We start from the raw sequence: 57,671 nt of genomic DNA, 5'->3' as shown, positions 1-57,671 counted from the left end.
AGCCGCTGTTTTTGCCCGTGGGCCGCAATACCCAGACCTGGAATGTGCGGCCCACGCGCACCGCTGCGCCGTTGACCAGCGGGGCATTCAGGGCCGTCGTGGAAGTCAGGCTCAATTATGAATAAGGGTGCAGCGATGGCTAAATCAATCGGTTTGATCGCCGGCGGCGTGTTGCTGGCGGTCTGCCAGGGCGTGCAGGCCGAGACCAGCTTGACCATTCGCGCGGTGATCATTGCGCCTCCGCCGTGCGTCATCAACGGTGGCAGCACCCTCGATGTGCCGTTTGGCAATGACCTGCAGACGTCACGGGTCGACGGGGTCAATTACCGCCGCGATGTGCCGTATACCGTCACCTGTGATTCGCCGTTCAGCAATGCGTTGACCCTGGAACTCAAGGGCACGGTGGCGTCGTTTGACAGTCGTGTGCTCTCGACCCGCAAGGCCGATCTTGGGGTCAGGCTGTTTGTGAATGGCGCGGACTGGCCGCTGAATACGGCGGTGAATTTTACCTATCCCAATTTCCCCGTGGTGCAGGCGGTGCCGGTCAAGCGTGCGGGCAGCCAGCTGACCGGCGGGGCCTTCGATGCCGCCGCAACCCTGGTGGTCGATTACCAATGATGGCTACCGATAAAACGGCTATGGATAACAAGAGGAACGACCCATGACAGCTTGGCAGCCGCGAGCGTTGCTCGCCCTGTGGGCCATCGGCCTGTGCAGTGGCGCGTCGGCCAACGTGACGTTCAGCGGCACGTTGAATGAGCCGCCGCCCTGCACCATCGATACGGGCAACACCATTGAAGTCGACTTCGGCGATGTCGGGGTAAAGCGCGTGGACGGCGTGAGGTATCGCAGGGGCGTCGGCTACGCGATCAACTGCGGCACCGACACGCTGCCGTGGGCGCTGAAACTGAGCGTCAACGGCACCCCCACGGCGTTTGACGGTGCAGCGGTGCAGACCAGCGTGCCTGCGCTGGGCATTCGGGTTTTTCAGAATGACCTGCCATTTTCACTCAATACGCCGCTGGATATCACCCTGTCGTCACCGCCGACATTGGAGGTGGTGCCGGTGCAACAGCCCGGCGCAACGCTGCCTCCCGCCAGTTTCACGGCGGTGGCCACGTTGTTGGCCGAATACCAGTAGGAGCTGAATCGATGCGATATCAACGGGTTCACAAGCACGGCCTGGCACTCCTGCTCATCTGCGGCCTGATACCCACGGGGCACGCAGCGGACAATCTGCGTTTCAAAGGCAACCTGGTCGAAGAGGCGTGCACCCTGCGCCCCGGCGACGAGGCAATTACGCTGGAACTCTGGGACCTGACCAGCAAACACCTCTATATCAACACGCGCTCGGTGGGTAAGCGTTTCAAGCTGCACCTGGAAGACTGCGACACCACGATCGGCAACTCGGTGACCATCACCTTCGGCGGTAGGGAAAACACAGAACTTCCCGGTCTGCTCGCGCTGGACGGTGGCAGCGGCGCCTCTGGCATTGGCGTCGGCATCGAGACCTTAAGCGATAAACCCTTGCCCCTGAATGCCGTCAGCGACAAGCAGCTGTTGAGCGACGGCAGCAATGCCATCGAGCTCAAGGCCTATGTGCAGGGCGAGCCGACAGCCATCGCGGATCAGACCATCGGGCACGGTGCATACACGGTGACCTCAACGTTCACGTTGGACTATCCATAGCGCTGGGCCTGGGTAGGGCAGAGGAATGAGAGCTCAAGATGAAACGATTATTTGGCGCCACGGTGCTTCTGGTATCGACCGGTGTGAGTACCGCTGTGACAGCCGCCGATTGCCGTGTGAATGGTGGCAGGTGGGTGAATGTGGGTGCAGGCGGTACGCTGAACTTGCAGGTGCCCGTCATGGTGCAACCGGGTTCGGATAACTCGCGTATCTACCTCGAAGGAGCCCGGTTGGAATGCCGATTCACCCCGGGGCAGCCTTTCCCCACGTTCGTGGACTTGTGGCGGACCGCCACACAGGCCGGGCCTCCGTGGACGCCCGGCGCCAAATTCACTCAGCTGGGCACCGGCTTGCGCATCAACGGTGCTTACCTCAATACCCCGGTGCCGTATGACATCCAGTTGGCGGTCATGCCCAACAACGGTGTGGGCGTCCCCATCGACGTCACGCCCTACATCCTGATACGCAACAACCCGACGAACCCTGTCGACGTGCGGATAGGGGATAACCTGGGCGTGCTGCGCCTGCGTCAGACAAACAACTACAACGGCACCAGCACGGTGCTTGCGCTCACGTACCTTGCGGCGAATAACTTTTCCGTGTCCCCCTCAACCTGCACGATCAACAACAACGCGCCCATCGAGATCGATTTTGGCAACGTGCATCAGCGGGCCATCGGCACGGACCCGCTGACGTCCTCCATCGTCAGCAACCGCAGGCTCACCTATTCATGCCCCGATGGCGGGATCAATACACCCATCACCATCACCTACAAAGGCAGCCCGTCTTCGTTCGACCCACGGCTGCTGCGGATGACCAATCCAGACGTGGGCACGGCGCTGATTCGCGCGGGCTCAGCGGTGCCTGTGAACGGTTCGTTCCGGACCCAGATCACCAATAGCGTAGGGGGGGATGATGTGACGTTTTCGCTCGTTCGGCGCACTGGGTCCCTGCCGGCCGCAGGGGCCCTGAGCGGGAGCGGTGTACTTGTCATGGGCGTGCCCTGATGCGTAAGCCAATCTGCCTTGGAGCGGATGCAGCTCCACACGCAGGCGCGAGCTTCTTCGCGAATACGGTGTGTCAGTTGATAGTCACCTGACTGACCCACCGCATTCGCGAGCAAGCCCGCTCTTACAGGGACGTGCTCTCATTTCAGATGTTTGATGGAGTTCAAGATGCAACGACTATCTGGAGCCTTGGTGCTTCTCGTTCTGACGGGTATAACCACGACCGCGCACGCTGTCGATTGCCGTGTCAATGGCGGCCCCTGGCAAAATGGCAACCCGAACCTGCAGGTCCCCGTTACCGTCACTCTGAGTGCCGACCGCAGCAGGATTATGCTGGAAGGCGCACGGCTGGAATGTCGATTCACCTACAGCGGCGGCCCTGCCTGGCATGCGGACTATTGGACAACCGGGAGTACGGTAGGCACCGCCTGGACGCCCGGCCCAAAATTCGCAAGCGAAAGAACCGGGTTACGCATCAATGGCGCTTTCCTCAACACGCCGGTGCCGTCGGGTATCGGCATCGTCACCATCCCCAACAACGGGAGCGTTCATCTGATCAATGTCACCCCCTATATTCTGCTACGTAACTATCCCTCCAACCCGTTCGATGTGCGAATAGGCGACGACCTCGGTCTGCTGCGCCTCACCAGTTCGAACAACTACGACGGCACTCGACCGCAGCTCACTGTCAGGTATACCGCTGCCAACAATTTCACCGTTTCTCCGTCTACCTGCACGATCAATAACAACAACCCCATCGAGATCAACTTCGGCAACGTGCACCAGCGAGCCATCGGCACCGACCCGCTGACATCCACTATCGTCAGCAACCGCAGGCTGACCTATTCGTGCCCGGATGGCGGGATCAATACACCCATCACCATTACTTACAAGGGCACCCGCTCTTCGTTCGATTCACGCCTGCTGATGATGACCAATGGGGATGTGGGCACGGCGCTTGTTCGCGGCGGCGCAGCGGTGGCTGTGAACGGTTCGTTCCTGACCCGCATCACTAACAGCACGGGTGCCGACGACGTGGCGTTTTCCCTGGTACGTCGAGCGGGCTCGTTGCCGGCCGCCGGCCCCATCAGCGGCAGCGGGGTACTGGTGATGGGCGTGCCATGAACACGAGGTTGAAGCGCTTTATACCCAAAGTGCACCGCCTGCCCCTAGAATGCCGGTTCCACTTCCTCTGGCATCTGGGGCACTCATGCACATTTCTTCCGGCCGCTGGGTCTACGGTTTCTTCCTGACCCTGTTGACCGCGCTGCTCTGGGGCATTCTGCCGATCAAGCTCAAACAGGTCTTGCAGGTGATGGACCCGATCACCGTCACCTGGTTTCGCCTGATAGTGGCCGGCAGTTGCTTGTTTGTTTATCTCGCCGCGACCCGGCGTTTGCCCAGTCGCAAGGTGCTCGGCCCCAAGGGCGGCTGGCTGGTGGCGATGGCGGTGTGCGGGCTGGTCGGCAATTACGTGTTGTATCTGGTCGGTCTGAAAATGCTCAGCCCCGGTACCGCGCAACTGGTGGTGCAGATGGGGCCGATTTTTTTGATGGTTGCCAGTGTGTTTGTATTCAAGGAGCGTTTCAGCCTGGGGCAGGGCGCGGGGCTGGTGATATTGATCGTTGGCTTCGGGCTGTTCTTCAACCAGCGCCTGCTGGAACTGCTCACCTCGATGGGCAGCTACACCGCCGGGGTACTGACCGTCCTGCTGGCGACCAGCATCTGGGTGTTTTACGCCCTGGGCCAGAAACAGTTGTTGACCGTGTGGAATTCGCTGCAGGTGATGATGGTGATCTACCTGTCGTGCGCCGTGTTGCTGACACCCTGGGCGCACCCGCTGGAGGCGCTGCAACTGAGCCCGCTGCAGGGTTGGCTGCTGCTGGCGTGCTGCATGAACACCCTGGTGGCGTACGGCGCGTTTGCCGAGGCGCTGGCCCACTGGGAGGCCTCACGGGTGAGTGCGACCCTGGCGCTGACGCCGCTGGTGACCTTTGTGGCGGTGGCGTTGGCGGCGTGGCTGTGGCCGGAGTTTGTGCAGGCCGAAGCGATCAATGCCTTGGGGTATTTTGGCGCGCTGGTGGTGGTGATCGGCTCGGCGATGGTGGCATTGGCGCCGTCGTTGATGGCCGGGCTCAGGGCCCGGCGATTGCGCATGGCTTCATGATTTTGCTCCAAATGTGGGAGGGGGCTTGCCCTAATGCCAGTCAGTTAAGGACGAACACTGTACCTGTGGCGAGGGAGCTTGCTCCCGCTGGGCCGCGAAGCGGCCCCAAAAATGGGACTGCTGCGCAGTCCAGCGGGAGCAAGCTCCCTCGCCACAGGTTACTTTTTACCCTTTCTACTTCTTAACTGACTGGCATTAAGGCGAGCCCCCGATAGCCATAGGTATCTACACAACTTTGTAGCAGCCTAAGTAACCACGATGCGAAGCGAGTCGCTCTTGATCTTGCTCTTGATCTTAAGCGCCCCGTTAAACCACGCTGGCCGGAATCCGATAGTGATTTGGGGGGTAAACCGGCAGGGATGCCGGTTTAGCCGCCCCAAATCAATGTCGGATTCCGGGCACACCGAGCCTGGGCGAGGTGCCGAGTGGTGGGGCAAGAGCGTTTTGCTTACTTTTGCGCTTTTCAAAAGTGAGACGCCGTAAGGGCGGAACCCTAAGCCGCCGTTACCGCAGCAAAGGATATGTACTCGCTCTGATCCAACATAATGGCCGGCTGTCAGGCCGCCATCGGGGGCAAGTCGAATCGTCGCACCGCCCCTCCCACATTTGCCTTTGGCGCTTAGTGCCCGGCTTCCAGCATATTCTCCGGGCGTACCCACTGGTCGAACTGCTCATCGGTCAGATAGCCCAGCGCCAGCGCCGCTTCGCGCAGTGTCAGCCCTTCGGCATAGGCCTTCTTGGCGATCTGCGCGGATTTGTCATAGCCGATATGCGGGTTCAGCGCGGTCACCAGCATCAGCCCGCGTTCCAGGTGTTCGGCCATCTGTTCGGCGTCCGGTTCGAGGCCGGCGATGCAGTGTTCCTGGAAGTTGTTGCAGCCATCGGCCAGCAGGCGGATCGATTCCAGCAGGTTGTGGATGATCACCGGTTTGTACACGTTCAACTGCAGGTGCCCTTGGCTTGCGGCGATGCCAATGGTCACGTCGTTGCCCAGCACCTGGCAGGCCAGCATCGACAGCGCTTCGCACTGGGTGGGGTTGACCTTGCCGGGCATGATCGAGCTGCCCGGTTCGTTGGCTGGCAATTTGACTTCGGCCAGCCCGGCGCGAGGGCCGGAGCCCAGCAGGCGCAGGTCGTTGGCCAGTTTCATCAGCGCCACGGCGAGGGTTTTCAGCGCGCCGTGCAAGGTCACCAGCGGCTCATGGCCGGAGAGGGCGGCGAATTTGTTCGGTGCTGTGACGAACGGCAAGCCCGACAACGCCGCCAGCTCGGCGGCAATCGCCTCGCCAAAGCCGTGGGGCGAATTGAGCCCGGTGCCGACGGCGGTGCCGCCCTGGGCCAGCTCGCACACGGCGGGCAGGGCGCTGCGGATGGCGCGTTCGGCGTAGTCCAACTGCGCGATAAACGCCGAGACTTCCTGGCCGAAGGTGATCGGTGTTGCGTCCATCATGTGGGTGCGGCCGGTCTTGACCAGCTTCATATGCCGCGCCGCCAATTCCGCCAGCCCACCGGACAACACCGTGATGGCCGGCAGCAACTGCTCGTGAACCGCCTTGACGGTGGCAATGCTCATGGCCGTGGGGAAGCAGTCATTGGAGCTCTGTGAGCGGTTCACATGGTCGTTGGGGTGCACCGGGCTTTTGCCGCCGCGGTTGTTGCCGGCCAGTTCATTGGCGCGACCGGCGATCACTTCGTTGGCGTTCATGTTGCTCTGGGTGCCGCTGCCGGTCTGCCACACTACCAGCGGGAACTGGTCGTCATGCTGGCCGTCCAGCACTTCGTCGGCGGCCTGTTCGATCAGGCGGGCGATGTCGGCGGGCAAGTCGCCGTTACGGTCGTTGACCCGTGCAGCCGCCTTCTTGATCAGGGCCAGGGCATGCAGCACCGCGACCGGCATGCGCTGTTCGCCGATGGCGAAGTTCACCAGCGAACGTTGGGTCTGGGCGCCCCAGTAAGCGTCATCCGGGACGTGGACGTCTCCCAGGCTGTCAGTTTCGATACGGCTCATCGGGCACACTCCTTCAGGTTCGTTTGCGCAGTTTAGGCTGTGATCGGCCCAGGGGGTTCCAAAAAACACGCTTCATCGGATTTGCCCCCCGCAAAACCAGGCCCGACAAGGCCTGGGGTTGAGCCGCGAGGTTTTTTAGGCGCAGAATGGTCGCCCTTGGGGTTTTACCTCGCCTGCTAGAAAGGAAACTCGATGACTCGTCTTCGTGCCATCTGTACCGCGGTTGCTCTGGTTTGCGCCAGCGGCCAGGTTTTTGCCGATACCGCCAGCCACAACGCCAGTGCCGAAGCCTTCCTTACCCTGGCCCACGCTGACAAGCTGGGTACCCCGGTATACATGCAAGTGCAACAAATGTTCGCCCAGCGTTTCGAACAGACCAAGGCGCCTGCCGCCAAGCAGTCGGTCCTCGACAGCTACCAGGCCAAGGCCAATGCCGCCCTGGACCAGGCTATCGGCTGGCCGAAGCTGAAGCCGGACATGGTCAAGCTCTACACCACCAACTTCAGCGAATCGGAGCTCAAGGACCTGGTTGCCTTCTACCAGTCGCCACTGGGCAAGAAAGTCCTGGAAAAAATGCCGCAACTGACCCAGCAGTCGGCCCAGATGACCCAGGCCAAGCTGGAAAGCGCCGTGCCGGTGGTGAACAAGCTGTTGGAAGACATGACCAACGAGCTGACGCCCAAAGCCGCCGCACCGGCCAAGAAGAAGTAAGCAGAATGACCATGCAACAGCGTATCGAAACGGCACTCGCCGCCCTGAGCCCGCAACACTTGAGCGTGCTGGATGAAAGCCACATGCACAGCCGTGGGTTGCAGACCCACTTCAAGGCCGTGCTGGTCAGCCAGCAGTTCGAGGGGCTCAACCGCGTCAAGCGCCACCAGAAGGTCTACGCCAGCCTGGGTGACCTGATGAACGAGTTTCATGCGCTGGCGCTGCATACCTACACGCCTGAAGAATGGGCGAACATCGACGCAGCGCCGGCTTCGCCGACCTGCGCCGGCGGGCATTGAGCGCAGCCTCGACCCGCGCGAGCGGGTCGGGGCGATGCCAGTACCCGGATACACAAAACATCCTCCAGCACCACCTTGCTCCACCCCCGCATCCCTAGGCTTTCAGGACTACTTATTGAGCAATAAGGTCTTGAGGTCATGCCTGATTCCATCCATCGAAACACGCCGTCCCTGGCCGCAGTCGACCCGCGTGGGTTAATTGTTCGTAACATCAACTACCACCGCGCACGTGCAGAGGTTGAACCGCAGGTGCGCGTTCATCGTCAAGTGTTTGGCAGTACGGGCTTGATGATTGAACAATGGGACCCGCGTTTGTTGCAGTTGGCCCGCGCACAGCCGGACACTGCGCCCAATCAACGCACGGTCTATAGCCTTGGCGGACAAGCGTTGCGCACCGACAGCGTGGATGCCGGCTGGCGGCTGACGCTGATGGGGGAGGCCGGGCATTTACTGGAAGAATGGGATGGGCGGGGCGCGCACCAGGCTCATCGCTACGATCAGTATCTGCGTCTGGTCGCCGTGTTCGAGCAAGCGGCCAGTGACGAGCAAGCGCGGTGCGTCGAGCGTCTTGCCTATGCTTTATCCTCGGCTGAAGAGGTCGCACGCAACCGCTGTGGCCGGGTGATTCGCCACGATGACGGCGGCGGCTCATTGTTCCACGAGGCGTATGGGCTGCACGCGCAGGTTGCGCAGCAAACCCGACGCTTCCGGCTGGCGGGTGCCGCGCTGGATTGGCCGCAGCCCGATGCACAACGCGAGCAGCGCCTGGAGGCCGAGACGTTCCAGACATCCGTGGGGTTTAACGCCCTGGGTGAGCGGTTGCATCACACGGACGCCAAGGGCAATCGCTTCGACTACGCCTACGGCATTGACGGCCAACCGGCGAGTATCGCTGTGACGCCCAAAGGCGGCGTGCGTACGCAGGTGCTGGGCGATCGCCGCTACAACGCCGCCGGCCAGGTGCTTGGCGAGCGCGCCGGCAATGGCGTTGTGCGGGCCATGCACTACCGTGAGTTCGATGGTCGCTTGCGGCAAATGACTGCCCATCTGCCCGCACAACCGGGTGCGGCGCTGCAAGACCTGCGCTACGCCTATGACGGCGTTGGCAACGTCGTGCGGATCGACGACCTTGCCCAGCCGACGCAATGGTCCAGCAACACCCAAGTCGGTTCGGCCAGCCTTTATGAGTACGACACGTTGTCGCAACTGACCAAGGCCACCGGCCGCGAGACCGCCGGTAACCCGGGAGGTTCGGCATTACCGGCCAGGGTAGCGTTTGGCTCGACTGACGACAGCGTATGGCGCCGCTACACCCAGCGGTTCAGCTATGACGCGGCCGGCAACGTGCTCACGTTGCAACATGTGCCCAGCAGCGGCACGGGCTTCACGCGGCAGATGAGCGTGGCCGCAGGCAGCAATCATTTTCTGCCCCAGGCCGATGGCACCACCGCGCCGGGGTTGGGCCAGGGCTTTGACCGCAACGGCAACCTGCAAGCGCTGGCAGGCGACCACCCGATGGGCTGGGATGTGCGCAATCAACTGGTGCGCCTCACGCAGGTACGACGCGCGGGCGGCAACGACGATGAAGAACGCTACGCCTACGATGCCACCGGCCAGCGCATCCTCAAACGCCGGGTCGCCCAGGCCCGGGGCGTGATGCACACCGCCGAGGTGCGCTACTTGCCGGGACTGGAAATTCGCCATGACAGCGCAACGGGGGAGCAACTGAATGTCCTCAACCTCGATGCCGGAACCACCACCGTCCGTGTCCTGCTTTGGGATCGCCACCCTTCGAGAGGGCGCCAGGACGCGCAGATCCGTTACGGCTTGTCGGACCACTTGGGCAGCAGCAGCCTGGAACTGGGCGAGCAGGCGCAACTGCTCAGCCAGGAAAGTTATTACCCCTATGGTGGGACCGCGTGGTGGGCGGCAAAAAACGCCAGCGAGGCGAGTTACCGGTTCATCCGTTATTCAGGCAAGGAGCGCGATGCCAGCGGGCTGTCTTACTACGGCTACAGGTACTACGCACCGTGGTTATGCCGCTGGATCAGCCCGGACCCGACCGGCGATGCCGATGGCTTGAACCTGTACGCGATGGTTGGCGGTAACCCGGTCACCAGGGACGATGCGCAAGGGCTGGCCGCAACCCCGGCTTTGGAGGCGCCCCGGGACAAACAAATACGCAGGCTTTCCATCAGCCGCAGGCTGGCGAATATAGGGTGGATTATGCGCTCGAGGATACAAGCGGCCTCGTCGGCCGCGATTCGCGATGGTTTATCCACCTATATCGCCAATGCCGTCGCGACGGGTGTCGAGCTGGCGGTATTCAGCACTCTCCAGCCCACGCCGGAACGCAATCAGGCCTTGCGCTATAGCGTCGTCGCGCTGGATGCCCTGGCCACGTTCCATATGAGCACCGGTATCGCCGGTAACTGGACCCGCATGGCGCCACAGATCGGTGCTATTTCGGCAAGCCTTGTGGGCGCTGCATATGCCGTCCAGGTTGACACGCTGAGCGTTCAAACCGAGGAACAGTGGGACCCCATAGCGGTGCAACGGTTGAGCGGGCATGTTCGCTCGCTCTCCAGGGAACTGATGCAGCAGATCATGCGTGGTCACGGCAGCGGGTCATCCTGGGGCAGCACGCCCCTGCGGGCCAGGCTCGGCCGCACCGCCGGCGCGACGGCAGCGTACGCGGTCGCCACCGTCGCCAACGCGGTGTACGGCGGCGAAGTGCCTGCGCTGATGCAACCCAATGTGTCCCCCGCAGTTGAAGCCTACGATGGGGCGATGGGAGCGATGATTCGTAGCGGTCACTCCACGGCCGCCCACGATGCCCATGGCCTGACCGTGCAGACGCCGGACCCTGCGGCGCTGATGCACGGCGGACTGAGCAGAATGTTCAATCAGGTGTGGACGTACTGGGCCGCGACCGGGATTGAGGCGTTGGCCGTTGCGCTCACGGGCCTGCCCCAGGCTGCGCAAAGCGGGAGCACTCGCACGATAGTGAGGGTGGCCCGCGGCCTGATTGCAGCACTGACCGAATGGCGCGGCTTTTTCGTAGTGTATGCCAGGCGCGGGTACACAACCCTTGCCTCGAACTGGAGCGCAGCCCGGCGATCCTGACAAGCACAAGGATGGGCCGTCGCGGCGGCCCATGTTTGCGTGTTACCAAAAGTTGTTTACATATCGACAGCCCTTAGGGGTTGTCAGTCAGTACCTGGGCGGGGTGCAGCTCGTCGTAGGTGTCGTTTTCGTCCTCATTGACGGTGTACCAGGCCCAATAGGTGGTGCGCCGCATGAATCCTCCTGCGGTGAGTGTCTGTGTCGGGCGCCCGAGAGGGTCATACAATTGCCGGTCGCTGTGGCCCAGCTCGCGCATGGAGTGATCGTTGACGTAGGCGTGGCTGTTGGCGAAGTAGGCGCGATAGAGGCGTATGACCAAGCCCTTGTTGTTGTATTCGACACGCTCGCTGACGCGCCAGCGGGGGTCGGCGTGCACTTGGCGCAGCTGCTGCTTCAAGATGCCGGATGCATCCGCCAGCTTGTCGACCAACAGGTCGCCCTTCTCGTCGACTGCATGGGCCGGGCCTGGTTCGGTCTTCTGCTTGGTCTGCAATGAACGGCCGAAGCCATCCCAGCAGGTCAAGGTCATGCGCACCTGTCGTTCGGCATCGCCGGGGTAGCGGTCGGCTTGCAGCACGAGCCCATGTACCGGCGTCCGGCTGGCCGCATCGATCAGCGCCTTGAGTTGTACTTCGCTGTCGCTGAGCGTTTGACGACCGTCACTCAGGCGCAATCGCGCGCTCATGCGGATATGCCCGCCGGGGAGCAGGTAGCCTTTGGTAATCCACTCGGGCTTGACCTGGGCCGGGTCGATGCTGCCCATCCAACTGAACGGGGCGTAGCAGTGCGCGCTGGCCATGTCTTGCAACACGCTTTGCGCCTGTTCGATGGCAGACCCAGGCGTTCCATGCTCGAGCGGACGGTAGCTGTCCAGCGCGGCGAAGCCCACCCTGAGGCTTTGTTCATGGCCGTGAAAGCTGCTGGCAAGCAACTGTCCAAAACCGTCATAAAGCGCCTCTTGAACCGTGCCGTTTGGGTCGACGATTTTTGTCGGCAGCAGCAATCGATAGTCGTATTCGGCTACGGTCACGCAATCGTCGGGGGCTTTCACCCGCAGGGTTTGCAGCGTGTAGGCGTCGTATTGAAGGGTCGTTTCGCCGTGGGCCTTGGTGGCCTGCAGGGCCCTCAACCGACAAAACCGGCTGGGCTTGTCATAACGGGGAAAGTAGCGGCAAATCGACCATAGGCGGTTTTGCGCGGGCGGCGCCTCGCCGTCGAACAGAAAAAACATCGCCATGGTGCGATAGCCACTCTCGGTGAGCGTTTGCACCAGGTCCACCGTGGGTTGGTTGGGCATGCCCGGGATGTCGTTGTAAACCTTCAAGGCCTGGTCATCCAGCTCGGCGGTTTCCAGGTAATCGGTCAGTGCCTGGGCTGTGGCGACGCCGGGGTCCAGGGTTTTACCCAAGCCACCGGCCTGCCGGTAGCGCTGTACCGACAAGCCGCTCAGTGTGCGTAAAGCCCCTGCGGCCAATGGTCCGTCGCGAGTGTCGATGAACCGTTCATAGGTGATGCGCGCGGGGGCCAGCCCGCCAGGCGCCGGCGCTTTGCCGAGCACCAGTGCGTTGTCTCGTTGGCGGTAGGGCAAGGCCAGGCGCCACTGCTGTGCGCCGTCCAGGTGAATCGGCTGTGCCAGCGTTTCGCTCAGGTAATAGAACTGTTGCGCGCTGTCATGGGTATCGCGCCACCAGCGCTGTTGGTGCTCATTCACCAGCACGGCGGGTGGCGGGTCGCTGGCGGTGGTACGGCGGGCATAATGCAGGGTCACGCCATGCACCAGGCAACCATAGGCGTCCCAGCGCAGGTTGATCTGGTGCTGGCAGAGGGGATCGTCTGCCACGCCTTCATATTGATAGCTGATCGACTCCAGGGCTAATGGCAGCAACCGGGCGTAGGGCGTATGGGCACTGGCCGGCACCAGTTCGCGGACCAGATACCGCTGGTGTTTGACCGAGTAGGGCACGGCGTCGTGCGCCGGGTCCGCCGCCATCACCTCGACCCGCAGCACACTGCCACTCAGTGCACGGGCCGCCTCGCGTGCCAGCGCCGGCGCAGGATCGCTGATCAAGTCGTCGTGATGATCCAGCGGCCCTGCCTGGGCCGTCGCTCTGTAGCGGCTTACCAGCGTGCGCCCGAGGGTCTTGGCTTGCGGGTCGTGAGGGCTTTGGTCGAGGGTGGGCATGTCAAGGGATCGACCGGTATGAAACCAGGTTTTGCTGCGCAAGGCTGCGCTGGAACCTGGCGGGTTGCGTGCGTCCTTGCGGCGTTCGGTGTCGGTTTGCAGCACCAGCCCGAAGCCACGGAACTCGCGATCCAGGCGGTCGTAATACGCCTGTCGATAGCTCACGCGCTGGGTCAGTTGGTTGCCGGTGATCTCGTCCCGTTGGCTTTGTTGGCTGACCAGCAGCAGCGCAAAGGGTAACCGGCTGATCGCAGGCTGGCCCGTGGCATGCAGTTCGCGTTTTTCGTCCAGCCACTCCTGGGCACTGCTGCGATAGTTGATCAATGCCTGGGCGCCCATGTTGTTATCGGTGCGCCTGAGGAGCCAGGGCTTGTGGCTGAAAAAGTCATAGCGCCAGTGGATGGAGCTCTGGTGGGCAGCGGTCAGGATCAGGCTCGGACAGCCCTGGCCGAGCACGTCGATAACGCTGACCTGGCAGTGGTCGTCATACTGCACGCCCTCTGGCCACGGTACGTTGATCGCTTGTGTCTCGAAGCCGTTGCCGCCTTTGTTGAGGAAAATACTCAGGTGAGCGGCGCTCAAATACAGCAGGTCTGCCGCGCCACCGCCATTGAGGTCGACGAGCAGTACATGCGCCGCGTTGAACGTTTGATAACGCAACGGCAGCGTGGCCAATACGAACCCCTGGCCAAAACGGCCGCGACCCAGGTTCGGCCAACATTTCACTTCGTTATGCCGGATACGCACCAGATGCTGTTGGCCGGTGGCGAGCACATCGCTGAACGCCACCAGTTCGTTGGGCGAGGAGGAAATGACCGGCAAGCCATCGTCGGGCCCATGCGGCACCTCGGTGGCGGGTGCGAAGCCGGATGCCCGGCGATGTTCATACAGGCGCACGCTACGCGGGCCGATCATCGCAAAATCATGACGGCCTGCCCCCATCAAGTCAGCGAGCGTGCCCTGCGGGTGGAAGAATTCCGACGGGAATGCATCGAACGGCGTATAGGCTGACCAGTTGCGCTGTTCGTCCAGGCTGAAAAAACCGTTCATCCCGGGCCCCGCCACCAGCCAGTCCAAACGCCCGTCGCCGGTCACATCGGCCAGCGCCTGGTGGATGGGCCGGGTGCTGTCGGCCACCGGCAGCCGCGTCAGCTCCACGGCCGCGCCGTAGGTCACCTCGTTGCTGGTGCGCGGGTGTTGCGGCCTGAGCGGTTCATGGTAATACCAACATTTGTCTGCGCGGTACAACACACCGGGCAGGCCTTCGCCATACAGATCCACCAGTTGATAACGAGCGCCGCCATGCGGCTTGGGCAATGCAGCGAATGCCTGGTAGCGGCCAGGGTCAACCTTGAGCTGGCTCGACTCATAAAGGCACTCCAGCGGCGGGCGGCTCACGCTATTGCCCGCGCTGTCGAAGGCTTGCTCATGCACCGCGCTCAACAGGCTGACTTGCGAGGAGATGCGGTATTCCAGCAGCAGGCGCTGGACCAGCACCGGGTCGACGCCCATTTGCGTTTCTTTGGGGAAGTGGTGAAACATCAGGATCTGGCTGCAGCGGCGCAGGGTGCGTAACTCGAAGCCGAAGGCAAAATCCGAGCAAGGGTCGGGCCGTGTCGGCCAGTCCTGGATTTTCAGATACGTCGGGCGCTTATCCAGTTCGAGGGCGCGTTCGCCATAATCGAAGAGCAATTGAAAGTGCCAGCCCATGTCCGGTTTATCGTCGGTCTGCCAGAGGTAAAGCTGCTCCTGCTCCCTGGCGGTGAAGTTGCCGTAGCAGACGCTTTGCAGGTAATGCCGGGCGCTGCAGTCCCTGGGGTAGCGCGCGGTGTCGGTTTCTTTCGTGTAGTGATAATAAATGTGCTCGCCGTGGGCGTTCAGGCTTTCCTGCAACAACCACTGCGCCACATGGTGCGGCTGGTCTGGATCGGCAATCCGGGCCAGCGCGGTTTTTCCGTAAAGGTGCTGGCTGCCATCGGCACCCTGTATCAACCAGAAGCCGGCCGTGTCGGTTGCCGATTGCCAGTGTTCGATACGGTCGAAGCGGCCCTCGACCCTGGGGAAGTGGCGGGTGACCGTATACGCGATGGGCAGTGGCAAACCATTGAATGCCGCGTGGCTGCTGCTGATGATCGCGCCCTCGGCGTCGCGTTCCGGTAGCCAGATTTGCGCGTCGGGGCCCACCAGCACATCGTGCATCGTGTAGCCAGGCGCGCCATGGGAGGTGCGCCGGCTGACGGCAGGCTGGGGCACCCCCCAGCCCAGGCCGAAGGGGCCGTTACCGGCGCCGCTGTGGTAGGTCAGCGACATGGCCGGCGCGTAGCCACGGCCGGGCGAAATCGGCAAGGCAATTTCAAAGCTTGCCGTACCGCTGGAGCCGATATCGCCCCAGCCCTTGCCGGTGCCCTGGATGGCCGCACCGCCTTTGGGCAGGGCCGGGGTATTGACCTGCAGCATGGAAGTGTCGTCGCTCATGCCTGACCCCCACTGGCAGCGGCTGCCCTGGCGGTGTAGCGCAGGTGAATGACAATATCGTTGATGGATTCCAGGACGGCTTTTTGCCCGCTCGGGTTGGGGAATTGCAGGGTCCAGTCGGAGATGGCCCCCGTGTATTCGAACGGCAAGTAACGCTCGTTGCTGTCGAACGTGAGGGTGAACAGGCCGTTGTCATCCAGCCCGGTGGACAGTGCGATTTGCTGATGGGCACGCCGGTCCGTGCGCTGCTCGCCGGTGGGCAGTTCGATTTGGTTGCGAGTCTGGGTCAGTATCGCCTTGATGTCTTCATAGGGGCCCAGGGTCGCGGGCAACGATACGCTGATGCCCTTGATCCGTCGCAGGATGTGCCCGGGGTAATCCTCTTCGAACAGTGCCGCAGGTAATTTGAAGCACAGCGTGCCTTTAGTGACCAGTTGTCGTTTATGAGCAGTCCACTTCTCTTCAGTCGTGGGAGGCGGCGTCTGGGAGGTGTCGGTTGCGGGGGGGGAGAGCTCGCACTCGTGCAGGCGGTGGCGCAGGGAAATGGTCTTGACGATCTCCAGATCCCGCACGTTATGGTTCAAATAGGCCGCGTTCATGTTCAACAGCGACAGCTTCAGGGCTTCACCCGCCAGATAGCCTCGGTAGTTGTTGTTCCAGGCGCCCGGCTGGATAAACGTGCGCGCATAGTCCGCTATCTCGTACTGCCAGCACGCCTGGGCGCTGCGGCACAGGGAAAGGCTAAGGTCATAGACTTGGTAATAGAACGTGCTCAACTGAGCGTTGAGCCAGTCATACAGCTGTGCCTTGGAAAAGCGCTTGGCCAACAATTGATAGTTCGACCAGGCTTGGGCCAGGGAGGTCTGGGCCAGGCGCAATTGCAGGCGCGTGGCTTTTTCCTGCTCGGCATAGGCCTGTAATTGGGCATCGACCTGGGCCAGTTCGAGTCGGGCCTGCTCCTGGGCATGGGCCCACTCTTGCGCCCGGCGGTTGAATTGCTCGGAACGATCCAAGTCTGCGGCGGTGCCGCGCAGCGCCGTGGCAACGCCTTGGGCGATGGCTTGGGCGGCATAGAACGGGCCTTCCCAACGCGAGCCGCCGACACTGGTACCGAAGATATTGGGTGCCACCATCGCGACGCCGGCCGCTGCGGCGGCGGCGCAAGCGGCGGTGTCGAACCCGGTGCTGATCAGGTAGAGCAAGCCTGCCTGGGATTCGCCGGCGCTGATGCCTTCGGTGAGCTGGTGTGCGTAGTAGTGCATCCGCGACTCGATCATGCGTCGGCTGGCGTCGAGTGCCTGGCGGTTCCTTGCGTCGATCTGCAACGCCTGGGTTTGCTGGGTCACGACGATATTGGCCAGGTCCCACGCCTGTTGTTGCTGTAACTCCAGATATTCCGCCTGTTCCTTGCGTTCAATCAGGGTCAGCACCGTACTGCCGAATTGAATCACCGCTTCGGCGGCCGTGAGCGCGTGGCCCGACATGACCTGGAAGCGATAATGGCCGACGTGCGCGTCGACGAACGGCGCGGCACCACCTTCGCCGAAAGCCCCTTGGCCTTGGGCGGCCAGCAGTTTGAGCGGCGACAGCGGCGCCCCGTAGAGCGGCAGGTGCAAGGGTTTACCGGTGATGTCCAGATTGTGCCGCAGATTATGCAGACGGCTTTCGAGCTTGTCCCAGCGCGCCACCAGTTCGGCGTTGAAAGGCAGGCGCAGATTATCGGTGTCCGTGAGCCAAGGCAGTGCATCGCCTTCGACCGCCAGGTTGACGTCGATGGTCGGGTTGGTTCGCTCAAGTTTGGCCAGGGCCTCAGATCCCTGCGTGGCCAGCGCGCCAAGGGTGATCTGCGCCCACGGTTCAGTGATGCTGACCTTGGGGCGTGAGCCAAGGAAATGCTGGGTTCGGGTGTACCAGAGTTTGGCTTGGGTCAGGCTGTCCGGGGTGAGCTGGCGATAGTCTGCATCGCCGCGATTGAGCAGGATGTCCAGGTAAAACAGGTAGATCGCCTTGCGAAAATGCACGGGTGAGCGTATCGCCAGTTCGTGGGGATCGTGGCTGGTGTAGCCGGGCAGCCGTTCTTCACGGGCCAGTTCGCGCAAACCCCAAAAGGCAGGCCGTTTGCTGGACGCCTCGGCGACGCGCCCAGGGTCGAACAGATAGCCGAGCCAGGCTTGCGCTTCGGCATAGCGTTGCTCCTGATTCAGGCGATGGGCTATCAGCCAGGGCGCGTACAGGAACAGCTCCCAGAAGTACTTGCCGTTAGCACCCGTGAAGTCGATGCCTTCTGCTGTGCCGCCAGGTGTGAGTGGCGGCTCTTTCCAGGTTTCTGGCGTTAACGAGAACAAATGGTCAAGGCTGACATTGGCCGCCTGGACCAGCTTGGCGGCAATACAGGTATTCATGCGCAGGGTGGCGGGCATGCCGGCAGGCAGGCTTGCCGAATTGTTGGAAAAGTCGATGAATTCAGCGGTGCCGAGTTCGCCCGATTCGAGTCTTTTGATCGTCGGCGCCAGTTGCGGGTTGAGCGTGGGGTCAGAAACAGGTGTGGTCAGCGTCAGGGTTGCCGTATTCAACGCATAGCCGAGGATTTTCGCGCCGCCTTCGCCAGGCTCAAGCGTCACCACCCCATGTAGCAGGGTGAAACCGGACTTCATCTGCGCCTGCGTCACCGGAATGCGCGTCGTGACCCGATGCCCGTCAGGCAATTCGGGACTGGACCCGGTGAGGCTTTCGTGAGCGGTGTCCTGGAAACTGATGATGCGATGAGAGTTGGCAGTGATGTTTTCGGTGAATGGGTAGTCTTTGAAGTTCGCACTCATGATGACGTGTTTATAGGCGCGTAAGTTGGGCGTGGTCACGTTTGCCTTTCGGACTATCAGTGTGTTTTCCGAATGCAGCTTGTTTTTATTATCCTCTGGACTGGTATAGACGTGATAACGGTCGAGGTTGATATGGAACTGTTTGTGTGTGTATAAATTTACGAAGGCGTTTTTGTCGACATAGTTACCGTCCAGCAAAAGGTTGTTTTGCGCGTCTGTTCGATGGGTAAACAGTGCGCCGTCAGCATCACTTACAGCGTTAGGGAATTCCTCATGGGTGGTCGAATTTTTTAAATACAGTGCGCAGTACTCAGTTCTCTGCTTTGTGGAGGCACCGCTGATCATAGAGCCCTTGCTCAGTTTAAGTTGAGTGGCTTTGGGGTCATCCAGCGCATCATGGGTCATCAGCTTGATAGTGACATCCTGCTGTTTATCCAAGATGACGGCGTACTGGTGCTGGAAACGGCCACTGAGAGTAGAAGAGAACACAAGTTCCTGAGTGTTTGAATCGAAAGAAACGTCAGTGGTATCGGTGTTTTTTATGTTTGTCTGTTTTTTTTCGAAATTCCAATGGTCGTTTTCTTCGAAAATCATCTGCGACGCGATAGTAATTTCGTAGTCGGCTTTGGGCGCTATTTTAAACTGCAAGTTGCCCTGGTTCTTGTGAGCGAAGAGCGTGAGAAACTGCCGGGCGCTGTCAGGCAGCAATTCGCTGTAATACCCGTTAGTGCTCTGCAGCTCGCCCTTGAGTATGGCCTGTACTTCGGTCTTCTGGGACGGGTCGAAGGGTTCCATCAGCCGGTTTATTTCTTCGGCCAGCGCTGAGCCGGGCAGCACGCTATAGCGTCCGGGGCTGCCGCCATCGGCGACGGTGGTGATAGTGAAGGACTGGTCGATATGGACGGCCTGGAAAAACCTGCCAATGAAATTATCCTGCTGTTTGGGATCTTTACGGCTGGTAGCGAGCACACTTAAAAAAAGCACAGGCGTGCTCTTGCTGTCGACGATTGCCACCGTTTGCGTAATGCCTTTGAGCAGCTCCGAACTGGATGCGTTAACGTCTTCGGTGGCGCAATATTGCTCAATGCACGCCTGAGGCACGCTCCAACTGCCGTCATGCTTCTTATACGAAAAATTGAGCCGGAATTTGACGTAGTGGGTGTTGATCCAATCGGCCAGATCTTCCTTTTCCTCCGAATCCGATCGCGCCGGCTTGAACGAACTGGACGGGGTGGGTTTGATGCACTCGGCCCAGATGAAAAATAGCCGGCTATTGAAGTACACCGGCCGGATACTTTGCTCGGCGGTGGCGTCGGAGACCGACAGGTTGATTTTTTTCCAGTCTGACCAGGCGTCCTGCAAGAGCACCGCGCCGGAGCGCCTGGACAGGTCCAGCGAGCGCCAGTAATAGGTGTTCTCGGAGGTGGATTTACCGACGAAGTAATAGGTGCCGCTGTGCAGGTTGTTCAAGTCGGCGTCTATATAGCCGTTGAGTGTGCGTATGTTGGCGGTTTCCTCGAACCTGGCCAGATACTGCTGAACCGCCGTGGTGACGGTGTCCGCTTGAATTCGGTATTGGCTGAGGTCGTTTTGCAACTGGTGAAAATTGTCGGTCCTGTTCCGTCGTAACGTCGGGTCCAGATAGTTGGCCGGGTGGTAGTGCAATTGCTGACTGGCACTCCACAGCGGGTAGGTGTGCAACTGTTCGCGCCAGATCTTGTTTTGTTGCGCGGTCATGCCCTGATGGGCATAGCCCGGCTCCAGGCCCAGTTCAATACGGCTGATGTATTGCTGCAGGCTGGAAATGGCGCAGGCTACCGGGCTGGTTGGCACGGCTTGGCTGACTTGTACGTCGAGTAGCCAATACGCATAAAGGTCATCGGCATTGCCGATGGTTGCCTTAAGCGCATCAGGCACTTTATGGGTGAGGTAGTACGCGAGCATGGCGTCGCGCAGGCTTTCATTTAGCTGTTGGTCAAGCGAGTGAGACATGATCAGTCCTTGAGCAGGTCGGTAGGAAAAGGCGTGTTGACGGGAGAGGTATGGGCACTCGTGAGCGCCTCACCGACGGCCTTCCATTGAGCGAACGTCGAGTTGGTTTCAAGTTGGCTGGCTGCAATCAGCAGGGTGGCCGACAGGCCGGTTGCAGTGCTGGCTTGGCGGCAGCGCAGCAGCCAGTCCAGACGATCCATGGAGGTAATGCGTGGAGGGTTCAGTTGGCTGCTGAAGACGGTTATTTCGCTGGCACTCCAGCCAAAAAGTCGGGCGAGATGCTCGCTGGTTTCTTCAGTGTTGTGTTGTGCCGCGCGATTGGGCTGCGCGTTGGCCTGTCCGAAGTAATCGAGAATTTGCCCTTCCGTCAGGCCAAAACGCTCAATGCAATGGTTGAACTGCTGAATGAGGTAAAGGGTGTGCGGGGTCAGTTCAAGGACCGAAGACGCTTGATAGCCACTGTCCAGCCAGTGTGGGTTTATCAGAAACTGATCAAGCGCCTGGCGGCTGAGCGGCAATTGCAGAACATCGACGGCGTGGGGGAGCAGCAATATCAGATAGCCGAGGGTTTGCAGGGGTGGGGCAGCGGGTGCGTGCAAGCGCAGGAAATGGTTGTCATATTTTTGATGACCGTTGGCATCGCCTGGCAGCTGGGGTACGGCGCGGATGATCTCTTTGAGGCGTAGATACAGCGCCCAGAACTCATTACGCACCGTCTCCATCAGGGTACGAAGCTTGGGTTTGGCGCTCTCGATATAGTAGGTTGTGCGATTAGTGTCCGTGCTGATGGCAATGGCGGACAGCGCTTCCTCGACCGCCACCTCAATGCTCGTGTTTGAGCGCATCCGTTGCAGTACTTGCTGGGCCAGGGCATCCCAGTCCACGGCGGGCAAGCGAACTGCTTCATCAGCGGGTTGCTGGGGAAGTTCAAGCAGGTTCAGCTGTTTGGAGAGAGAAGCCTGATCATAGGCCGCAAACTCTTTCAACAGCAGGTTGATGGCCGGGTCCTGGACCTGCTGATCGAGCAATAGCTGGTGCCTCAACAGTGACAGGCTGTTGCCATTCTCCTTGAGCCAACGGCTGGCCCATTCCAGGTGCATGAGCATATCGAGAAAGTCAGCCACGCCCTTCGGCTTGCGTCTCAGCGTTGGGTGACGCAGTTGCGTAAGAAAGGGCGTCGTGCCGGGCAACTGCAGCAGTTGCTGGCATTCCATGACCGACAAGCCGAACAGCCGAGCGATTCGCGCTTGCCGATAGAGTGCGCTGACGGTCTCGACCGTGCGGGTTTCGGGCTCATCGGCGATCAGCAATTGCAGCGAGTCCTGGGTGTCTTGCAGGCCCAGCGCGGCGCAAAGTTGTTGCCGGGTGGTTGCGTCGAATGCCTGCTCGTCCAGACACAGCGCAGGCAGGGCCGAACCCGCGCGGTTGAACACCTGATCGAACAACGACACGCGCTCACCCGAACCGTGAACGGGCAACTGATGGATCCAGGCGGCAAACTCTTCGGCTTGCAGGCTGTAGCGCTTGCTCAGATAGCAAAAGACCCCCAGCGCCCGAAGGGTGTTATGAGTGATCAGCAGCGCGCGGTTGCTGGCGCCTTCGCAGCGCATCGCGCTGACCAGCAACGTGTCCAGTTGCGCGAAAGGCAGGCCGAGCCAGCGCTGCAGGCGAATCATCCGTTGCAGCCTGTCGAAGCGTTCAAGGCTCACGTTGACCAGCTTGGCGGGGGCGTCTTTGTTCAGGCTGATCGCGAGTGTGGGGGCAGATGCAAGCGCGCCGTTGATGTAACAGGCACCGTAAGTGAGGCCGGTGGGCTGTTTGCAGTTTGGCGATTGGCGCGGTGCTTGTGTCTGTTGCGCCAGCAGCGCTTGAAGTTGTTCGGCATCCAGTTGCGTATGCTGCAGGAAATCAGTGACGTCTTCCGGCCCCTTTTCAGCCGTCCAGTTGAAGTACGTGCGATAGAAGGTTGGCGCGCCCTGCGCCGTTACCCAGTCTCTTTTCAGCAGGGCCTGTTGTTCTGGGCTCAGCCCGGATAACAGGCATTGCACCTCATTGTTGCGGGTAACGACTTGCCCGTAAGTGCTGGTTGCTCCCGCCAGGGGCAACTGGCGACTGATGCGATAGTTCAACTCACCCAACATCGGCTTGTCGCCCGACAAGCCCAGCCGGCATTGCTGGTGGTGGAAATGATACGGCAGCGAAAACGGGTACCAGGTGTTGCTCAGCAGCGAGTAGGCGTCGTTGGCGTCGGCGATATTGCTGAGCAAGGTCTGATTGATGATCGACAACATGGGCACCTGGCCCGTAACGCTGTGTTGGTCGATCAACAGGTCCTTGAGGTCTGCACGCCGGGCCGACAGCTTGAGCACGTCGGCTCCCTTGACATTCTGTTCCAGTTGCAGGGCGAACAGATAAAGCGCGCGCAGGTAGGCAGCCGGCGAATCGACCGCGGCAATGGACGCGTTGGCGCAGAACTGTTCGCGATTTTCGTTGAACAAGGCCTGGTAGGTGGCATCGGTATCGGCGGCGACATCGCGTTTAGCGCGCAGGGCAGGGCGCAGCGACGAGACCTGCTGTTCGCGAAACAACCCTTCCAGTTGCGCTGCAACGCTCTTGGCCTTGCGGTATATCGCGTGGGCATCGTCATCGTTGCAGGTGGCCAGTTGCTCTGCGAAGGCCTTTTCGCTGAGACGCACAATGTCGAATACCGAATGAATGTCGAGGCGCTGCAGCGCGGTGTTGAAATCGTCCCGACCGGGGGCGGGAGGGTGTGCGTGATCAATCAGTTGAGCGAGCAAGGAGCTGCTGTCGGCTTGCATATTCATACGTTCCTTCACGCCCGCCGATGGGTCCGGCGGGCAATGAAAAACGCTATCACGCAGGTTAACGGGGCCAGGCATAGCTATCTACAGGCATCGTCGGCCCCTGCCGGTTGAGGCATCCATACACCGATACCACCTCTGTGCAGGCATGAACCCTAGGCTTTGCTGACCATTGTGCAATTGAGGTCATGTGATCATGTCTGCTTCACTTCATCGAAACACGCCCTCGCTTGCGGCCTTCGACCCCCGTGGATTGACCGTGCGCAGCGTCGCTTATCTGTGCGCTACCTCCCAGGCTGCGCCGACGGCCCGTGTCAGGCGTCAAGTCTATGGGGCCAGCGGCCTTTTGCTTGAGCAGTGGGACCCGCGCCTTTCTACCCTTAAATCGCGCGAACCGTTGACCGCGGCGAATCAGGCCTCGGTGTACAGCCTGTCTGGTACCTTGATCCGCAGCAACGATGTGGACGCCGGCATGCGGCTGATGCTGGCGGCGCCCTCGGGACAGCTGTTGCATGCCTGGGACGGCCGCGGTGCCTATCAGCGCCACGACTACGACACCTTGCAGCGTCCGGTGGCGGTGTTCGAACAAACTGCCGACGAAGCGCGACTCCGGTGTGTCGAACGCCTGGTGTATGCCGCGCCGACGCCTGAGCACCGCGCACTTAACCGCAGTGGCCGCCTGGTACGCCATGCCGACCCGGCGGGCACGCAGGTGTTCGACGCCTATGGAATGACCGGGCAGGTGCTGCGCCAAACCCGGCGGTTTCGCGAGGCCCCGGGCACTGTTGACTGGCCGCTTGCCCCGGCCGATCAGGACCAGCAACTGCAACCTGAGCTTTACACCACACGCTGGGCGTTCGACGCCCTGGGCGCCACGGTGGAACAGCTCGACGCCAAGGGCAATGCCCGACAGTTCGCCTATGGGCTGGACGGGCAGGCGAAAAATATTCACCTCACCTTGAAGAGTGGTACGCGCAAGACCGTGATAGAGGGCTACGTCTACACTGCCGCCGGCCAGGTGGAGACGGCCCTGCTGGGCAATGGCGTGAGTAGCCTGGCCACCTATCGGGCCGAGGATGGCCGTATGCGCCGGCTGATGGCGTACCGCAAAAACGAGCGGGCGGCGCCGCTACAGGATTTGAGCTACGACTATGATCCCGTGGGAAATGTTTCAAGCCTGCAGGATCAGGCACAACCGACCAGGTGGAGCCACAACACGCAAGTAGATGCCTCCTGTCGCTATGAGTACAACTCGCTGTACCAACTGACCCAGGCCACAGGCCGGGAAAGTACTGCCGCCGCCATCGGCCCGGCACTGCCCGCGCGTATTTCGTTCGGTTCGACCGACGCCGGTTTGTGGCGCAACTATACCCAGCACTATGCCTATGACGAGGGGGGCAACCTGACCCGGCTGCGCCATGTGCCGTCCAGTGGTGTCGGCTATACCCGCGACATGCAGGTCGCAACTGGCAGTAATCGTGCGTTGTCGAGCGAGCATCCGGTTGACGAGTGGGCGCAGGGTTTTGATGCCAATGGCAATCAGCAACAGCTGGGGCGTGGCCTGCCGATGGCGTGGAACGTGCGTAATCAGTTGACCAAGGTCACGACGATTCTGCGAGAGGAGGGGGACCCGGATGAGGAGGCCTATGTGTACGCAGGCGACGGCCAGCGCGCGCTCAAGCTCACGCACCGGCAGGTCGCCGGCAGCCGGCAGACGGCGCGTGTGTATTACCTGCCAGGCCTGGAAATTCGCCATCGACCGTTGCGCCGGCTGAATGTTGTGCGTCTTGAAGTGGCGCGGTGCACGGTTGAGGTCTTGCAATGGGAGCTGGGGCTCGATGAGGGAGCAGCCGATGCAACCCTGCGCTTTTGCCTGACGGATCAGCAATCGAGTCATGGGCTGGAGTTGGGCGAACAGGCAGAGTTATTGAGCCAGGAGAGTTATTTTCCCTATGGAGGGACGGCGTGGTGGGCATCGCGCAGCGAGGTGGAGGGTCGCTACAAGACGCGCCGATATTCAGGCAAAGAGCGTGACAGCAGCGGCTTGTATTACTACGGTTTCCGCTACTACGCCCCTTGGTTACAGCGCTGGATAAGCCCCGACCCCCTGGGGGACGGGGCAGAGTTGAATCCCTATCTCATGGCGTTCAACAACCCGATCACATTCGTTGATTCAATGGGGCTGCTGCCGGCCGATGTGGAAAATACCCAAATACAGGGCGGTACTGTAATCCTCCTGCTTTTGGTCTTGCTGGGCCTGGGCGTGGGGGCGTTGCTTGGGAATGCGACGTTGGGGGCTTCCATCGGGGCTCTGGTGGGCGGTGTACTGTTTGGTACCAGTCGCCTGAATGCCTATCTGCAAATGCAACCGCAGGCCGTGGCAAGGGCCGCCGAACAAGTGGAAGAACAATTCGCCAGGGATATTTCGGAGCTGGCGATCAAGTTGGCGCAGCAGGCGCGGTTGAGTCACGAAGAAACGGAGCGGCTGGTGAATTTTGCCTATGCACGCCGCCCTGCCGAGGGAGGCATGTCCCTTTACCTCCATGCATCGGAGGGGGCCATCTATGGCTATGCGGGGCCTGTGGGTGAATCGGGGGGCGTCGAGGGCGTACTGATGGACAGTCGTAACCCGATGCCTGAGTTGAAACGCATGGGCTATGGCGCGGTACTGCTGCGAAGACCAGGGCGTGAGTCCGCTGCCGCGGGCGGTCAGCAGGCGGGGGCAAGCACGTTTGAGGTGGGGGCGACGACACAGGTTGCCGGTTCCAGTCGCGCACGCGGTGGTCGGCAAGCGCAGGCCCAACTGCCAATGAGGGTGCCGAGGGCGATAAGAGGCGCTGCTCCACGGATGCAGATCAATACCGAGGTGCTTGGAGATATCAGTTCGTCGAGCCGCGAGGACCGCAGTATCGCCCTTACCCTCAGTCACTTGCAGGAAGGGCGTTTTGGCGCGGTTCATTGGCATCTCCACAGAGATCAACTGTGGTCTGCTGACTTGCACGGTTACGCCGCTTCTCGTGGTCGCAGTGCCTATCGTTTGATGTTCAAGCACCTCGGCGGCCAGAAGTACCGAGTGGAGGGCGTACGCAACCCACACCGCTGAAGTCGATCGCCGCCAGGGCGTCGAAGCAATATCAGCGGCTGTGTGTCGATGCGGCGGCGGCGTGGTTTTGCTAGAATGCGCGCCGCGCCGCCTGGCCGGCGCGTTTTTTTATCCGGTTCACCCCTTACGAGGGTAGCCACCTGGAGAGAACACCCATGACCCAACCTATCGTCGTGGCGGCACTGTACAAGTTCGTCACCCTTGAAGATTACGTCGCCCTGCGCGAGCCCCTGTTGCAGGCGATGGTCGACAACGGCATCAAAGGCACGCTGCTGATTGCCCAGGAAGGCATCAACGGCACCGTTTCCGGCAGCCGCGAAGGCATCGATGGCCTGATGGCCTGGCTGAAGAACGACCCGCGCATGGACGACATCGACCACAAAGAGTCGTACTGCGACGAGCAGCCGTTCTACCGCACCAAGGTCAAGCTCAAGAAAGAAATCGTGACCTTGGGCGTCGACGGCGTCGACCCGAACAAACAGGTCGGCACCTACGTCGACCCAAAGGACTGGAACGCGCTGATCAGCGACCCCGAAGTGCTGTTGATCGACACCCGCAACGACTACGAAGTGTCGATTGGCACCTTTGAAGGCGCGATCGACCCGAAAACCACCAGTTTTCGCGAATTTCCCGACTACATCAAAGCCAACTTCGACCCGGCCAGGCACAAGAAAGTCGCCATGTTCTGCACCGGTGGCATTCGCTGCGAGAAGGCCTCGAGCTTTATGCTCAGTGAAGGCTTCGACGAGGTCTATCATCTCAAGGGCGGCATCCTCAAATACCTTGAAGAGGTGCCGCAGGAAGAGACCAAGTGGCAGGGCGACTGCTTTGTTTTCGACAATCGCGTGACAGTGCGCCACGACTTGAGCGAAGGCGACTACGATCAATGTCATGCCTGCCGCACACCGGTCAGCGTCGAAGACCGCGCGTCCGAGCACTACGTGGCCGGCATCAGTTGCCCGCATTGCTGGGATAAGCTGCCGGAGAAAACCCGTCGCAGCGCCATCGACCGGCAAAAGCAGATCGAACTGGCCAAGGCCCGCAATATGCCGCACCCGATTGGCTTCAACTACAAGCAAATCCCTTCCGAGGCTTGAACCATGCCCGCGCGCCTGCTCTATGTGATGGACCCGATGTGTTCCTGGTGCTGGGGCTTTGCCCCGGTGGCGCAGGCGCTGGTTGAGCAGGCCCGGGCGGGCGGTGTGGAGTTGCACCTGGTGGTGGGCGGCTTGCGCACCGGCAGCGGCGCGGCGCTGGAGCCGAACACCCGGCGCTATATCCTCGAGCACTGGCAGGCAGTGACTGACGCCACCGGCCAGCCGTTCAAGCGCGAAGGCGCGCTGCCCGATGGATTTGTCTATGACACCGAGCCTGCGTGCCGCGCCATCGTCACGGCGCGCAGCCTGGCGCCCGATTGCGGCTGGAAGCTGCTTGGGCTGATCCAGCACGCGTTCTATGTCGAAGGCCGTGACGTCACCTCTGCCCATGTGCTGGTGGAACTGGCCGAGCAGGCCGGTATTCCGCGTATCGAGTTTGCAGGCGAGTTCGACCGCGCCGAACAGCACGCCGCCACGGCCGCCGATTTCACCTGGGTACAGGACCTGGGCATCGCGGGCTTCCCGACCTTGCTGGCCGAGCGCAATGGCCAGTTGGCGCTGCTGACCAATGGCTACCAGCCCTTGTCCGAATTGTCGCCATTGCTGGGGCGATGGCTGGAGCGCGCCACCTGTGCATGATCAGCCCGACACGCCTGAACCCAAGCGCACCGACCGCCTGACCTGGGCGGAAATTCGCCGCCTGGCCCTGCGCCACAGGAAATCCCTGTGGATCGCCAACAGCGTGGCCGTGCTCGCGACCTTGTGCAGCGTACCCATCCCGTTGCTGTTACCGCTGTTGGTCGACGAAGTGCTGTTGGGCCGTGGCGATGCCGCGCTCAAGGTGATGAACCACGCCTTGCCGCTGGGCTGGCAGCAGGCCGCCGGCTATATCGGCCTGATGCTGGGGGTGACCCTGGTCCTGCGCTGCGGCGCGCTGGTGTTCAACGTGGTACAGGCGCGGTTGTTTGCGCGACTGGCCAAAGACATCGTCTACCGCATCCGCGTGCGGCTGATCGAGCGGCTCAAGCGCATCTCCCTCGGCGAATACGAAAGCCTGGGCAGCGGCACGGTGACCACCCACTTGGTCACCGACCTGGACACACTGGATAAATTCGTCGGCGAAACCCTCAGCCGCTTTCTGGTGGCGATGCTGACCCTGGTTGGCACCTCGGCCATCCTGGTGTGGATGCACTGGCAACTGGCGCTGTTGATCCTGCTGTTCAACCCGCTGGTGATCTACGCCACGGTGCAGTTGGGCAAGCGCGTCAAACACTTGAAGAAACTGGAAAACGACAGCACCTCGCGCTTCACCCAGGCGCTGACCGAAACCCTGGACGCCATCCAGGAAGTGCGCGCCGGTAACCGCCAGGGCTTTTTCCTCGGGCGCCTGGGCCAGCGTGCCCAGGAAGTGCGCGACTACGCCATTCACTCGCAATGGAAAACCGACGCGTCCAGCCGTGCCAGTGGCTTGCTGTTCCAATTCGGTATCGACATTTTTCGCGCAGCGGCGATGCTCACCGTGCTGTTTTCCGACCTGTCCATCGGCCAGATGCTGGCGGTGTTCAGCTACCTGTGGTTCATGATCGGCCCGGTGGAGCAATTGCTGAACCTGCAATATGCCTACTACGCGGCAGGCGGCGCGTTGACGCGCATCAACGAGCTGCTGGCCCGCGCCGACGAGCCGCAGTACGCCGGGGGTAGCGATCCGTTCACCGGGCGTGCAACCGTTGGCATCGACGTGCGCGGCCTGGACTTCGGCTACGGCGATGACCTGGTGCTCGATCAATTGAACCTGGCCATCGCACCGGGGGAGAAGGTGGCGATTGTCGGCGCCAGCGGCGGCGGCAAAAGCACCCTGGTGCAACTGTTGCTGGGCCTCTACACACCCCAGGCCGGCAGCATCCGTTTTGGCGGCGCGACCCAGCAGGACATCGGCCTGGCGACCATTCGCGAAAACGTCGCGGTGGTGCTGCAACACCCGGCACTGTTCAACGATACCGTGCGCGCCAACCTGACAATGGGCCGCGAGCGTACGGATCAGGCGTGCTGGCAGGCACTGGAAATCGCCCAGTTGGAGGCGACCGTCAAGGCATTGCCGTTGGGCCTGGACAGCATAGTGGGTCGCTCTGGCGTGCGCTTTTCCGGCGGCCAGCGGCAACGCCTGGCCATCGCGCGCATGGTGCTGGCCGAGCCCAAGGTGGTGATCCTGGATGAAGCCACCTCGGCGCTGGACGCGGCCACCGAGTACAACCTGCACCAGGCACTGGCGCGGTTTCTCAGCGGGCGTACTACACTGATCATCGCCCACCGCCTTTCAGCGGTGAAACAGGCGGATCGGGTGTTGGTGTTCGATGGCGGGCGTATCGCCGAGGATGGCGACCATCAGCAATTGATTGCCGACGGGGGGCTGTACGCCAAATTGTATGGACACTTGCAACAGGTGCGGTGATTTGGCTTAGGTTGTGCGATCGGGAGCGGATTTTCGCGTGCGTATTGAGCTGTGCATGTGCAAGGGACTTCATGAAGCAAAAGCGGACTCTCGGAACGCCACGGTTGCTGGGCATTGTCTGGCCCTTCATTGCCGTTGTGCTGTTCCAGGCATTGTTAGGCTGCGTCAGTCTCTACGTGCTCTCGGCGGTGCGTGGCTATGTGGCTGGCGAAAGTCTGTGGTCCAAGGGCCAGAAGGACGCCATCTACTACCTGACCCTTTACGCCGATAACCGCGAAGCCACCACTTACCTCAAATATCAGCAAGCGATTGCCGTGCCCCAGGGCGGGCATGAATTGCGCGTTGCGCTGGACCGTCCCACCCCGGATATCCCCGCCGCACGCCAGGGCATCATCAAGGGTGGCAACCACCCGGACGACGTCTCCAGCCTGATCTGGCTGTACCTCAACTTCCGCCATTTCAGTTACCTGGAAAAAGCCATCGAGCTCTGGACGGTGGGCGACGGCTACTTGTTGCAGCTGGACGATCTCGCCCAGGCAATGCATGGCGCCGTTACTGCCGATCGGGTCAATGCTGATGATGTGCGCCTGTGGAAGGCGCGCATCACGGCCATCAACGAAGGTGTGACACCGGCGGCCAAGGCATTCAGTGATGCCCTGGGTGAAGGGTCGCGGATGATCCTGCGCCTGTTGTTGATCACCAACCTGGCCACGGCCCTGGGGCTGATCGTGCTGGCGCTGCTGCGCACGCACAAGTTGCTGGCCCAGCGTCACGCGTTTGCCGATGCCCTGCAGGCGGAGAAGGAGCGGGCGCAGATTACCCTGGAGTCGATTGGCGACGGCGTCATCACCACCGACGTGGACGGTGCGATTGCCTACATGAACCCCGCCGCCGAAGCGCTGACCCACTGGCAGTCGGCCCAGGCTCAGGGCCTGCCGCTGGCGGCGTTGTTCAAGTTGCTGGATGAAAACGCCGAGCCGGACGGCTTTACCCTGATCGAGCACATCATCAAGGGCGAACTCAGTGGCGGCAGTGAACATTCCAAGTTGATCCAGCGCCTGGACGGCAGCACCGTTTCCGTGACCCTGGTGGGCGCGCCGATTCGCAGCGCCGGCAAGGTCAGTGGCGCGGTGCTGGTGCTGCATGACATGACCCAGGAGCGCCAGTACATCGCCAATCTTTCTTGGCAGGCGACCCACGATGCCTTGACCGGCCTGGCCAACCGGCGTGAATTCGAATACCGCCTGGAGCAGGTACTGCAGCAGGTGACACGCCAGCAAAACGGCCGCCATGCCTTGATGTTTCTCGACCTGGACCAGTTCAAGCTGGTCAATGACACCTGCGGCCACGCTGCGGGCGACGAGTTGCTGCGACACATTTGCGCGCTGCTGCAATCGGACTTGCGCGAAGGCGATACCCTGGCGCGGCTGGGCGGCGATGAGTTCGGCATCCTCCTGGAGAATTGCCCGGCGCCGGTGGCCGAGAAGATCGCCGAGAGCCTGCGCCACACCGTGCAGAACCTGCATTTCGTGTGGAAGGGCCGGCCGTTCATGACCACCGTCAGCATCGGCCTGGTGCATATCTCACACACCCCGACCACCCTGGAAACGTCCCTGCGCGCCGCCGATATGGCGTGCTACATGGCGAAGGAAAAGGGACGTAACCGGGTGCAGGTGTATCACGCCGATGACTCGGAGCTGTCCCTGCGCTTTGGTGAAATGGCCTGGGTACAGCGCTTGCACATGGCGTTGGAAGAGAATCGTTTTTGCCTGTATTCCCAGGAAATCTCGCCTCTGGGCCATACCGAAGCGGGCAATGGGCACATCGAAATTCTCCTGCGGCTGCACGACGAGGCGGGGCGAATCATTCTGCCCGACAGTTTTATTCCGGCGGCCGAGCGTTACGGCTTGATGACTTCACTGGACCGGTGGGTGGTGGAGAACGTCTTCAAGATCATCGCGCGTTGCATGCACGAGCGTCCGGGCCGACCTATGGCTATGTGTGCGATTAATCTGTCAGGAATAACCATTGGCGATGACGATTTTCTTGGTTTTTTACGTGAGAAATTCGGCACTTACAACATCCCTCCGGAAATGATTTGTTTTGAAATAACCGAGACAAGCGCTATCGCCAATTTAGGCAGTGCCATTCGTTTTATTAATGAACTCAAAGCGTTAGGTTGCCATTTTTCCCTGGATGATTTTTGCGCCGGAATGTCCTCGTTCGCCTATCTCAAACATTTACCTGTAGACTTCCTGAAGATCGATGGAAGTTTCGTAAAGGATATGCTGGACGACCCGATTAACCGCGCCATGGTCGAAGTGATCAATCATATCGGCCATGTGATGGGTAAGCGCACTATCGCCGAGTTTGTTGAAACGTCGCAGATCGAACAGGCATTACTTGAGATAGGCGTGGACTACGCTCAGGGCTATCTGATCGAACGTCCGCAATTGTTTACCTTCGATAGCCTGCAATGCCGACCTGCGCGGCCGCAGCCCCTGTTATTCAAGGCGCCCGGCACATTCCGCTGAAACTTTGCTGGTCTGTACATCACACTTAAAAAGGAGCCCTACAGTGATCGACACCTTCAACAGAACCGGCCCGCTTATGGAAGCCTCGAGTTACCCCGCCTGGGCGCAGCAATTGATCCTGGACTGTAGCGAGAGCAAGCGTCGGGTTGTCGAACACGAACTGTACCAACGCATGCGCGATAACACGCTCAGCGCCAAGACCATGCGCCACTACCTGATCGGTGGCTGGCCCGTGGTGGAGCAGTTCGCCTTGTACATGGCACAGAACCTCACCAAGACCAAGTTTGCCCGCCATCCGGGGGAGGACATGGCGCGACGCTGGCTGATGCGCAATATCCGCGTGGAATTGAACCACGCCGACTATTGGGTGCATTGGGCGCGTGCCCACGGCGTCAGTCTCGAAGAGCTGCAGGCACAGGACGTGCCACCGGAGTTGCACGCATTGAGTCATTGGTGCTGGCACACCAGTTCGGCGGATTCGTTGATCGTTGCGATTGCCGCCACCAACTATGCCATCGAGGGCGCCACTGGGGAGTGGTCTGCCGTGGTCTGTTCCACCGGCGTTTATGCTGCCGCCTTCCCGGAGGAAGAACGCAAGCGCGCGATGAAGTGGCTGAAGATGCACGCCCAGTATGATGACGCGCACCCTTGGGAAGCCCTGGAGATCATCTGCACCCTGGCCGGCACGAACCCGAGCTCGGCTCTGCAGGTGGAGTTGCGCCAGGCGGTGTGCAAGAGCTACGACTATATGTACCTGTTCCTGGAAAGCTGCATGCGCCTGGAGCAAGAGAAAGAAAAGGCGCCCATACTCGTTCGTGAGCGCCAGGCTCGCGTCGCCAGCGAGGCGTGATGCACCCGTGATGGCTGATGCCACTCACTTAAGAAGGATCGCGGTACTGTGGCGAGGGAGCTTGCTCCCGCTGGGGCGCGCAGCGGCCCTGTTGTTTGTTCAAAAAGAAGGGACTGCTACGCAGTCCAGCGGGAGCAAGCTCCCTCGCCACAAGTTACCGATAACCTGCGCCATCTGTTAACTGACTGGCACTGTGATGGCGGGGTTTTACCCCGCCATTGCCAAGCGGTTGCGGCCTTCGCGCTTGGCCACGTACAAGGCATTGTCGGCCCGGCGCAGCAGGCTTTCCGCCGACTCGGCCGCCAGTAACGTCGAACAGCCAAGGCTTACCGTCAAGTCGACCCGCGTACCCTCCACCCAGTAATCATGGGCTTGTGCCGCCTGGCGCAGGCGCTCGCCGACCATCCGCGCCGCATCGCGCCCGGTGTTGGAGAGCAGGATCAGAAATTCTTCCCCGCCGAACCGAAACACCATGTCCACGTTGCGCAACTGGCTTTTGATCGCTGCGGCCACGGCGCGCAATACGCTGTCGCCGGCGGCATGACCATGGGTGTCATTGATCTTCTTGAAATGATCGATGTCCAGCATCAACAGGGACAGCGGGTGCATATGGCGCCGAGCCATGTCAATTTCCCGTTGCAGGGTCTGGTCCATGGCCACACGGTTGCCGGTTTCGGTCAAAGGATCGCGCAGGGCACTGCGGGTGGCGGCGCGGTAGAGCAGGGCGTTGCGCATTGGGTAAAGCAACGTTGCGAGCAGGGACTCGAGCTGGCCCAGTTCCTCTTCGAGGAAGCGTTGGTTGCGACGGAACACCAGTTCGCCCAAGTGTTCGCCCTCATGGCTCAAGGTGTAGCTCACCGAATGATGGCCGCGGTGGCCGAACTCCAGGCGCAGGTCGCTGATGGCGTAGCGGTATTGCAGGGCGTCCAGCGGCACCAGGCGTTGCACTTCACGGAAGAACAAGCCGAGGATGCGTTCCGGTTCCAGGCTGGTCTGCAATTGCTGGTTCAGCTGCTGGCGAAGTTGACCGAGGGTGGCGGGGCGATGGGGACGAAGGGACGGCTGACCAAACCCCAGGCGTTGCAATTTGGCACTGTCAAAGTCAATTGCGTTGGTCTGGGTCGGTGTTTTCATACGTAGGCGGCCTCTAAGCACATGACTGTCTTACAGGCGGGATGAGAGTGGCAAGTGCCAAGCGTCTTACTGTTCCTTCAGTTCCGTAAAACATTGGAAACAGTTTAGACCGCTTTACGCCGGGTTATAAGCCCAGGGCACTGCCACACGTCTTGTCATCGCTTGACCTGCGTGAGTGGGTTAGAGCCAGATTCGTGCCAATCGTTTGAATTAATAAATACCTATATAAATCAATGAACTGATTTTTCATGAAAACCGTCGACAAACAGTCGCGTCATTTCTCTGACTAATATTGAATGTTTGAAGAGGGGGTTACCAACGTAGAGCGGTCAATCTGCGCGATGGAAGTGACCCCTGTCAGCGTCATGGCGACGCGCATTTCGTTGGCGAAAATCTCCAGCAGGTTTTCCACGCCGTGCTGGCCATCGGCGGCCAGCGCATACACTGCAGAGCGCCCCAGCAGGCAGGCCTTGGCGCCGAGCGCGAGCATGCGCACCACGTCGAGCCCGGAACGAATGCCGGAATCCACCAGCACGGTGAGGTCATCGCCAACGGCCTCGGCAATCGGCGGCAACGCCTTGGCGGTCGACAGCACGCCATCGAGCTGGCGGCCGCCATGGTTGGAGACCACGATGCCGTCGGCGCCGAAACTTACGGCATCCTTGGCATCCTGCGGGTCCAGGATGCCTTTGATGATCATCGGGCCCTTCCAGAAGTCGCGGATCCACTCCAGGTCTTTCCAACTGATCGACGGGTCGAAGTTGGTGGCCAGCCAGCCGATGTAGTCTTCCAGGTGCGTGGGTTTGCCCAGGTACCTGGAAATATTGCCGAGGTCGTGGGGGCGGCCCATCAAGCCCACATCGAACGCCCATTGCGGCTTGGTCACGGCCTGCAATATCCGCCGTTGCGCCGCATACGGCCCGGACATGCCCGAGTGCGCATCACGGTAACGCGCGCCAGGGGTCGGCATATCCACGGTGAACACCAGCGTCGTCACACCTGCTGCCTGCGCTCGCTCCAGGGCATTGCGCATGAAGCCGCGATCCTTGAGCACATACAGCTGGAACCAGATCGACTGCGGGCTTTGCGAGGCGACTTCCTCGATCGGGCACACCGACACCGTCGACAGGCAGAAGGGCACACCGGCGTTCGCCGCCGCCTTGGCCGCTTGCACTTCACCACGCCGCGCATACATGCCCGTCAAGCCGACCGGGCTGAGGATGACCGGCATGGCCAGCTCCTGGCCAAATAGCGAGGTCTTCAAACTCAGGTTGTCGACATTGCGCAAGATGCGCTGGCGCAGGCTGATCTCTGCCAAGTCCGAACTATTGGCGCGCAGGGTGTGTTCGGCGTAGGCGCCGCCATCGATATAGTCGAACAGAAAACGCGGTAACTTGCGCTTGGCGGCAGCACGGTAATCGGAGGCGGACGAAATAATCATGCATGGGCTCCACTCGGCAAAGTGCCCACGATAAGCAAAGTTCTGGCATGATAAAAACAACTTTTATCGCTGCAATCCAGTCGCAAAAGGAATACTGATGAACCTGCGAACCCTGCGAGCGTTTGTCGAAGTGGTGCGCCAGGGCGGTTTTTCCCAGGCGGCCGAGGTGGTATCCCTGACCCAGTCCACGGTCAGCAAGGCGGTCAAGACCCTCGAAGAGGAGTTGGGCACACCGCTGCTCAATCGTCTTGGCCACAAGAACGAACTCACCGCCGCCGGCGAAATTACCTACCGTCGCGCCCTGGTGCTGCTTGCCGAACACAATGATCTGGTGGTGGAGATCAACGACCTGCGCGGTCTCAAGCGCGGCGTGCTGCGCATCGGTCTGCCACCGGTAGGTTGCGGCGTACTGTTTGCGACAATGTTCGCCACCTACCGAACGCGCTACCCCGACATCGACATCGAACTCACCGAATACGGCAGCAAAAAACTGCGCGAATGCCTGGAAGCCGGGGAGGTTGACCTGGCGGCCCTGCTGCTGCCGGTGGATGAAGGCTTCGACTACCAGCCTGTACGCAACGAACCGTTGATCGCCGTATTACCTGTCAGCCACCCATTGGCGCGCCGCGAACGCATCGACTTCACCGACCTGGCAGACTCGCCGTTCATCCTGTTCGAAGCCGGTTTCGCCCTCAACGCGAAAATCCTCGCCGCCTGCGAACGCAAGGGCGTAGTGCCAAAGGTGACGGCTCGTAGTGGGCAGATCGACTTTATCGTCGACCTGGTCACCGCCGGCCTGGGCGTCGCCTTCCTGCCACGGATGCTGGCGCACACACACCAACACGCCGGCATCGCATTGATCCCCTTGGACGAGCCCCACACCGACTGGCATATCGCCCTGGCCTGGCGCGCCAGTGCCCACTTGCCACCCGCCGCGCGCGCCTGGCTGGAACTGGCCAGGGAGCAGGCGGTTTCGGCCGGTCATCCTGCCTCGTCGTGACACACGTCAGAGGAGGCTTGACTTCTTCTTTTTAATCAGTAACATACGGCGCATTCCGCGATAGCTCAGTTGGTAGAGCAAATGACTGTTAATCATTGGGTCCCTGGTTCGAGTCCAGGTCGTGGAGCCAGATAGAGAAAAGCCTGCAGCGATGCAGGCTTTTTTTTGCCCGGGATTTGACCCGGCAACAGCGCGGTATTAACGAGCACTACGCTGCAGGAAGCGCTGCTCGAAACTCAACCGTCAGGTGACTGACTTCATGAACAGGCTTCAGCCGTTCCCGAATGTTATCTGCATTGGTTGTAGCATCACCGAGAACACTGACAATTGCAGCGTGGGCTTGCGGACCGACACGCCACACGTGCAGGTCGGTAATTTTGGCGTCGCCAGGTTGTTCAACCAGCTCGCGAATTTCCTCTGCAACATGCTCGTCGGTTTGATCAAGTAGAACACCCGCAGATGCGCCCATCAGGCTCCAGGCCCACCGTGCGATGACTATCGCGCCAACGATACCCATGGCCGGATCAAGCCAGACCCATCCGAGGTAGCGGCCAGCGAGCAGGGCAGCGATGGCAAGAACCGACGTCAGGGCATCCGCGATCACATGGACGTACGCTGACCTGAGGTTGTTATCACCTGCGTGATGACTATGGTCGTGATGGTCATGGGCATGGTCATGGCTGTGACCGTGGCCGAGCAAGAGCGCGCTCACTATGTTGACCATCAGGCCAACGACGGCAATCAGCGTCGCCGTTCCGAACTGGACGTCGGTAGGCTGGAGCAGGCGGATGACCGATTCAACGCCAATTACCAGGGCGACCAAGCCCAGAATAAGCGCTGACGCAAAGCCACCCAGATCACCAACTTTGCCGGTGCCAAAACTGAATCGAGTGCTGGAGGCATTACGCTTGGCATATGCATAGGCCACCGCTGCGATCCCCAGCGCTCCCGCATGGGTCGCCATATGAAACCCGTCGGCCAGCAGCGCCATGGACCCCGTGATGTACCCAGCAGCAATCTCACCGACCATCATCACAACCGTCAGTAGCACCACCCAGAGGGTGCGCTTTGCATTCTCATCATGTGCCGCGCCGAGATATACATGCTCGTGCGTGAAGCCAGTGTTGCCGTTCATGAAATTTGCGCCTGCGTTCGTCACTTGGAATAACGTCGAATGGCTACCAGAAGCTCTTCGACGCCTTTGGCGCGCTCTTCGTCGCTCAGCGCCGGATCAGCAACATGCTCCCTGGCGTGATTTTCGATGATTTCGTCCATCAGGCCGTTGATGGCCCCGCGCGTGGCGGCTACAAGGTGGAGCGTTTTGGCACAGTCATGATCTGACTCCAGCGCCCGTTCTACCGCTTGGATCTGGCCTGCAATGCGCTTCACGCGCTTGAGCAGATCGTCTTTGTTCGATGCCAGATGGCCCATAGTATACCCCCCTTACCTATGCCAAGAATTGCATACCCGCCCCCCCTATGCAAGACAGCGGTGCTTAAGCAGGGTTGCGAAAGCGTTGGGTCGCGCAGTAGGCATGCCAGCAATGCGCCGCCTACCTGCAATCACTCTGGGTTTATACTGGCCAGCTTCAAACACATTGAGGTCCCCATGAGCACTTCCCTTTCCCTGACCCCGGCGCGCAAGCCGTTCGCGCCATTGGTGGCGAGCGGGCTGGGGGTGGACGTGGCCAGTTGGGCGTTCTGGCAGGTGCCGGGCAATGCCAAGGCCTTGGCCGCACCGGTTTGGGAAGACATCACCAGCGTCATGGACATCGGCATTATTCTTGGCGCGCTGTTGGCCGCCGGCCTGGCCGGGCGTTTCGCGCCGAGCTTGAAGATCCCGGCGCGCTCGTTGATCGCTGCGGTCATCGGCGGCTTGCTGCTCGGGTATGGTTCGCGCCTGGCGTATGGCTGCAACATTGGCGCCTACTTCAGCGGCATTGCCTCGGGCAGCCTGCATGGTTGGCTGTGGCTGGTGGCCGCGTTTATCGGCAATAGCGTGGGCGTACGCCTGCGACCGTTTTTCTTCGCCGGCGAACGGCCCCAGATAGCCTTGAGTGGTTGCTGAATGGCAGGGTATCCAGGGGCATGTCCGAATCGGTCCTGAACCGGTCCGCCTTGCGCCTGTTGTGCATCCGGCAGGGTCTTTACCATGGCTTGCAGCACTGCCTCCATACATAAGCCAAAAGGACCCGCCATGAACCGCAAAGCCCTGATCGTGATTGATGCCCAGCATTCTTTCCGTCATTCACCCTACTGGTCCGAAAACGACCTGCCGAATTACCTCGCAAACCAGCAGGCCCTCATCGACGGCTGTGTTCAGCAGGGCATCCCGGTGGTACAAGTCTTTCATGTGGAAGACCAAGGGCACTTTTCGATGGCATCGGGTAACGTCAAGACATTGAGCGAGTTATCGATCGATCCGCAGCTGGTCATTCATAAGCACTACCACAGCGCCTTTGCCGGTACATCGCTGGCCGCGCGCCTCACGCAGATGGGCGTCACTACCTTGATCATCAGCGGCATTCGTACCGAACAGTGCTGTGAAACCACCACGCGGCAGGCCTCGGACAGCGGGTTTAACGTTGACTTCGTCAGTGAGGCCACGCTGACCTTCCCGATGACCCACGCACGCAGCGGCCGGGTGTACACCTCGGCGCAGATTCGCGAGCGTACGGAACTGGTGCTGGAGGATCGGTTTGCGCGCATCGTCACCGTCGCCCAGGCCTTGGCGGGGTGAATCCATGAGCGTGCCGGTGCTGTTCGTGCTGTTGCCCAATGTGCTGATGCTCGACCTGGCGGGGCCCGCCGAAGTGCTGCGCCTGGCCGCGCAGGCCGACGACCCGGCGGCGGTGGATTTCGAGCTGCAGTACGTCAGCCCGGTGGAATCCCTGCACAGCTCCATCGGTTTGCCGTTGACCGGCCTGGCGCCCTTGCCGACCCGCTTGGCGCCGGGCACCCTGGTGGTGTTGGTCGGCTCCAGCATGAAGGTGGACAAAGCACGCCAGCAGGCCTTCGAATCCGCCAGCGACAGCCTGGTGCAGTGGTTGCAGACGGTGTTTGCACCCTCAGCCGAGCGCTTGATATGCGTGTGCGCCGGTGCGCTGACTGCCGCCCGTGCCGGGCTGCTCGACGGGCGCCAATGCACCACGCACCACACGCTGTGCGCCACCCTCCAGGCCCTTGCGCCCAAGGCCCGGGTCCTGGAAAACCGGCTGTATGTCACCGACGGTCGGGTCAGTTGCAGCGCCGGGATCACCGCCGGTATCGATATGATGCTGCACTTGGTCGCCGAGCGTGCCGGGCCAAGGCTGGCGTGCGCTGTCGCACGGGACATGGTGGTGTACCTGCGCCGCAGCGGCGCAGACCCGCAGTTATCGCCGTGGATAGCCGGTCGTAATCACCTGCACCCGGCAGTCCATCGTGTACAAGACGCCATTGCCGCCGCCCCCTGCGACACCTGGAACGTCACCCGCATGGCGGACCTGGCCTGCACCGGCAGCCGCCATCTGGCGCGCCTGTTCCACGAGCATGTCGGCATCAGCCCGCTGGATTACCTGCACCGTCTGCGCCTGGCCGTGGCTCGCGAGCTGCTGGTGGAGTCGAGCCTGGACATCGAAACCGTCGCCGAGCGCGCAGGCTTTGGTTCGGCGCGCCACCTGCGGCGTATCTGGGGCAAATATGAAACGGGCACGCCTTCAGCGATGCGCCTTATTCAGCCAGCGTCTCAGGGGGCGTAACCGACTCCTGGCCGGTCTCGGTCGCCAGCTTTAAACGATCCGCCTTGCTGACGTATGTATCTTTGCTCTTCGGCGCCAGTTTGGCACTGGCCTTTTTGGCCTTGGCCTTGAAGAGCTGCTTGAGTTTTTTCTGGCGGTTCATGTGTGTTGGCCTGATGGGGGAGGGCGCGGATGATACCAGTTTGAAAACTGTGGCCGTGGTCCTGGAGCATACCCGTCAAGCATGCGCTGTACCTGCGGCGATGGAGCAAGCGCCTTCGCCACAGATTAATGTGCGAGGAACTTGCTGATCAGCGTGACCACCTGCTGCTGGATCGCCGCCCGAGGCCGCCCGCCCGCGCCATCCTGGCAAATGATGCCGTCGCCGGGCGCATCCTCGTCGAGCATTGCCGCTGCGCCGGGTTTGCACTGCGCCATAAAGCTGAAGTGGCTCGCATCGCTGATTTCCACGTATTGCGTTGACGCCTTGGGGAGCCGCTTGGCCAGGTCGGCGGACTCCAGTTGCGTAGGCAATTCCACGGATGGCACGCCAGCGGCGATTACCAGTACCGGCACTGGCAGCGCGGCCAGGCTTGCATCGGTAAAACCGCGCGACAGGCCAATGTCCAGGGACACCACCGCAGTGACGCGCTTGTCGCTCAAGGCAGCAGACAATTGAGCCTCGCCAGCCGGAGCACCGGCGGGGTTCATTTGCTGGTAGACGCTGCAACTGCTCAGTTGTGGATGGACGCCGCAATCCTTGGCGAAGCGCGCGGGATCAAAACGCGCACCGGCGCTTTCCAGCACGGTCCAGCCGCCGAGGGAGTGACCTGCCAGTGCAATGCGGCTTTGCGCCACGGCGCCGAACTGCTCGGGCTGTGCAAGCACCGAGTCAATGACACGACTCAGGTCTTCGGGCCGCTGCCACAATCGTGCGGCTGCGGCGGGGCTGCGATCTTTGGTAGTGCTGCCCGGATGGTTGACCGCCGCCACGATATAACCCTGACGGGCCAACGCACTGCCCAACCACGCCTGATTGCCCCAATTGCCACGATAGCCGTGAGAAAGCACCACCAGCGGATGTTCGCCGTTGGCCGGCGGTGCGTCGGGTACGGCAAGGGTGCCGTAGAAAACCATGTCGTCTCGGATCAGCCGTGGCGTGGCTTCGGTTATCGCGGGATACCAGACCACTAATTCCAGCGGGCGCAGGTTGTGTGCATCGGACAGCGTGGCGGTTTTGAAGCCGACAGGGTAGTCGTTGGCGAATGCGTGGCCGGTCAGGCAAATCAGGAACAGGGCGGCGAGGGCGGTTTTCACTGTTTTTATCGTCCTTGAAGTGAGGGCGCAGCATGAACTGGAACAGGCAGTTTTGGTAGGCGCGCAGACCTTTTACCGCCGAACGCTTTACGGATCATCCTGTTGGGTAGCAATAGCGCGCCGGGAGCGACGCTGCGCTGATCCAAATGTGGGAGGGGGCTTGCCCCCGATTGCGATGTGCCAGTCAGCCATTTTTTAACTGATAGACCGCTATCGGGGGCAAGCCCCCTCCCACATTGGATTTGTGCTGTATCAGCTAAAGATCAGGGCTCCACGCCTCACCGCATCAGGCAAGGTCGCTTGTTGTTGAAGCTCCAACCTGGAATCAGGTACTGCATCGCCACGCTGTCGTCCCGCGCGCCCAACCCCATGCCTTTGTATAACTCATGGGCCTTGGCCACGGCATCCATGTCGATATCCACCCCGAGGCCAGGCTTGGCCGGCACTTTTACGTAGCCGCCTTCAATCTGCAGGGGCGCCTTGGTCAGGCGCTGGCCGTCCTGCCAGATCCAGTGGGTGTCAATGGCCGTGATCTCGCCGGGTGCGGCGGCGGCCACCTGGGTGAACATGGCCAGGGAAATATCGAAATGGTTGTTGGAATGCGAACCCCAGGTCAGGCCCCACTCGTTGCACAGTTGTGCTACCCGCACCGAGCCCTGCATCGTCCAGAAGTGCGGGTCGGCGAGGGGAATGTCCACCGATTGCAGCTGGATTGCATGGCCCATTTCACGCCAGTCGGTGGCGATCATGTTGGTGGCGGTTTTCAGGCCCGTGGCGCGGCGGAATTCGGCCATGACTTCGCGGCCCGAGTAACCGTTTTCCGCCCCGCAGGGGTCTTCGGCATAGGCGAGTACCTGATGCTGGTCACGGCACAGGCGGATCGCTTCCTTGAGTGACCAGGCGCCGTTGGGGTCGAGGGTGATGCGCGCATCGGGGAAGCGTTCGGCCAGGGCCGTAACGGCTTCGATTTCTGCATCGCCACTCAGCACGCCGCCCTTGAGCTTGAAGTCGTTGAAGCCGTATTTGGCTTTGGCGGCTTCGGCCAGGCGTACCACGGCATCGGCGGTCAGGGCTTTCTCGTGGCGCAGGCGGAACCAGTCGTCGTCGGCGTCGGCCTCGTTGCGATAGGCCAGGTCCGTTGCGCTGCGATCACCGACGTAGAACAGATAACCGAGCATTTTCACCGCATCGCGTTGCTGGCCCTCTCCGAGCAGGGCCGCCACCGGAACTTCGAGGAATTGCCCGAGCAAATCGAGCAGGGCAGCCTCCATCGCGGTGACGGCGTGAATGGTGATACGCAGATCAAAGGTTTGCAGCCCACGACCGGCCGCGTCCCGTGAGGCAAAGGTGGTGCGCATTTGATTGAGGATGCGCTGGTATTGCCCGATGGGCTGGCCGATCACCAGGCCGCGCGCGTCTTCCAGGGTTTCGCGGATGCGCTCGCCACCGGGCACTTCGCCTACGCCGGTGTTGCCGCCACTGTCCTTGAGAATGACGATATTGCGGGTGAAATAAGGGCCGTGGGCGCCGCTGAGGTTCAGCAGCATACTGTCGTGGCCGGCGACCGGGATGACTTGGAAATGGGTGACAACAGGCGTGTTCATGGCAAAGTCCTTATACGCTCAAATAGATTTGCTGACGGCGGCGCCGGTTGGCGCAACGCTGGGCGACATCAAGCTGGCAGACGGTGACGTCTTGGCGAAAAACACCAGGATGGCCGCGAGCACAGAGGTGCCGGCCAGGCCGTAAAGCCCGCCCTGGATCGAGCCGGTGGTTTGTTCCAGAAAACCAAAGGTGGTCGGTGCGACAAAGCCACCCAGGTTGCCGATGGAGTTGATCAGCGCGATCACCGCGGCGGCGATGCGCACGTCGAGGTAGCCCTGTGGGATCGGCCAGAACAGCGAAGAAGCGGATTTGAAACCGATGGCCGCAAAGCAGATGGCCACGAAGGCGAAGATCGGCCCGCCCGTGGTGGACATGAACATCCCGGCTGCCGCGATCAACAAGGCTGCCGCGACCCAGGCCTGCTGGAATTTGAATTTGCCCGACAGCGATGCGAAGGCGTACATGGCGATGATCGAGATCAGCCAGGGAATCGAGTTGAAGAACCCGACCTGCACATCGCTCAGGTCACCCATTTTCTTGATGATGCTCGGCAGCCAGAACGTCGCCGCATAGATCGTCAGTTGGATGCAGAAATACAAGGCGCAGAACAGCATGATCTGGCGGTCCTTGAGCAGTTTGCCGATGGTCGGTTTGACCGTGGTCAGGGCTTCGCGATCGCGCTGTTCCTGATCGATGGCGCCCACCAGTGCGTCCTGTTCTTCGCGGCTCAGCCACTTGGCGTCATGGGGCTTGGAGTCCAGCCAGAACCAGACGAAGAAGCCCAGCGCCACCGAGGCCAGGCCTTCGATGGCGAACATCCATTGCCAGCCGTGAAAGCCCAAGCCTTCGATCTGCAACAGCGCACCCGACAGCGGGCCGGAGATCAGTGAAGCAACCGCCGAACCACTGAGGAAAATCGCAATGGCTTTACCGCGCTCCACGCCTGGCAACCAGCGGGTGAAGTAGTAGATCACGCCTGGGAAGAAGCCCGCTTCAGCCACGCCCAGCAAAAAGCGCAGGATGTAGAAGTGGGTTTCGTTCTGGATGAACGCCATCATCGTGGCGACGATGCCCCAGGTGAACATGATGCGGGTCAGCCAGATGCGCGCGCCGACTTTTTGCAGCAGCATGTTCGACGGCACTTCGAAGATCGCGTAGCCGATGAAGAACAGCCCGGCACCGAAGCCATAGGCCGCCGCGCCGATGCCCAGATCGTGCTCCATGTGCGTGCGCACGAAGCCGATATTGACCCGGTCGATGTAGTTGAGAATGAACATGATCACGAACAGTGGGAGCACATGGCCCTTCACTTTGCTCACGGCGCGGGTGAGCACCGAATCAGTTTCTGGTGTGGCAGATGCATGGCTTGAATTGTTCACAATTCAAAACTCCCCCTGATTTGTTTTTATGCGGGTTTGCGTGTCTTGTTGCCAGACATCATACAAGTTGTTTTTTGAAAACCGCAATGCGTTGGGATCTGTATTTATTCTTATAAAAGCGGCGAGCAGGCGTTCTTTTGGTTATTTAATAGATTTTTGATGGGTTTAAAAGCCTTGTAGCCGTCGGAATCTCCGGAAAAACATCCCCGATACAGGAATGGGGTTGAAGTGTTTCAGATTGGTTGTCATACAAGTTGGTCGTTTCATGAATCAACCCAGCGCCGCGCCTGAGCCCAGTGTTAAGCTCCCACCAGCCCAACCCCGTGGAACCTGGCAATGCCCATTGAAAACGCCCCCGCTGTGCGCAAACGCTCCACCAACCTGGCCCAGGGCGTGGTCGACGCACTGACCCAGCGCATCCTGCTCGGGCAGCTCAAACCCGGTGAAAAACTGCCGTCCGAATCCACCATCGTGCTTGAGCACGGGGTCAGCCGTACGGTGGTGCGTGAAGCCATCTCCAAGCTGCAAGCCTCTGGCCTGGTGGAGACGCGCCACGGCATCGGCACCTTCGTGTTGGCGCAACACCCTCAGCAAGGCTTGCGCCTGCATGTGGACACGGTCGCCAGCGTGCGCAACATGCTGGAGCTGCGCCTGGGCCTGGAAGTGCAAGCCGTGGCGCTGGCCGCGCTGCGCCGTACCGACGAGCAACTGGCGCACATGCGTCAGGCGCTGGACGACTACCAGGCCTCCTTGGCCAACAACGACAGCTGCGTGGAAGAAGACAAGCGCTTTCACCAACTGATCGCCGAGGCCACCGGCAACACGTTTTTCAGCGAAATCATGCAGCACCTGGGCACTGCGATGATCCCCCGCACCCTGGTGCTGGGCGCCGAGCGCGGCGGCGCGGATTTTGCCAAGCTGGGGCAACTAGCGAACCTGGAGCATGAGGCGATCTTCAATGCGCTCAAGCGCCAGGATCCGGATGCCGCGCGGGCGGCGATGGTGCTGCATTTGACCAATAGCCGGGATCGATTTTCCGGCGAATGACAAGGAATCCCTGTTGAACGAACACACATTGTCCATGCGCCTGGAGCGCGTGGCGGCATGGGTGCCGGTTGGCGCGCGCCTGGCTGATATCGGCTCGGACCATGCTTACCTGCCGGTGGCGCTGATGGGTCGTGGTGTGATTGCCGGGGCCGTGGCGGGAGAGGTCGCGGCCACGCCCTTTCACGCGGCCCAGCGCACCGTGCGCGCCAACGACCTGGAGCAATGCATCCGCGTACGCCGGGCCGATGGTCTGGCAGCCATCGAGCCGGACGACGCCATCACCGCCGTCAGCCTGTGCGGCATGGGCGGCGAGACGATCCGCAACATCCTCGACAGCGGTAAAGCGCGGTTGAGCGGCCAGGAACGCCTGATCCTGCAACCCAACGGCGGCGAGCAACCGTTGCGCCACTGGTTGATGGACAATGGCTACCGAATCCTGCACGAGGAGCTGCTGCATGAGAACCGCTTCTACTACGAAATCATCGTCGCCGAACGTAGCGGGCCGGTGAGCTATACCGATGAGCAGCTGTACTTCGGGCCGCTGCACCTGCAGGCGCGCACCCCGATGTTCGTGGCGAAATGGCAACGCCTGCTGTGCGAGAAGCACAAGACGCTTGCCGGTTTTGCGAAGGCCAGGCAGTCGGTGCCGCAAGCAAAACGGCAAGAAATTGCCCAGCAAATCCAATGGATTACCCATGTGCTGGGCTGAACGCCGCCGCGTACAGCGTAGCTCCCCCGAAACTTTTGTCCCCGGCGGTTACAGAGCGTGCCCGCCACTGAGTGCTTTTGCCCCATTTTCGCGCACCGCCCGCCGGTTTCGCGGTGCTATCACGCCTATCGCCAAGGTTTCAACCTGCGGCCCATATCTTGCTAATCAATGACATGGCATTTTGCCGTTAGTTATTTCACACGCTGTGAAGCTTGAGTTCGTTCAGGGGAGTTGCAGGGCATGCAAAGACTTTTATCACCGGGTATCCGCCTGCTTGGGCGGTTCGGTTTCGCGCGCAAGTTCCAGGTGCTGTTCTTCCTGTTCATGCTGCCGCTGGCCGGGAGCCTGTGGATGATCGGCCAGGATTACCGCGACAAACTCGCGGTGATCTCCAGCGAACAGTCCGGTGTGCGCCAACTGTTGGCGCTGGACTCGCTCGATGTGCAACTGACCGCCCAACGCAACCTGGCCGCCCGCTGGAAAGCCCTGGATATTCTGCATACGCCAACCCCTGCCGCCCAGGCCGCGATGGACAAGGTCGACGCTGGCAGCCCAGTGATCCAACAAGGCCTGCAAACCCTGGGCGACGCGCTCAGAACCCATAACGCCAGCGCCGATACCCTGGCGCGCTTCGACACCTTGCAGGCCGCGGTCAAGGGCATGGACACCCAGGCCCTGCGCACCGTCGGCTGGTGGCCGGATGGCTATGACCGCTTCACCGCGGCCCTGACCGCCATGCAATCGCTGCGCGAACAGATCACCCTGAACGCCGGCCTGATCCTCGATCCATGGCTGGAAACCTACCTGCTGATGCAGATTTCCAGCCAGCACACCCCGGACCTGATCGAGCGCATCGGGCGCACGGCCAGCGTCGGCCAATCCTCGATCGCCTCGGGCCAGTTCACCCTGCAAAGCCGTTTGCAGATGCGCGACCTGCGCGGCCGTATCGGTGATGCGCGCGACCAGTTGGTCAAGGCGGCCGGCGCGCTCAAAGCCAGGCAATACCCAGGCCTGGAGCCTTGGACGGTGCAATACACAACCAGCCTGCAACGCCTGGACAGCGAGCTGAAGACCCTGGACGACGGCGTCTTCGGCGGCACCATCAAGCTCGACACCGCCGCGTTCGACCAAAGCGTCGACGCCATGCTCGCGGCCTTGGGTGCGTTGCGCAGCCAGTCGCTGCATTCGCTCGACGCGCGCTTGAGTTACTACCGTGAGCGCTCGCTGCAGCACTTCATCCCCGTGGCGGCGACGTTCAGCCTGCTGGCGCTGGCGGCGTTGTACCTGTTCGTCTGCCTGCAAGCGTCGATCCGCCGCAGCGCCAGCGGCATCACCACGCTGGCCGAGTCCTTGCGTGACGGCAACCTGCGCGTCGAAGTGGCGGTGGAGGGGCGCGACGAGCTGGCCGCTATCAGCACGGCGCTCAACGTTGCCGTGGTGCAACTGCGCGCCAGCCTGCTCGGCGTCAATCATGAAACCCAGCAGCTGGGCGCCACCGTGCTCACTCTCAACGCGCAATCGGGCAGCACCCTCACCGAAGTCGAAGACCAGCAGCACCAGATCAGCCAGATCGCTGCGGCCGCCACCCAGTTGGCCGCCACCTCCCTGGGCGTCGCCAAAAGCTGCGAGCAGGCTGCCGACAGCGCCCAGCAGACCCGGCGTATCGCCGAGGACAGCAGCCGCGACAGCCAGCGCACCACGGCCAGCATCCAGCAACTCAATCAGCGCCTGACCGACACCGCCAACGCGCTGGAACAAGTCAGCCAGCAGGGCCAGCAGATTCAATCGGTGGTCGACACCATTCGCGGGATCGCCGAGCAGACCAACCTGCTGGCCCTCAATGCCGCCATCGAAGCTGCCCGCGCCGGCGAGCAAGGCCGCGGATTTGCCGTGGTCGCCGATGAGGTGCGCAGCCTGTCGCAACGCACCCAGGCGTCCACCGCGCAGATCGCCAGCACCGTGGACAGCTTGCGCGCCACGGTCAGCCAGGCCGTCAGCCTGATGGGCGCCGCCTGCAACCAGGCGCTCAGTGACGCCGAATCCGTCACCGGCCTGGGCACGCGCCTCGGCGAAATCGCCGGTGCCGTGCAGAACGTCACCGACACCCTGGCGCAAATCGCCGCCGCCGTGGAAGAACAGGCAACGACGGCCGACGAGGTGAGCGGCAATATCCAGCAGGTGGACCAGGCGGCCGGGCGCTTGCTCGACGGCGCACGGGCAGTCAATCAGGCCGCCGACAGCCTGAGCAAGGGCAGCCGGGCGTTGAGTGCTAACACGGCGCGGTTTCGATTGGACTGAGCGCCCATTCAGGGCACTCTGCCGCCGTCGTGTAGTCTTCTCCTTAACCCTAACGGAGCTGCCCCCCTATGATTACTGTTCACCACCTCAACAATTCGCGCTCCCAGCGCATCCTCTGGTTGCTCGAAGAGCTGGGCCTGCCCTACGAGATCAAGCGCTACCAGCGCGACCCGAAAACCAACCTCGCGCCTCCCGAGCTCAAGGCCATTCACCCGCTGGGCAAATCGCCGGTGATCGAGGACGGTTCCCGTGTACTGATTGAATCGGCCGCCATCATCGACTACCTGATCCGCCGCCACGGCAACGGTCAATTTCAACCCGATCCGGCCAGCGCCAGCTACGACCAATACGTGCAGTGGCTGCATTTCGCCGAGGGCTCGGCCATGCTGCCGTTGATGCTCAACCTCTACGTCGGGCGCCTGGGTGAAGCCGGCGCACCGCTGCATCCGCGCATTGAATCAGAGCTGGCCAACTACCTCGGCTACCTGAATGACGTGCTCGGGCACACCCCGTACCTGGTGGGTGACGAGCTGACCGGTGCGGACATCCAGATGAGCTTTATCGGCGAGATTGCCAAGGCGCAGGGCAAGCTGCAGGCGTACCCGAACCTGGCGGCATGGGTAGACAAGCTCCAGCAACGACCGGCTTATCGCAAGGCAGTGGAGCAGGGCGGTGAGTATGCGTTCGCCAAATAGAGGCGCATGAAGGACCGCTGAACCTTTGCGCCAGGCAGCGCTCACTTAACCAGTGGCGCTGTCTTCTGGTCGAAAGGAATCTGCATGCATCCCATCTCGTCAACCCTCCCCGTAGAACGCGAACTCAGCCTGCGGGCAGTCATCACCGGGGTCCTGCTCGGTATCCTGCTGACCCCGTCCAATGTGTACGCGGGCCTCAAGATCGGCTGGTCGTTCAACATGTCGATCATCGCGTTGCTGATTGGCTATGCGGTCTGGCAAGGCCTGGCCAAGCGCTCTGCTGCGGCGGTGCCGTGGACGCTGCACGAAAGCAACATCAACCAGACCGTCGCCTCGGCCGCCGCGTCGATCATTTCCGGCGGGCTGGTCGCGCCCATCCCGGCTTACACCTTGCTCACGGGCAACCAGCTGGAGGCAATCCCGATGATCGCCTGGGTGTTTTCGGTGAGCTTCCTGGGGATCTGGATCGCGTGGTACCTGCGGCCCTCATTGCTCAATGACAAGGCGCTGAAGTTTCCCGAAGGCATGGCCACCCTGGAGACCTTGCTGCACATCTACAACCACGGGCGCGAAGCCGCGACACGCTTGAAAGTGCTGCTCAGCGCCGCCATTTTGTCGGGGCTGGTCAAGTGGGTGGATACCTTCCTGTGGGCGCTGCCGCGCTGGTCGCCGACCGCACAGCTTGAGCGCCTGACGTTTAGCGCAGACCCTTCGCTGCTGTTACTGGGGTTCGGCGGCATCATCGGCATTCGCGTCGGCCTGACCTTGCTGCTCGGCGCCGTGCTGGCCTGGGGCGGGCTGGGGCCATGGCTGTTGGCGCAAGGACTGGTGAACATTGCGGCGGGTAGCAGCGGCCCACAATTTGCCGCGCTGGTGGAATGGCTGCTGTGGCCAGGGGTGAGCCTGATGGTGTGTTCCACCCTGGCGTCGTTGGCGATTCGGTTGTGGGCGCTGCATCGCTCCACCCGGGCGGGCGGCGGCACGCCGTGGACGCTGCCCAAGCCGGGCCCTGCCGCCGGCTTCATCCTGGCGATCGGCTTGGTGGTGAGCCTGCAGGCGCTGTTGTTCGGTATCAACCTGTGGATGGCACTGTTGACCATTCCCCTGGCAATCTGCCTGGCTGCCGTGGCGGCGCGGGTGGTGGGGGCCACTGGTATACCGCCGATTGGCGCAATCGGTCAGCTGTCCCAACTGAGCTTCGGCATCGCCGCGCCGGGGCAGGTGCCGATCAACCTGATGAGCGCCAACACGGCCGGCGGTTCGGCCGGGCAATGCACGGACTTGATGAACGACTTCAAGGTGGGCAAGGCGATTGGCGCCACGCCACACAAGCAGGTTATCGCGCAAATCCTGGGGATTATCGTCGGCAGCATCGTCGGCGTATTCGCCTACCTGGCACTGATCCCCGACCCCCAGAGCATGCTGCTCACCGAGCAATGGCCGGCCCCGGCCGTGGCCACCTGGAAAGCCGTGGCGCAAACCCTGACCCACGGGCTGGACTCACTGTCGCCGAGCATTCGCTGGGCGATTGCCATCGCGGCCTTGATCGGTGCAGTGCTGGGTGTGCTCGACAGCATGTTGCCTGTCGATCGTGCCCGCTATCTGCCCAGCGCGGCGGCACTGGGACTGGCGTTTGTATTGCCGGCCTCCGTGTCGCTGATGATGGCGTTGGGGGCGGTGGTGACCTGGGTGATCAGCTGCCGTTGGCCAAGCCTTACCGAGCGTTTTGCGATTACCGCAGCGGCCGGGCTTATCGCCGGCGAGAGCATCACCGGCGTGGGGGCTTCCTTGTGGCAGATGATGATGCAGGCGGGTTAACGCACGAACGGTGCGTGTGTTGCCAGGTGGAACTGTTTGTGGAAGTTCGCCACTCATAGTCCGCCCCTCTTACATGCATTGAAAGGGGGCATCTGGATAATTCAGGAAGGTCGGTTATAACCGCTTGAGGCACAGTGGCTGACGCTTGAGGGCATAGGCTGTGAATTCTGATATATCGAAAACACTACGCGAGACTTTATTGGATTTTGGCGTGCCCCAAGAACAAATAGGGCACTTTGATCGTCACTCGTCGATCGTACTTAACTTTAAAACTATCAGCCCGATCATGCTGACTGCTGTTCATCACAGGGTGTGGATGTGGAGTGAGTTAACTACCTTGAACGGCGCCACGCTGAATAATCATGCAGAAAAACTGCTGCTTGCCCTGCAATACCCATTGCCATCGGTAGTCACGGGCCAGGCCGTGTTGGGTAAAGGTCTACGTGGTTACGAAGTCAAGGCTTTGCTGGATGATACGTGCAGTGGTTCAGCCACACATCTGCAGGGGGCGTTGGATGGGTTTTTCAGGCTGATGATATCGCTGCACGGCATTTTCAAGTAAGCATCGTCCGACGTTAGTTATCTTATCCAATGGGAGTGAACACTGTGCCGATTAACAATACTACCGTTTTAAGAGCGTCGGCCGAGCTAGCGTCTGACCCTGACAGCAACTTGAAGAATGTCGAGTTCGTGAAGAACTTCGATTACCTGAAAAACAAGCCAATTGAACTGCAGTCGAACGCAGTGCCCACAGTCACGCTCAACGCTGAGGGGCAGGCGCGCCCGGTCAGTTTTCTCTACGGCGACGCGCAGCCCGCGCAAATCAGAAATGGCGCCATTTATAACGCCGTTATCACCAGTGATATCGTTGAAAAATACTCTCAGGACCGTATCTTGCCGGGCAAGGCGTTAATCAAGGATGGTGCGCTGAGCCTGGGGTTGAACAGGTTCAGGATGGCGGGGCCGACTGAAACCCAAACTCAGAAAATTCTCACTCGACTGCGCGGTATCCACGATCCTGATCAGCGTAAAGCAGAGCTGGTCAAGCTGGTCGCCAACGGCTCAGCGCAAGCTGCTGACGGTGCGATGAAGCTGAAAATGGTCAACGACCCGGTACGGCGTGCATTCGAAAGCTACTATGCCAAACATGCGTTGCAGGATTACTTCCGCTCGCCGGACATTTATAAAACCTTCTGCGCTATCTCAAACAACCAAGTGAATTACATCAAGGACAACTATGTCAGCGCACCGTTGTTCGAGAAATATGAGGCCGCTTGGAAAAATCAAAGTTTCGACACCCGCATCGTCGGTTTGGATCAGCTTCAGGGTTTCTACACGCGTGCCGAGAAAACCTTGGAAACCTTGAGTATTTCACCCGAGGCCAGAGCGGCCTTGTTTGATATCTACAAACACCGATATTTGAGCTACGCGCTGAAAAATGAACCGGATGCCGAGGCAAAACTCCCGGCAGGTCATTGGGACGGTGTGTTTGATCCCATCAGGGCACCGGGCAAAGGCCGTATAGAACTCAATGCCCGAGAAGGCAACCTGTTCAGGCAGGCAGACAGTTACAACGTCGGTATTTTGCGAAACATCGACGCGGCGCCCAGGGATTTGCGCCTGAACGAACCTTTTAATATTACGTATGAAAATGACTACAAGAACCAGTTGTTAGCCAGCGCCAGCACCCGTTGCCCCGACAGGCTTGAGATGCAGGATCCTGAACATCCTGATGCATCTCAACCCGGTTCTTATATGAAGACGCTTTTTGAAAAAGGCACAGGGACTTACGTCAACGGGCCGTCGGGTTCAATCGTGATTGAACAGGGGGCGGTACGTGCTTGCAAAGCGGTGCATGCCGATACACACCCTGACGACCTTGAAACCTATTTGGCCATCCAGGCCTTGCTGTTCATTTACGTGGATGGCGGGCACTCGATGGATGAAATTTCATACGCGCTGACGCATCCGAAGGTCCAGAATAAACTGCTCGAGGATTTTTCGGGTAGACCCGGGTTCGAGCATATTGGCGATAAGCTTTTCATGAATTATCACGCCCTGGAAAATGCCGCGAAAGACGCCGCTGCCTTTAATGATGTGCTTAAGGCCAAGGACGCCGCTCACCTGCAAATCACCCATGGCGACCCGGCACGACAGGCTTCCCGGGCGACCACCAAAGAGTTGGCCTTCGCACAGACCGTCGCGGCGAGAAACGTGCTTTACAAGCCCAGTGACATTTTGACCGGAGAGCTTGCGGCGGCAGCCAAGGTGTTGCATCGCGTGGTCTCGAACCTGAGCGCAGAACATCAGAAAATGATGGGTGCTCATTTGTTGGGGGAAGGACGGCTGCTGGCTGGAAAAACGACGGATGACTTGCTTGCAGCATTGGCGCGAGCCGCAGGCGCGCAGGCGGCAACGGGCAGCGTGGCTGCGAGCGCCACCGATAGAGCGGTGGTTATCGCACTGATGGGCGATATCGGCGGGTTTTACACCACGCCCGGCAATGCAGACGAGGGGCTGATGACAGCCCTCAACCATCTGCTCAAAGCCCAGGGGCTGGAGGTGCCGGATACTATCGCCATCCAGCGCATGCGTGAGCAAGGCGGCTCTGCGGTTGTCGGCCCGGATAAACGCGCTGAACGAAAGGTCCGTTCGTTCAATTCGCCGGCCGACATGCCTTTTCGAGCAGGCGTACATAACAGCGGGCTGGAAGCGGATAAGGCACTCAATGTCCCCGCATCTGAACGTATTCCTGACAATCGCTGGGCGGTTTTTGACATTGGGACGGCCCGTGTCAAAGAAACGACCGAGCCGCTTGTCGGGCATATGTCAGCGTCGCCGTCCGAGATTTTACAGGCTTGGGACATGCTGCGCGGCGTAAGCGCACACGATCAATACGTGGGTGCGCTGCCCGACGGTCCGCGCGCTCAGGACGGTGGCACCATCATGCCTATGTCGGTCTTGGCGCCGGCCGAGCAGGACCAGCGCTATGCGCGTGCGGCAGGGGCGGGTGCATTTTTGGTCGGCTTGGGTTATCACAGCGCGGTCGAAGTGCTGGAAGGAACATTGGTTTATACCGGGCAAAGCATCAGAGCCGAAGGCACACTGGATTCTTCCCAGCGTGATTCCGCTGATGTCTTCGGGCATGGGGCGGCAACTGACCTCATGAGCGAGCTATTCAAGTCCGGTACAGCAGCGTGATGGGCTGTCGGGCAATCATGCGTCCCCATTGATTGCCCGGTGCGCATGCTATGCCCTCAAACGTTGCAGTCGATTGGCCGATGTCGAGATCAGACACGATGATGCCGCGCTCAGGCTACTTTGGCGTTGTCCTGCGCACTTAAGGTGAGGGGTATTGGTCGCCCGAGAACCACAAAAACAATGAATAGTCTCAACTCCAACGATTCCAACGCTCAGCTGGCGCAGGGTTTCAAGCCGCGCCACGTCACCATGTTGTCCATCGCAGGCATCATCGGCGCGGGGTTGTTTGTCGGTTCCGGGCATGCCATCGCGGCGGCGGGGCCAGCGGTGTTGCTGGCTTATCTGTGCTCCGGCCTGCTGGTGGTGCTGGTGATGCGCATGCTCGGCGAGATGGCGGTGGCGCGCCCCGACACCGGCTCGTTTTCCACCTATGCCGACCAGGCCATTGGCCGTTGGGCAGGCTTCACCATTGGCTGGTTGTATTGGTGGTTCTGGGTGTTGGTGATTCCGATCGAGGCGCTGGCTGCCGGGCATGTGCTCAATCAGTGGTTTCCTCAGGTCGATGCATGGTTGTTTGCGTTGTTGTCGATCATTTTGCTGGTGATCACCAACCTGTTCAGCGTTGCCAAATATGGCGAGTTCGAGTTCTGGTTCGCGATGGCCAAGATCATCGCCATCGTCGGTTTCATCGGCCTGGGGTTCAGCGTGCTGATGGGCTGGATTCCGGATCGTGAAGCCAGCGGCTTGAGCCGCTTGATGCAAGAGCACGGCGGCTTTGCACCCAATGGCCTGTCGGCCGTGGTAGGGGCGTTCATCACCATCATGTTCAGTTTTATCGGGACCGAGGCGGTGACCATCGCCGCTGCCGAATCGAACAACCCGGCGCAGAACATCGCCAAGGCGACCCGCTCGGTGATCTGGCGCATCGGCGTGTTTTACCTGTTGTCGATCTCGATCGTTATTTCAGTGGTGCCCTGGAACGATCCCCTGCTGGCATCCGTGGGCTCTTACCAGCGCGCGCTGGAGTTGATGAACATCCCCAACGCCAAGTTCATGGTCGACCTGGTGGTATTGATCGCCGTGGCCAGTTGCATGAACTCCTCGATCTACATCTCCTCGCGCATGCTGTTCTCCCTGGGTAAACGCGGCGATGCGCCACGCGCCCTCAAACGCACTTCAGTGGCGGGCGTGCCCAGGGCGGCGGTGATTGCCAGCACCATCCTGGGTGCGGGAGTGACGCTGCTGAGTTACTTCATGCCCGCTGGCCTGTTCCAGTTTCTGCTGGCCAGTTCCGGTGCCATCGCGTTGCTGGTGTATCTGGTCATCGCCATCTCGCAACTGCGCATGCGTCGGCTGCTGCTCAAGCAGAACGTCGAGCTGACCTTTCGCATGTGGCTGTTTCCCTGGCTGACTTATCTGGTCATCGTGTTCATCTGCGCGGCGCTGGCCGTGATGATGGTGACGCCGGAACACCGCACCGAAGTGTCCTCGACGATTGGCCTGGCCCTGGTGATCTCGTTTATCGGCCTGGTCACTTCGCGTCAGCAGGGGCAGGCGGTCAAACCGGTGGCGCTGGAGCATTCCTGATCATCTGTGCGCAGTAGGTGGGACGCGGAGCGTCCCAGGAGGCATTCCCACGCAGAGCGTGGGAATGATCAGATGCGGTTCAGCGCACCCGCGTCCGGCTTTGCGCCGCCAGGTCCAGCGCCTTCTGCATATCCAGCCGAGCCGAGCGCCCGACGTCCTTGTCGTTGAGCTGGTAGTTGCGCTCCGACGGAAGGATCGGCGCGGTGAGGTCCTGGGCGTCGCTGCGTTCGAAGTCGTGGTTCTCGCCGATCGCCATGGCGCTGCGGCGCAACAGCATGCGCAGCTGTTCGGGTTGCAGCTGCGGGTTGATCGACAGCATCGCCGCCAGCAAGCCCGCGACCATCGGCGTGGCGTAGGAGGTGCCGCAATGCACGGCGCCTTCCTGGCCGGCGTCGGGCGTGGACGCGTGGGCGCAGGCGGCAGCAGTGATGTCGACGCGCATGTCCACGTTCGAGGAGCTGCGTGTAAGGGCATAGGCTGGGTCATCGACAGCGACGCCGCCACGCACGTTACGCTGGTGTCCGCCCACCACCAGCAACTGCTCGGTGATGAAGGAGGAGGGCAGGCGGTACTCGTCGCTGCCAGAGAATGCCGAACCGTTACCGGCGGAGTTCACCACGATTACATCGGGGTGTTCCTTGCGCAGCCACAGGAAGAACTCTTCGAGCAGCTCTTCGTAGCCACTCATGGCAATTCCCGAGCGCACCAGCGAGTCGACGTCATTGCCATTGACGTCCTTGGTTCCGACGCGATGAATGCCCCAGCTCCAGTTGAGCACGCGCACCCCGTCCTCCACGAGGTTGACCGAGGCGGCGATATTGGCCGTGATGCCGGCATCGGAGTTGCGCTCGACAATCACGTCAAAGCCACCGCCGGCCTTGTCCAGCCCACGCAGAAAGCCGGTGTTGCCGCCGTTGTCCCAGCCTGCCGCGAGAATACCGGCGACGGTGGTGCCATGGCTGCTCGCCGCACCCGTATCGCGGGCGTAGACGCAGGTACGCCTGGGGGCGCAGGCGCCGAGGTAGTCGGCGAAATCTGCGGTGTCGAAATCCACGCCGCGCTCGATCAGGCCGATGCGCACCGGTTGCGGCGTGATAGGTGTGTGTTGGCCCGGGATGCGCCGCTGGTAAAAGGCCACCGCATCGAGAAAGCGGTTGGCGGCCCATTCATCGGAGTCGGGCGATGGCTTCTGCGGTTTTTCGTGGCGCGCGGCAGTGTGCTCGGTTTCTTCGGCGGCGGATTCTTCGATCACCACCGCATCCACGCTGGTCTCGCTGCCCAGGCGTAGCACCAAGGCGTCGCGCTGCAGCAGGTCGGTGGCCGGCAGGCGCAGTTGGAACAGGTTCAGCGGCGCGATGCTGCCGACCACGCTCGCGCCGTATTTGCGCGCGA

General features: G+C 61.0%; 41 protein-coding genes and 1 tRNA gene (2 of these 42 cut by a window edge). 29 read left to right on the top strand and 13 right to left on the bottom strand.

The features are described from left to right. The 7 genes from C4J85_RS18395 to C4J85_RS18365 all read left to right on the top strand — a co-directional run. Positions 1 to 125, top strand: the final stretch of a protein-coding gene (locus C4J85_RS18395; protein ID WP_124410430.1) for a fimbrial protein. Its footprint begins 457 nt before the window's first position; the window shows 125 of its 582 coding nt (coding positions 458–582); its start codon lies beyond the left edge, outside the window; its stop codon occupies positions 123 to 125. A gap of 10 nt (positions 126 to 135) precedes the next feature. Beyond that, on the top strand, positions 136 to 618 hold the full coding sequence (locus C4J85_RS18390) for a fimbrial protein (RefSeq protein ID WP_124410429.1): 483 nt from the start codon (positions 136 to 138) through the stop codon (positions 616 to 618). A gap of 43 nt (positions 619 to 661) precedes the next feature. Beyond that, positions 662 to 1,141: a fimbrial protein gene (locus C4J85_RS18385; protein WP_124367773.1), complete on the top strand. Its 480-nt coding sequence runs from the start codon at positions 662 to 664 to the stop codon at positions 1,139 to 1,141. 11 nt (positions 1,142 to 1,152) lie between these two features. After that, entirely contained in the window at positions 1,153 to 1,689 is a 537-nt protein-coding gene (locus tag C4J85_RS18380; protein WP_124367772.1) for a fimbrial protein, read from the top strand. Positions 1,690 to 1,727: 38 nt separating this feature from the next. After that, on the top strand, positions 1,728 to 2,696 hold the full coding sequence (locus C4J85_RS18375; protein ID WP_124410428.1) for a fimbrial protein: 969 nt from the start codon (positions 1,728 to 1,730) through the stop codon (positions 2,694 to 2,696). 168 nt (positions 2,697 to 2,864) lie between these two features. Continuing rightward, a complete protein-coding gene (locus C4J85_RS18370; protein WP_124410427.1) occupies positions 2,865 to 3,821 on the top strand; it encodes a fimbrial protein in 957 nt (318 codons plus the stop codon). An 85-nt stretch (positions 3,822 to 3,906) separates the two neighbouring features. Beyond that, positions 3,907 to 4,863, top strand: coding sequence for a DMT family transporter (locus C4J85_RS18365; RefSeq protein WP_124410426.1), 957 nt, complete (start codon positions 3,907 to 3,909; stop codon positions 4,861 to 4,863). Positions 4,864 to 5,482: 619 nt separating this feature from the next. Here C4J85_RS18365 and C4J85_RS18350 read toward each other — a convergent pair. Then, a complete protein-coding gene (locus C4J85_RS18350) occupies positions 5,483 to 6,871 on the bottom strand; it encodes a class II fumarate hydratase (RefSeq protein WP_124410424.1) in 1,389 nt (462 codons plus the stop codon). A gap of 192 nt (positions 6,872 to 7,063) precedes the next feature. On the opposite strand from C4J85_RS18350, the gene C4J85_RS18345 reads away from it, so the two are divergent. The 3 genes from C4J85_RS18345 (at position 7,064) to C4J85_RS18335 (ending at position 11,007) form a co-directional block, all read left to right on the top strand. Next, positions 7,064 to 7,582: a DUF2059 domain-containing protein gene (locus C4J85_RS18345; RefSeq protein ID WP_003236690.1), complete on the top strand. Its 519-nt coding sequence runs from the start codon at positions 7,064 to 7,066 to the stop codon at positions 7,580 to 7,582. 5 nt (positions 7,583 to 7,587) lie between these two features. Further along, the gene (locus C4J85_RS18340) at positions 7,588 to 7,881 is read left to right on the top strand and encodes a BolA family transcriptional regulator (protein ID WP_124410423.1); all 294 of its coding nucleotides are present in this window, start codon (positions 7,588 to 7,590) and stop codon (positions 7,879 to 7,881) included. 138 nt (positions 7,882 to 8,019) lie between these two features. Next, positions 8,020 to 11,007 carry an RHS repeat-associated core domain-containing protein gene (locus tag C4J85_RS18335; RefSeq protein ID WP_124410422.1) on the top strand — a complete coding sequence of 996 codons (2,988 nt, stop codon included), beginning with the start codon at positions 8,020 to 8,022 and terminating at the stop codon, positions 11,005 to 11,007. Between the two features lie 73 nt (positions 11,008 to 11,080). On the opposite strand, the gene C4J85_RS18330 is transcribed toward C4J85_RS18335, so the two are convergent. Genes C4J85_RS18330 through C4J85_RS18320 form a run of 3 tightly spaced genes read right to left on the bottom strand, consistent with a single transcriptional unit; the run spans position 11,081 to position 23,300 of the window. Then, positions 11,081 to 15,664, bottom strand: a complete 4,584-nt coding sequence (locus C4J85_RS18330) for a SpvB/TcaC N-terminal domain-containing protein (protein ID WP_124410421.1) — start codon at positions 15,662 to 15,664, stop codon at positions 11,081 to 11,083. Next, positions 15,661 to 20,475, bottom strand: coding sequence for a neuraminidase-like domain-containing protein (locus C4J85_RS18325; protein ID WP_124410420.1), 4,815 nt, complete (start codon positions 20,473 to 20,475; stop codon positions 15,661 to 15,663). The genes C4J85_RS18330 and C4J85_RS18325 overlap by 4 nt, the downstream gene beginning before the upstream one ends. Before the next feature lie 2 nt (positions 20,476 to 20,477). After that, positions 20,478 to 23,300: a Tc toxin subunit A gene (locus C4J85_RS18320; RefSeq protein WP_124410419.1), complete on the bottom strand. Its 2,823-nt coding sequence runs from the start codon at positions 23,298 to 23,300 to the stop codon at positions 20,478 to 20,480. A 193-nt stretch (positions 23,301 to 23,493) separates the two neighbouring features. On the opposite strand from C4J85_RS18320, the gene C4J85_RS18315 reads away from it, so the two are divergent. From C4J85_RS18315 to C4J85_RS18290, 6 genes are all read left to right on the top strand, one after another. Continuing rightward, the gene (locus C4J85_RS18315) at positions 23,494 to 26,400 is read left to right on the top strand and encodes an RHS repeat-associated core domain-containing protein (protein WP_124410418.1); all 2,907 of its coding nucleotides are present in this window, start codon (positions 23,494 to 23,496) and stop codon (positions 26,398 to 26,400) included. A 155-nt stretch (positions 26,401 to 26,555) separates the two neighbouring features. After that, the gene (locus C4J85_RS18310; protein ID WP_124410417.1) at positions 26,556 to 27,497 is read left to right on the top strand and encodes a rhodanese-related sulfurtransferase; all 942 of its coding nucleotides are present in this window, start codon (positions 26,556 to 26,558) and stop codon (positions 27,495 to 27,497) included. Between the two features lie 3 nt (positions 27,498 to 27,500). After that, positions 27,501 to 28,136 (top strand): DsbA family protein, encoded by a 636-nt coding sequence (locus C4J85_RS18305; protein ID WP_124410416.1) that lies wholly within the window; start codon positions 27,501 to 27,503, stop codon positions 28,134 to 28,136. After that, a complete protein-coding gene (locus C4J85_RS18300; RefSeq protein ID WP_124367759.1) occupies positions 28,129 to 29,946 on the top strand; it encodes an ABC transporter ATP-binding protein in 1,818 nt (605 codons plus the stop codon). The genes C4J85_RS18305 and C4J85_RS18300 overlap by 8 nt, the downstream gene beginning before the upstream one ends. 71 nt (positions 29,947 to 30,017) lie before the next feature. After that, positions 30,018 to 32,480: an EAL domain-containing protein gene (locus tag C4J85_RS18295; RefSeq protein ID WP_124367758.1), complete on the top strand. Its 2,463-nt coding sequence runs from the start codon at positions 30,018 to 30,020 to the stop codon at positions 32,478 to 32,480. Positions 32,481 to 32,556: 76 nt separating this feature from the next. Continuing rightward, the gene (locus C4J85_RS18290) at positions 32,557 to 33,330 is read left to right on the top strand and encodes a TenA family transcriptional regulator (protein WP_372240637.1); all 774 of its coding nucleotides are present in this window, start codon (positions 32,557 to 32,559) and stop codon (positions 33,328 to 33,330) included. A 207-nt stretch (positions 33,331 to 33,537) separates the two neighbouring features. On the opposite strand, the gene C4J85_RS18285 is transcribed toward C4J85_RS18290, so the two are convergent. Together C4J85_RS18285 and lldD are read right to left on the bottom strand one after the other, a co-directional pair. Next, a complete protein-coding gene (locus C4J85_RS18285; protein ID WP_124363669.1) occupies positions 33,538 to 34,464 on the bottom strand; it encodes a GGDEF domain-containing protein in 927 nt (308 codons plus the stop codon). Between the two features lie 286 nt (positions 34,465 to 34,750). Next, the gene (gene lldD / locus C4J85_RS18280; RefSeq protein ID WP_124410414.1) at positions 34,751 to 35,905 is read right to left on the bottom strand and encodes an FMN-dependent L-lactate dehydrogenase LldD; all 1,155 of its coding nucleotides are present in this window, start codon (positions 35,903 to 35,905) and stop codon (positions 34,751 to 34,753) included. A gap of 97 nt (positions 35,906 to 36,002) precedes the next feature. On the opposite strand from lldD, the gene C4J85_RS18275 reads away from it, so the two are divergent. Further along, positions 36,003 to 36,905 carry a LysR family transcriptional regulator gene (locus tag C4J85_RS18275; protein ID WP_124367755.1) on the top strand — a complete coding sequence of 301 codons (903 nt, stop codon included), beginning with the start codon at positions 36,003 to 36,005 and terminating at the stop codon, positions 36,903 to 36,905. A gap of 54 nt (positions 36,906 to 36,959) precedes the next feature. Continuing rightward, positions 36,960 to 37,035: transfer RNA gene (locus C4J85_RS18270), tRNA-Asn, on the top strand. Positions 37,036 to 37,113: 78 nt separating this feature from the next. On the opposite strand, the gene dmeF is transcribed toward C4J85_RS18270, so the two are convergent. Together dmeF and C4J85_RS18260 are read right to left on the bottom strand one after the other, a co-directional pair. After that, the gene (gene dmeF / locus C4J85_RS18265; protein ID WP_124410413.1) at positions 37,114 to 38,040 is read right to left on the bottom strand and encodes a CDF family Co(II)/Ni(II) efflux transporter DmeF; all 927 of its coding nucleotides are present in this window, start codon (positions 38,038 to 38,040) and stop codon (positions 37,114 to 37,116) included. A 20-nt stretch (positions 38,041 to 38,060) separates the two neighbouring features. After that, positions 38,061 to 38,336: a metal/formaldehyde-sensitive transcriptional repressor gene (locus C4J85_RS18260; RefSeq protein ID WP_124371326.1), complete on the bottom strand. Its 276-nt coding sequence runs from the start codon at positions 38,334 to 38,336 to the stop codon at positions 38,061 to 38,063. Here C4J85_RS18260 and C4J85_RS28060 point away from each other — a divergent pair. The 3 genes from C4J85_RS28060 to C4J85_RS18245 all read left to right on the top strand — a co-directional run bounded on the left by C4J85_RS28060 (position 38,328) and on the right by C4J85_RS18245 (position 40,644). Further along, positions 38,328 to 38,972, top strand: a complete 645-nt coding sequence (locus C4J85_RS28060) for a YeeE/YedE thiosulfate transporter family protein (protein WP_372240598.1) — start codon at positions 38,328 to 38,330, stop codon at positions 38,970 to 38,972. The two genes, C4J85_RS18260 and C4J85_RS28060, sit on opposite strands and share 9 nt — an antisense overlap. Before the next feature lie 129 nt (positions 38,973 to 39,101). Beyond that, positions 39,102 to 39,644, top strand: a complete 543-nt coding sequence (locus tag C4J85_RS18250; protein ID WP_124367740.1) for a cysteine hydrolase family protein — start codon at positions 39,102 to 39,104, stop codon at positions 39,642 to 39,644. A gap of 4 nt (positions 39,645 to 39,648) precedes the next feature. Further along, a complete protein-coding gene (locus tag C4J85_RS18245; protein ID WP_124410412.1) occupies positions 39,649 to 40,644 on the top strand; it encodes a GlxA family transcriptional regulator in 996 nt (331 codons plus the stop codon). On the opposite strand, the gene C4J85_RS18240 is transcribed toward C4J85_RS18245, so the two are convergent. From C4J85_RS18240 to C4J85_RS18225, 4 genes are all read right to left on the bottom strand, one after another. Beyond that, complete coding sequence (locus tag C4J85_RS18240) at positions 40,616 to 40,786, bottom strand: DUF2986 domain-containing protein (protein ID WP_124404779.1); 171 nt, start codon at positions 40,784 to 40,786, stop codon at positions 40,616 to 40,618. The genes C4J85_RS18245 and C4J85_RS18240 overlap by 29 nt on opposite strands. Before the next feature lie 125 nt (positions 40,787 to 40,911). Then, the gene (locus C4J85_RS18235; RefSeq protein WP_124410411.1) at positions 40,912 to 41,940 is read right to left on the bottom strand and encodes an alpha/beta fold hydrolase; all 1,029 of its coding nucleotides are present in this window, start codon (positions 41,938 to 41,940) and stop codon (positions 40,912 to 40,914) included. A 278-nt stretch (positions 41,941 to 42,218) separates the two neighbouring features. Beyond that, positions 42,219 to 43,544, bottom strand: a complete 1,326-nt coding sequence (gudD, locus tag C4J85_RS18230; RefSeq protein ID WP_124410410.1) for a glucarate dehydratase — start codon at positions 43,542 to 43,544, stop codon at positions 42,219 to 42,221. Positions 43,545 to 43,562: 18 nt separating this feature from the next. Further along, positions 43,563 to 44,924 carry an MFS transporter gene (locus tag C4J85_RS18225; protein ID WP_124410409.1) on the bottom strand — a complete coding sequence of 454 codons (1,362 nt, stop codon included), beginning with the start codon at positions 44,922 to 44,924 and terminating at the stop codon, positions 43,563 to 43,565. A gap of 336 nt (positions 44,925 to 45,260) precedes the next feature. Between C4J85_RS18225 and C4J85_RS18220 the strand changes: the two genes are divergently transcribed. The 8 genes from C4J85_RS18220 to C4J85_RS18185 all read left to right on the top strand — a co-directional run bounded on the left by C4J85_RS18220 (position 45,261) and on the right by C4J85_RS18185 (position 56,279). Further along, on the top strand, positions 45,261 to 45,971 hold the full coding sequence (locus C4J85_RS18220; protein WP_124371317.1) for a FadR/GntR family transcriptional regulator: 711 nt from the start codon (positions 45,261 to 45,263) through the stop codon (positions 45,969 to 45,971). A gap of 13 nt (positions 45,972 to 45,984) precedes the next feature. Further along, a complete protein-coding gene (locus C4J85_RS18215; protein ID WP_124410408.1) occupies positions 45,985 to 46,680 on the top strand; it encodes a tRNA (adenine(22)-N(1))-methyltransferase TrmK in 696 nt (231 codons plus the stop codon). A 240-nt stretch (positions 46,681 to 46,920) separates the two neighbouring features. Beyond that, positions 46,921 to 48,978 carry a methyl-accepting chemotaxis protein gene (locus C4J85_RS18210; RefSeq protein WP_124410407.1) on the top strand — a complete coding sequence of 686 codons (2,058 nt, stop codon included), beginning with the start codon at positions 46,921 to 46,923 and terminating at the stop codon, positions 48,976 to 48,978. 68 nt (positions 48,979 to 49,046) lie between these two features. Beyond that, positions 49,047 to 49,673 (top strand): glutathione S-transferase family protein, encoded by a 627-nt coding sequence (locus tag C4J85_RS18205; protein ID WP_124410406.1) that lies wholly within the window; start codon positions 49,047 to 49,049, stop codon positions 49,671 to 49,673. An 84-nt stretch (positions 49,674 to 49,757) separates the two neighbouring features. After that, entirely contained in the window at positions 49,758 to 51,491 is a 1,734-nt protein-coding gene (locus C4J85_RS18200; protein WP_124367731.1) for an OPT family oligopeptide transporter, read from the top strand. Positions 51,492 to 51,702: 211 nt separating this feature from the next. Further along, a complete protein-coding gene (locus C4J85_RS18195; RefSeq protein ID WP_177413570.1) occupies positions 51,703 to 52,053 on the top strand; it encodes a type III secretion apparatus InvB in 351 nt (116 codons plus the stop codon). A 44-nt stretch (positions 52,054 to 52,097) separates the two neighbouring features. Further along, positions 52,098 to 54,692 (top strand): hypothetical protein, encoded by a 2,595-nt coding sequence (locus C4J85_RS18190; RefSeq protein WP_124410404.1) that lies wholly within the window; start codon positions 52,098 to 52,100, stop codon positions 54,690 to 54,692. A 180-nt stretch (positions 54,693 to 54,872) separates the two neighbouring features. Beyond that, entirely contained in the window at positions 54,873 to 56,279 is a 1,407-nt protein-coding gene (locus C4J85_RS18185) for an amino acid permease (RefSeq protein ID WP_124410403.1), read from the top strand. Between the two features lie 79 nt (positions 56,280 to 56,358). Here C4J85_RS18185 and C4J85_RS18180 read toward each other — a convergent pair whose 3' ends face one another. Next, positions 56,359 to 57,671: the 3' portion of a S8/S53 family peptidase gene (locus C4J85_RS18180; protein ID WP_124410402.1), read on the bottom strand. The gene runs 454 nt beyond the window's last position; only the last 1,313 of its 1,767 coding nucleotides appear in the window; its start codon lies off the right edge, out of view; the stop codon is at positions 56,359 to 56,361.

It is taken from the genome of Pseudomonas sp. R4-34-07, assembly GCF_003852375.1.
GTDB lineage: Bacteria > Pseudomonadota > Gammaproteobacteria > Pseudomonadales > Pseudomonadaceae > Aquipseudomonas.
Note: the sequence above shows the minus strand (reverse complement) of the source record. Positions and strands in the feature narration are given on the sequence as shown.

Excerpts from the sequence above, each read along its gene's own strand:
- C4J85_RS18390 (WP_124410429.1), top strand. The coding sequence starts at position 136 with ATGGCTAAATCAATCGGTTTGATCGCCGGCGGCGTGTTGCTGGCGGTC.
- C4J85_RS18385 (WP_124367773.1), top strand. The coding sequence starts at position 662 with ATGACAGCTTGGCAGCCGCGAGCGTTGCTCGCCCTGTGGGCCATCGGC.
- C4J85_RS18380 (WP_124367772.1), top strand. The coding sequence starts at position 1,153 with ATGCGATATCAACGGGTTCACAAGCACGGCCTGGCACTCCTGCTCATC.
- C4J85_RS18375 (WP_124410428.1), top strand. The coding sequence starts at position 1,728 with ATGAAACGATTATTTGGCGCCACGGTGCTTCTGGTATCGACCGGTGTG.
- C4J85_RS18370 (WP_124410427.1), top strand. The coding sequence starts at position 2,865 with ATGCAACGACTATCTGGAGCCTTGGTGCTTCTCGTTCTGACGGGTATA.
- C4J85_RS18365 (WP_124410426.1), top strand. The coding sequence starts at position 3,907 with ATGCACATTTCTTCCGGCCGCTGGGTCTACGGTTTCTTCCTGACCCTG.
- C4J85_RS18350 (WP_124410424.1), bottom strand. The coding sequence starts at position 6,871 with ATGAGCCGTATCGAAACTGACAGCCTGGGAGACGTCCACGTCCCGGAT.
- C4J85_RS18345 (WP_003236690.1), top strand. The coding sequence starts at position 7,064 with ATGACTCGTCTTCGTGCCATCTGTACCGCGGTTGCTCTGGTTTGCGCC.
- C4J85_RS18340 (WP_124410423.1), top strand. The coding sequence starts at position 7,588 with ATGACCATGCAACAGCGTATCGAAACGGCACTCGCCGCCCTGAGCCCG.
- C4J85_RS18335 (WP_124410422.1), top strand. The coding sequence starts at position 8,020 with ATGCCTGATTCCATCCATCGAAACACGCCGTCCCTGGCCGCAGTCGAC.
- C4J85_RS18330 (WP_124410421.1), bottom strand. The coding sequence starts at position 15,664 with ATGAGCGACGACACTTCCATGCTGCAGGTCAATACCCCGGCCCTGCCC.
- C4J85_RS18325 (WP_124410420.1), bottom strand. The coding sequence starts at position 20,475 with ATGTCTCACTCGCTTGACCAACAGCTAAATGAAAGCCTGCGCGACGCC.
- C4J85_RS18320 (WP_124410419.1), bottom strand. The coding sequence starts at position 23,300 with ATGAATATGCAAGCCGACAGCAGCTCCTTGCTCGCTCAACTGATTGAT.
- C4J85_RS18315 (WP_124410418.1), top strand. The coding sequence starts at position 23,494 with ATGTCTGCTTCACTTCATCGAAACACGCCCTCGCTTGCGGCCTTCGAC.
- C4J85_RS18310 (WP_124410417.1), top strand. The coding sequence starts at position 26,556 with ATGACCCAACCTATCGTCGTGGCGGCACTGTACAAGTTCGTCACCCTT.
- C4J85_RS18305 (WP_124410416.1), top strand. The coding sequence starts at position 27,501 with ATGCCCGCGCGCCTGCTCTATGTGATGGACCCGATGTGTTCCTGGTGC.
- C4J85_RS18295 (WP_124367758.1), top strand. The coding sequence starts at position 30,018 with ATGAAGCAAAAGCGGACTCTCGGAACGCCACGGTTGCTGGGCATTGTC.
- C4J85_RS18290 (WP_372240637.1), top strand. The coding sequence starts at position 32,557 with ATGGAAGCCTCGAGTTACCCCGCCTGGGCGCAGCAATTGATCCTGGAC.
- C4J85_RS18285 (WP_124363669.1), bottom strand. The coding sequence starts at position 34,464 with ATGAAAACACCGACCCAGACCAACGCAATTGACTTTGACAGTGCCAAA.
- lldD (WP_124410414.1), bottom strand. The coding sequence starts at position 35,905 with ATGATTATTTCGTCCGCCTCCGATTACCGTGCTGCCGCCAAGCGCAAG.
- C4J85_RS18275 (WP_124367755.1), top strand. The coding sequence starts at position 36,003 with ATGAACCTGCGAACCCTGCGAGCGTTTGTCGAAGTGGTGCGCCAGGGC.
- dmeF (WP_124410413.1), bottom strand. The coding sequence starts at position 38,040 with ATGAACGGCAACACTGGCTTCACGCACGAGCATGTATATCTCGGCGCG.
- C4J85_RS28060 (WP_372240598.1), top strand. The coding sequence starts at position 38,328 with ATGGCCCATAGTATACCCCCCTTACCTATGCCAAGAATTGCATACCCG.
- C4J85_RS18260 (WP_124371326.1), bottom strand. The coding sequence starts at position 38,336 with ATGGGCCATCTGGCATCGAACAAAGACGATCTGCTCAAGCGCGTGAAG.
- C4J85_RS18250 (WP_124367740.1), top strand. The coding sequence starts at position 39,102 with ATGAACCGCAAAGCCCTGATCGTGATTGATGCCCAGCATTCTTTCCGT.
- C4J85_RS18245 (WP_124410412.1), top strand. The coding sequence starts at position 39,649 with ATGAGCGTGCCGGTGCTGTTCGTGCTGTTGCCCAATGTGCTGATGCTC.
- C4J85_RS18240 (WP_124404779.1), bottom strand. The coding sequence starts at position 40,786 with ATGAACCGCCAGAAAAAACTCAAGCAGCTCTTCAAGGCCAAGGCCAAA.
- gudD (WP_124410410.1), bottom strand. The coding sequence starts at position 43,544 with ATGAACACGCCTGTTGTCACCCATTTCCAAGTCATCCCGGTCGCCGGC.
- C4J85_RS18220 (WP_124371317.1), top strand. The coding sequence starts at position 45,261 with ATGCCCATTGAAAACGCCCCCGCTGTGCGCAAACGCTCCACCAACCTG.
- C4J85_RS18210 (WP_124410407.1), top strand. The coding sequence starts at position 46,921 with ATGCAAAGACTTTTATCACCGGGTATCCGCCTGCTTGGGCGGTTCGGT.
- C4J85_RS18205 (WP_124410406.1), top strand. The coding sequence starts at position 49,047 with ATGATTACTGTTCACCACCTCAACAATTCGCGCTCCCAGCGCATCCTC.
- C4J85_RS18200 (WP_124367731.1), top strand. The coding sequence starts at position 49,758 with ATGCATCCCATCTCGTCAACCCTCCCCGTAGAACGCGAACTCAGCCTG.
- C4J85_RS18185 (WP_124410403.1), top strand. The coding sequence starts at position 54,873 with ATGAATAGTCTCAACTCCAACGATTCCAACGCTCAGCTGGCGCAGGGT.